The following is a 57,671-nucleotide window of genomic DNA, read 5'->3' as shown; positions in this document are numbered from 1 at the left end:
CAGTGCTCAATGATTTCGGCCTCGGTCGCCGCCTTGCCCGGCTTCAACTCGACATAGGCGACCGGCACCTCGCCCCATTTGTCGTCGGATCGGGCGACAACGCCGCAAGAAGCGACGGCAGGATGCTTGTAGAGTGCCTCCTCGACCTCGATCGAGGAGATGTTTTCGCCGCCGGAGATGATGATGTCCTTGGAACGGTCCTTGAGCTGGACGTAGCCATCCGGGTGCATGACGCCGAGGTCGCCCGAATGGAACCAGCCGCCGGCAAAGGCCTCATCGCTCGCCTTGCGGTTCCTGAGATAGCCCTTCATGACGATATTGCCGCGGAACATCACCTCGCCGATCGTCTCGCCGTCGGCCGGCGTCTCTTGCATCGTCTGCGGGTCCATCACCGTCAGGCCTTCGAGCGCGGCATAGCGTACGCCTTGCCTGGCCTTCTTTGCCACCCTCGCCCCTTTCTCCAGCCGGTCCCAATCGCCATGCCATTCGTTGACGACGGCCGGGCCATAGGTTTCGGTCAGGCCGTAGAGATGGGTGACGGCAAAGCCCGCATCGGCCATGCCCGACAGCACCGCCTCGGGCGGCGGCGCCGCGGCGGTGTTGAAGGTGACGGTCTGCGGGAACTGCCGCTTGTCCTCGTCCCTGGCGTTGATCAGCACCGACATGACTATGGGTGCACCGCAGAGATGGGTGACGCCGTGATCAGCGATGGCGTCGTAGATCGGCTTCGGCCGCACCCAGCGCAGGCAGACATGGGTGCCAGCCTGCACGGCAAGCGTCCAGGGAAAGCACCAGCCGTTGCAGTGGAACATCGGCAACGTCCAGAGGTAGACCGGGTGCTTGCCCATGCCGGCATGGATGGTGTTGGCATAGGCCATCAGTGCCGCGCCGCGGTGGTGGCAGACGACGCCCTTCGGATTGCCTGTCGTGCCGGAGGTGTAGTTGAGCGATATGGCGTCCCATTCGTCGTCCGGCATCGACCAGGCGAAATCCTCGTCGCCGCCGGCGACAAACGCCTCGTAGTCGAGCGTGCCGATCCGCAGGCCCTTGGCATAGGGCGCGTCGGCGGCGTAATCGGGATCGTCGTAGTCGATCACCAGCGGCTTGACCTTGGCCAGCGTCAGCGCTTGTCGAACCACGCCGGCGAATTCGCGGTCGACGATCAGCACCTTGGTTTCGGCATGCTCGAGCTGGAAGGCAATGACCGCGGCGTCGAGGCGGGTGTTGAGCGAATGCAGCACCGCCTTGGTCATCGGCACGCCGAAATGCGCTTCCAGCATCGGCGGCGTGTTGGACAGCATGACGGTAACGGTGTCGCCCCTGCCGATGCCGCGCTTCGCCAGCGCCGAGGCAAGCCTCAGCGAGCGCTTCCAGAAATCGCGATAGGTCGTGCGCTGGCGGCCATGGATGATGGCGGTCTGGTCGGGAAAGGTTTTTGCCGCCCGTTCAAAATAGGTCAGCGGCGTCAGCGGCTGGTGGTTGGCCGGGTTCCGGTCGAGGTCCTGTTCATAGGGATTGCCCATCCCGTCCTCCGCAATGTGTTCGTCGAGAACTTTAGCTACCGGCTTCCGGCCCGTCACCACCAACGATGCCATCATAGACCGCGCTTGGCACAAGAATGGTCTAGATTCGGCGAGCGCAAGGGCATCTATGCCTTCCTCCCAATTTGACTTTTGTCGAGAGCCGTGACTAATGTCAGCGAGGAGATGGTATGGCGATCCGACCGGCAGAACAGCTTATCCACAAGGCCGCCTGGCTTTACTATGCACACGGCCTGCGCCAGGACCAGGTGGCCAGCCAACTCAAGATTTCCCGTGCCTCGGTGGCCATGTATCTGCGCAAGGCGCGCGAGACCGGCATCGTCAACATCTCCACCTCGACCCAGCTTTTCACCGACGACGTGCTGGCACGCAAGCTGGAAGACGCGCTTAAGCTCGACGCGGTCTGGATCGCGCCGGAAAACGGCTATGTCGCCGATCCGTCGACCGACATCGCGGTGCTGGCGGCAAGCGTCTTTCTTGAGTTGGTCAGGAAGGGCGACCGTATCGGCGTCGCCTGGGGGCGGACCATCTACACGATCGCCGACATCATGTCCTATGCCGACCTGCAGGACGTGACGGTGGTGCAGCTCTGCGGCAATCTGGGAGCACCCTATTCGTACCGGCCGGACCAATGCACCATGGAAATCGCGCGCCGGCTCAATGCCAAGGGGCTGAATTTTTACGCGCCGCTGGTGCTGACGACGGAAGAACTGGCACGCGGCCTGCGCGCCGAACCGGTGATCCGCGAGCAGTTGTCGGGTATCGGTGACTGCGACCTGGCGCTATACTCGGTTGGCTCGGTGGATACCGACAGCCATCTGGTCAAATGCGGCGCGCTGACGCCAAGCGAAATGGCTGCATTGCGCAAGGCGGGTGCAGCCGGCGTCATTGCCGGGCAGATCATCGATACCGAAGGCCAGGCGCTCGACTGCAGCTACAACCGCCGGCTGATTTCGGCAGAGCTGTCATCGCTGCGCCAGATCGAAAAGCGCCTTGTGGTGGTGCAGGAAGAGAGCAAGTTCGAACCGCTCGTCGCGGCGATCGCCGGCGGGCTCTGCACCCATCTCGTCGTCGGCGCGCGCATGGCGCGACGGCTGCTCGACCATGCCGGAGCAGTAGCAGAAAAGGTCGCCTGATACCTAGTTTCAGTCGCCGACGCATTGTCATCAGGGCGTCGCGGCATTCCTGTTCACAACAAAAGAGAAATCGGACGAAGCTGACATGAAGAACCTGTGGAATGACGGCGACGCGGAGAAGCTGGTCGCCGACTATGCAAAGAAGGGTGTGGCCCGCGACCTGGCGCTGCGCGTCTATACGACCAGGCTGCTGGGCGGCGAGCCGCGGCTCGTCCTGCATGGCGGCGGCAACACCTCGTGCAAGACCAAGGCCACCGATCTTGTCGGCGACGAATGGGACGTGCTCTGCGTCAAGGGCAGCGGCTGGGACATGGGCGTCATCGAGCCGCAGGGCCTGCCGGCGGTCAAGCTCGGCGCGCTGTTGAAGGCGCGGTCGCTCAAGAAGCTCTCCGACGAGGACATGGTCGCGCTGCAGCGGGCGAACCTGATCGATCCGTCCTCGCCCAACCCTTCGGTCGAGACGCTGCTGCACGCCTTCCTGCCGCACAAATTCGTTGACCACACGCATTCGACCGCAATCCTGGCCATCGTCGACCAGGAGGACAGCGAGGCGCTGAGCAGAAAAGTGTTCGGCGAGAAAATGGGGTTCGTGCCTTACATCATGCCGGGCTTCGATCTGGCGAAGGCTGCCGCCGATGTTTTCGACGCCGACCCGACGGTCGAAGGCCTGATCCTCGACAAGCACGGCATTTTCACCTTCGGCGACGATGCCAGGCAGGCCTATGACCGGATGATCCATTATGTGAACGTCGCCGAGGATTTCATCGCCAGCCACGGCAAGCCGCGCACCGAAAAAGCGGCCTTGCCGGCCAGATTGGCCAAGCCCGCGGACATTGCGCCGATGCTGCGCGGCGCGGTGGCGGTGGCACGCGGCGAAGGCCGCTTCGACCGCATGGTCAGCGATTTCCGCACCTCGGATGCGATCGTCGATTTCATCAATTCGGCTAGAATTGCCGACTATGCCGGACGCGGCGTGTCGACGCCCGACCTGTCGATCCGCATCAAGACCGGACCGATGGCACTGCCGGCGCCCGACGCGGACAATGTCGGCGACTACAAATCCGTCATCCGCCAGCATGTCGAAAAATTCGCCAAGGACTATCGCGCCTATTTCGAAACCAACGATGCGCTCGACGACGTGAAGCGCACCATGCTCGACACGATGCCACGGCTGACGCTGGTGCCCGGCCTCGGCATGTTCGGCCACGGCCGCACGCTCAAGGACGCGAAGATCGCCTCCGACGTCGGCGAAATGTGGATCGAGGCGGTACGCGGCGCCGAAGCCGTCGGCGATTTCCGCCCGCTCTCCAAAGCCGATCTGTTCCCGCTCGAATACTGGTCGCTGGAACAGGCCAAACTCGCCGCCAACAAGCCGAAGCCGCTGACCGGCCAGGTGGTACTGGTCACCGGCGGCGCCGGCGCGATCGGTGCTGCCACGGCAAAGCTATTCGCCGACAACGGTGCCCATGCGGTGGTCGTCGATGTCGACGGGTCAAGAGCTGCCGAGGCCGCCAAAAAAGCCGGTAACGGTTCGATCGGCATTGGCGCCGACATCACCGATCCGGAGCAGATGCGCGCTGCGTTCGACAAAGCCGTCGCCGTCTTCGGCGGCCTCGACATTCTCGTCTCCAATGCGGGCGCAGCCTGGGAGGGCCGGATCGGCGAGCTCGACGACGCCACTTTGCGCAAAAGTTTCGAACTCAATTTCTTCGCCCACCAGTCGGCGGCGCAGAATGCCGTGCGCATCATGCTCGAACAGGGCACCGGCGGCGTGCTGTTGTTCAATACCTCCAAGCAGGCGATCAATCCGGGACCGAAGTTCGGCGCTTACGGCATCCCGAAGGCGGCAACGCTGTTCATGTCCAGGCAATATGCGCTCGACTACGGCGCGCAAGGCATCCGCTCCAATGCCGTCAACGCCGACCGCATCCGTTCGGGGCTGTTGACCGACGCCATGATCGCCAGCCGCTCGGGCGCGCGCGGCGTATCGGAGAAGGAGTACATGTCCGGCAACCTGCTCGGGCAGGAAGTGACGGCCGAAGACGTCGCCCAGGCCTTTCTGCATCAAGCGCTGGCCGATCGGACCACAGCCGATGTGACGACGGTCGACGGCGGCAACATCGCGGCGGCGCTGCGGTAGGCGGAACCGGCCGAGACAGGCACGCAACTCGGAATTTTGCGACACGGCCATGGAAGGCATTCTCGAACTGCTACTACAGCAGGCCTCGGATGCCTTCCCAAGCCTTTCTGCCCAGCTTTGAATCGGCCTCGTCATTGCCTCCATGTGCGTGCAATGTCGAGCGTGGTGTGCTCTCGCCTGGCAACAGAATGCGGTGTCCCGCATCCGGCGACGAAATGAGATGAGTGACCTTACCTGCTTCGCCGCGCCGCCTAATAATATCTCGGGCGAACGATAGGGAAGGCCACAGCGCATCGTTGCCACCGGCGACAAGCAGAAGCTCGGCCGATATGGTCTCAACGGGGATGGTCGCCGCATTCGCTTCGCTCTTGAAGGTTTTCAAACAGCATTCGAAAAGCCCCCTGTAAGATACCAGGCCATCCACATACTCTCGTGTCCAATCTGGATCTGCCGGCACAAACGGCAGCGCGATACCGTTGAGCGACCATGAGGATCGTTCAGGCCAACTGGCACCATCCCGGCCCGCACCGATATTCCCCCAAACTACCGATGACGGGCTGATCGCGACCACCGCGTTGATTCGCTGGTCATGGACCGCGGCAAGCAATGAGGCCTCGGCACCTTTGGATGTGCCGACATAAACGATGCGACGGCACCCTGTTTCAATGAGATAGTCTGTTGCTGCAAAGAACGTTTCCAGGGGAATTTCACATATTCCCGGAATCTGGCCCTCGCCGCCAAACCACTGCAACGCCAAGGCCGACGTACCGGCATCTGTAAAAAGCCGCGCGCGCCCGACATCAACACGACCACTCGATCCACCCAACACCACAACGCCCGTGGTGGCCTGCGAGCGTCGAAAAAATGTTCCAGCGACGGCGCCGGCAAGACTTTCCTCTACTACCGCCCGCACCTCCATGTACCCGCTGAATCCTGATTTCAATCGGCATGCAAAACCGGAGACTGCGACAATTGAAATTCGGCAGCCCGGCGCCAGACATCTTCGACAAAAAAGCCACCTGCAGCAAGCTGCTGCAGGCGGCTATTGTTTTGCTCGTGTCGAAAGTTACTTCGCGTTCGGGTTCGGCATCCAGGCCGGCATGGCGACATCGGCATGGGCGAATTGCGGCAGCTTGGCCGAGAGGTCCTCCATGTTCTTGATCTCCTTGTCGAGCAGGTCCTTCTGGGTGATCAGCGTCGGTGGCACAATGACGTTATGGCCGGGGTCTTCGCCGGCCAAGAGCTGCGCCAGCGCACGCACGGAGACCTGACCGACGACGGCCGGGTTGGTGGCGGCGGTTGCCGCCCAGGCGCTGTCGGGCTCGCGCATCGCGGCGATGTCGGAGGTCGATATGTCGGCCGAATAGATCTTGATATCCTTGTTCAGCCCGGCCTCGTCGACGGCGATCTTTACACCCTTGGCGAATTCGTCATAGGGCGCGAACATCACCTTGATGTCGGGATGAGCCGACAACACCGAGCGAGCCTGGTTGGCAACCGAATTGGCGATCGGATTGTCGAGCGTGCCGAACATGGCGGCTTCGTTGATGCCCGAATATTTCTTCTTGAATTCGACCCAGGTCTCGTTGCGGCGATCGAGCGGGGCGATGCCGGCGACATAGACATAGCCGGCCTTCCAGCTCTCGCCATTGTCTTTGACCGCCTGTTCGAGCGCCAGGCGCGCGAGGTCGCGGTCGGACTGTTCGATCTGCGGGATCTTGGGGTTTTCGACATTGACGTCGAAGGCGACGACCTTGATGCCGGCATCGACGGCACGCTGGGCGGCGTCCTTCATCGATTCCGTCAATCCGTGCTGGATGATGATGCCCTGGACGCCGAGCGCGATGGCCTGGTCGACCATGTCCGCCTGAAGCGCCGCGTCCTGACGGCTGTCGAGCACGCGCAGGTCGACGCCGAGCGCCTTGGCCTGCGCCTCAACGCCGGAGAGATAGGCCTGGAAGAAGTCGCCGGTCGAGAGATAGCGGACCAGCGCGATCTTGACGGCACCCGGCTTGTCGAACGGCGCCGGCCTGTCCTGCGCAATTGCCGGCAACTGCATCAGCAATGTTGCGCCGGCAAGCCCGAGCGCTGCTTTCCCCAAAAGTCTTCTTGTGATGTTCACGTCGTTTCCTCCACTTGTTGAACCCAAAATGTGACCCGGTCGAACCCTATCTCCTGCCCCTGCCGGACAGGGCGAAGGTGAAGACAAGGGCGACCACGAGAACCACGCCCTTGACGAAATCCTGCGTGTAGTAAGGCGCGTTCATCATCGTCAGGCCCTGCAGCAGCACGCCGACAAACACCGCGCCGACGGCCGTGCCGAAGGCGTTCGGTTTGGCGGCGCCGAGAACCGCGTAACCGATGAGTGCCGCAGCCACCGCGTCGAGCAACAGATTATTACCCGAGGCGATGTCGCCGCGTCCAAGCCGGGCGGCAAGCAAAATGCCGCCGATCGAGGCAAAAACCCCAGAAATAACGTAGGCCCAGATTTTGTATGCCTTGACAGGCGCGCCGGCGAGTTCGGCAGCGCGCTCGTTGCTGCCGACGGCGTACATCATGCGGCCGAAACGGGTGTATTCGAGAAAGAACCAGATCAGCACCGCCAGCACGAGCAGGACGACGACCGACACCGGAATGAGGTTCGGGATGAAGAAATCGAAGCGATGGCGGCCAAGCGCCAGGAACGCGGCGCCGAAGCTGCCGTTGGCGACCGAGCCGTCGGGCATGGTCATGCCGGTGGCGATCGAACGGCCCTCGGTAGGGATGCGCTGCAGGCCGACGAGCAGGAACATCATGCCGAGCGTCGCCAAAAGGTCCGGCACCCGCATATAGACGATCAGCCAGCCATTGATGAGGCCGACAACGGCGCCGATCACAAGACAGGCGACGACCGCCACGACGGCATTCTGCTCCAGCACCACCATGACGTAGGCAGCCGCCATCATGGCGCTGGTGGCGACCGAGCCGATCGACAAGTCGAAGCCGCCGACGACCAGCGTGGCGGTGACGCCGAGCGCCAGAACCCCGGTGATGGCGACCGACTGGAAGATGAAGACGGCGCTTTGCGGCGACACGAAGCCATCGGCGGCAATGGCGAAATAGGCGATCAGACCGAACAACAGGACGATGAAGCCATACCGGATGGCACGGTCGCGCAGGATCATTCAGCGCTCCCGCACGCTGGCACTGTCTTTACCCAACCTGAACTCATGCCCTCTCCATTCCAATTCTCATCGTCTTCCTGCCGTCAGGCTGCGCTGTGCAACGGCCCGCCCGCCACTTCGGCCAGCAGCCGCTCGAGATCGACATCGGTGTTGCGGTGCTCGCCGACGATCGTCTGCTCCGACATCACCAGAATGCGATCGGCCGTCTCCAGGGCTTCGTCGAGTTCGGTGACGAACAGCAGCGTCGCGCGGCCGCTGGCGCTGGCCCGCAGCTTGGCGGCGATATCGCGCCTGGCCGAAATGTCGACGCCCTGAAATGGCTCGTCGAGGATGAAAAGCCTTGCGGTCTGCGATATCCAGCGGGCGACCATCACCTTCTGCTGATTGCCGCCGGAAAGCGACGACATCTCGTCCTTCTCCGAGCGGCAGACGATGCCCAACTCCTGGATCTGCTGGCGGGCAATGGCGCGTTCGATGCGGCGCTTGAGGACGCCGAGACGCGACATTCGCCTGTGGAACGGCAGGCTGATATTTTCCTGGATGTTGAAGTCGCCGACGATGCCGTTTTCGCCCCGGTCCTTGGCGACGAGAAACACGCCGGCGGCAATCGCTTCGCCCGTCGACGCCGGAGCATAGGGTTTCCCGTTCAGCACCATGGTCCCGGACAGCGGCTGGCGCAAGCCGAACAGCGTCTCGGCGAGCGCGGTCTTGCCGACGCCGACGAGGCCGGTGATGGCGACGACCTCGCCGTCGCCGAGCGTCAGCGAAATCGGCCTGGCGCCTTCGGCAATCCGCAAGCCGTCGGCAATAAAAATTGATTTGGCCGAATTCCTGGCGACGATCCGCTCGAGTTGGATCTTGCGGCCGAGCATGGCGTTGACCGCACCTTCATAGTCCAGCGGCTTCCTGTCGAAGATACCTGAGATGACCCCGTCGCGCATCGAAATGATGCGGTCGGCAAGCCGTCTGATGTCAGACATACGGTGCGAAATATAGAGAATGGCCACGCCTTGCTGGCGAAGCCGGTCGAGCAATGCGAACAGCCGGTCGGCTTCGGCACTGGACAGCGAGGAGGTCGGCTCGTCGAGGATCAGCACTTTCGGCCGGTGCGCCATGGCGCGGGCGATCGCCACCATCTGACGATCGGCCAGCGAGAGCTCACTGATGCGGGCCTTGAGGTCGATGGCCAGCCCCATGCGGTCGGCAACCGCCTTGGCCTCACGGCGCACCCGGCCTGGATTGAACAGCGTCGGCACGCCGCTGCCGCTCAGCCTGTCGAGCGTGAGGTTGGTTGCGACGTCGAGGTCGGCGACGACGCCGTCATTGATGTTCTGGTGGACGGTGACGACGCCGGCGCAGATCGCCTCGGCCGGCGTTTTCGGCGCAAAGTCCTGACCGACAAGCGACATCGAGCCGCCGCCATGGTCGTAGACGCCGCTGATGATCTTGACGAGGGTGGATTTGCCGGCGCCGTTGGCACCCATCAGCACGGTGACTTCGCCGGCATGCAATTCGAGCGAGACGCCGCCAAGCACCTCGATATGGCCAAAGGATTTCCTCAGGCCGTCGACGCGGAACACGGCATCATTGCCCATTCGTTCCTCCCTGACCGTGACGCTATGGGCTATATCGGCAATTGTCAACACGATTGACAATTGCTAGCGGGCTTCCTAGCTTGGCCCGACCGCCATGGCTCCGCTATCATCGGAGCACATAAGCGGGAGGTGAGGATGACTGGGAAATCGCCGTTCGAAGCACTGTCGGTCGAGACACTGGCGGGCCGTCTCCGTGCCAACGGGGCTCTGTGTTCGCAGATCGGCAAGGATACGAGCCGCTGGAAGGTCCGTGAAGTCGGCGACGGCAATCTGAACCTGGTGTTCATTGTCGAGGGTGCTGAGGGTGCGGCCGTGGTCAAGCAGGCCCTGCCCTACGTCCGGCTGGTCGGCGACAGCTGGCCACTGCCGTTGAAGCGCTCCTTCTTCGAATATCATGCGCTGACGCGGCAACAGGCGCGGGCGCCGGATTCCGTGCCTGATATCTATTACTTCGACGAAGGCCAGGCGCTGATCATCATGGAATATCTGTCGCCGCACATTATCCTGCGGCGGGCGCTGATCGAGGGCCGGCAACTGCCTAACATCGCGAAAGACATCGGCCTGTTCATGGCCCGCACGCTGTTTCGCGGCTCCGACCTCAGCATGGCGACCAAGGACCGCAAGGCCGATCTGGCGCTGTTCGCCGACAATGTCGAACTCTGTGACATCACCGAGAACCTGGTTTTCTCGGACCCGTATTTCGATGCTAAGATGAACCGGCACACCAGCCCGCAGCTCGATGGCATTGTCGCCGAACTGCGCGCCGACCGCGACCTCAAGGTCGAGGCGCAGCGGATGAAGCACCTCTTCGCCGCCAATGCCGAGACGCTGCTGCATGGCGACCTGCATTCCGGCTCGATCATGGTCACCGACACCGAAACACGGATGATCGACCCCGAATTCGCCTTCTACGGCCCGATCGCCTTCGATGTTGGCATGCTGCTCGCCAATTTCTGGATGGCGTTCTTCTCGCAGCGCGGCCATGAGCAGAATGGCAAGCGCGACGCCATGCGCGCCTATCTGCTCGACGTCACGGTCGATACATGGTCGGCATTCCGCGCCGAGTTCTCGCATCTGTGGCGAACCGAGCGTGACGGCATGCTCTACCAGAAGAGCCTGTTCGAGGATCAGGGCGACAGGCTTGGCGCCGAGCAGGCGCTCGACCACATGCTGCATTCGATCTGGACCGATCTGCTCGGCTTTGCCGGCGTCGAGGTTCACCGGCGAATTCTCGGACTTGCCCACAATGCCGATTTCGAGACCATTGCCGATCAGGATCTGCGCGCCAGATGTGAGGCAAAGGCGCTGAAATTCGGCCGTCACCTCGCCGTCAACCGGCGCCAGATCCACAGCATCGACGAGGTCAACCAATTGGCCGCGCTGATCGAACGGGAGAGCAGGATTTGAACGTCGGTGACCGCCACTACCGCACGATCTGGCCGAGTGACGACGGGCGTTCGGTGGAGATCATTGACCAGCGCTGGCTGCCGCATGATTTCCGCATCGAAAAGATCGATACCGTCGCCGGCATCGCCACGGCAATCCGCGACATGTGGGTGCGCGGGGCGCCGCTGATCGGCGTCACTGCCGCCTATGGCGTCGCCATACAGATGGCCGACGATCCGTCGGATGCGGCGCTCGACGCCGTCTGGGCAACCCTGCACGAAACGCGCCCGACGGCGATCAATTTGCGGTGGGCGCTGAATGAAATGCAGCGCTTCCTGCTGGCGCTTCCCCTGGCAGAACGTGCCGCAGCCGCCTATCGGCGTGCCGGCGAGATCGCCGACGAGGATGTCGGCCTCAACCGCGCCATCGGCGCCCATGGGCTCGAAATCATCAAGACGATCGCGGCGCGCAAGCAGCCGGGCGAACCGGTCAATATCCTGACCCACTGCAACGCCGGCTGGCTGGCCACCGTCGACTACGGCACCGCCACCGCGCCGATCTATCTGGCGACGGAAGCCGGCATTCCAGTCCACGTCTATGTCGACGAAACGCGACCGCGCAACCAGGGCGCCCAATTGACCGCCTGGGAGATGGCCGGCCACGGCGTGCCGCACACGCTGATCGTCGACAATGCCGGCGGCCATCTGATGCAGCGCGGCCAGGTCGACATGGTCGTCGTCGGCACCGACAGGACCACCGCCGACGGCGATGTCTGCAACAAGATCGGTACCTATCTCAAGGCACTGGCCGCCGCGGACAACGACGTGCCGTTCTATGTCGCGCTGCCGTCGCCGACGATCGACTGGACGGTGGGGGACGGGTTGGCCGAAATCCCGATCGAGCAGCGTTCGCCCGACGAGGTCTCGCTGGTCTGGGGCAAGACCGCTTCCGGCGAGATTGCCCAGGTCCGCGTGTCGCCGGAAGCCACGCCGGCGGCCAACCCTGCCTTCGACGTGACGCCGGCGCGGCTGGTCACCGGCTTGATCACCGAACGCGGCGTCGCCACGGCCTCGCGCGAAGGCCTGAAGGCGATGTTTCCCGAGCGCGGATGATCCGCTTTGGAGTGCCAGGAGGAGCCCTGGATTTTGCCTGATCTCACGATTTCTTGAACACGGCGCGGTTAAAAACGTCCGTTGCCTGTCCCAGATGGACGGTCGTATGCGTAGCGGCGGGGCGGCGCAACGCTCAAGCCGGGGCTGACCACGGCTCGGCGAGTGAACCAGCGGGATGCCGCGATGTCATTCAGACCGCTGCTTGGTGACGGACGGGTTCGGAGCCAGGAGGAAAAGTCGGAGCCCCTGCAAACCGCGTCATGGGTCAGCTCCTCGATCGTTTTCGACAACCGGCGGTGGGCGTGCCGGGAGGCGGAGCTCCGCTGGACAGCCCCTCATCATCTGATCGTGCTGACCGAAGAAGGCGGCACGTCCCATACGTCTATCCGGCACGAGGCAAGATCCCTCTACGACGGAATGGATCGTCCCGGAGCCCTCACCTTCGTCCCGGCAGGCGCGGAGCGACAGGGCTTCTATCGCGATGTAAACCTCTCCTATTCAGCCCTGTGGATCGATCCCGATATCGGGCTTCCCGGATGCGAACGCCTGAGGAACCTGCCGATACTGGTAAACAAGAAGGACGCGGTCGTCGCCACGCTGCTGAGTTCGCTTCGCGACGAGATGGCCCTCGGTCACAAGCCGGACACTGCCTATGTCGAGCATCTGGTGGCCCTCGTCAGCCTCCGCGTGGCCAACCTGAGCCGCGAGCAACAGCCGCTCGTACGTCACGGCTGTCTCAGCCGCCGAGCACTTGGTCGAGTTCGGGATTATATCGATGCACGTATGAATTCCGACATTTCGCTAAGCGAGCTTGCAGCTGTCGCCGACTTGGCCGTCGACAGTTTTGCGCGGCGCTTCAAGGCGACGACCGGTCTTGCCCCCTATGCCTATGTAATCGAGGAACGGGTGCGGCGAGCGGAGGCACTGTTGCGCGAAACGGGTTTGTCGATCAGTACCATTGCCTTTCGGCTCGGCTTTTCAAGCCAGAGCCACTTCACCACGACGTTCCGGCGTCTCAGGGGCATGACGCCTCGTGCCTATCGGGTGAATTCTTCTCCAGAATCCTGATAGTGCCGCCGGTTTCTTGAAAGAAAGCCGCTGCGTGCGCCCCCACCTCCAGTGTCGATGACCGAACCCGAGGGTCCGCTGTCGGGTCAAATTGCCGTCTGCGTCCTTCATTGCGACTGGGAGATCTTGCATGGCCAAAACAGACAACAGGAGGGGGCCAACGCGTCGAACCGTGTTGGAGGGCGGGGTGGCGACCGGGGTGCTCCTGGCTACCGGGATACCGGTCGGCGCCGAGCCGGCCGACACCGTCACGGCGACGGCATCTGGCACGCCGGTACCGACGATGCCGATATCGTTGCGGATCAACGCGAAGGACCTTGCCGTCGAACTCGACCCGCGGACGACGCTGCTCGATGCCCTGCGCAACCATCTCGGCCTCACCGGCTCGAAGAAGGGCTGCGATCACGGCCAGTGTGGCGCATGCACGGTGCTTGTCGATGGACGCCGGATCAATTCCTGCCTGACGCTTGCCGCAATGCATGATGGCGACGAGATCACCACGGTCGAGGGCCTTGCCGAGGGTGACCGGCTGCATCCGGTGCAGGCCGCCTTCGTCGCCCGCGACGGTTTCCAGTGCGGCTACTGTACGCCAGGCCAGATCTGCTCGGCGGTCGGTATGCTGGGCGAAGCCAAGGCCGGCTGGCCGAGCCATGCGAGCGCCGACGTGGCAGCGGCTTCCGTCGCTCTCAGCGATGCCGAGATCCGCGAGCGGATGAGCGGCAACATCTGCCGTTGTGCCGCTTATCCGAACATCGTCGCTGCAATCCGCGACGCGGCAGAGGAGGCATGAGCAATGCAGTCCTTCACTTATGAACGTGCAACGAGTGCCCAGCAGGCGGCCGCCGCGGTCGCGGCCCGGCCGGACGCCAAGTTCATCAGCGGCGGCACCAACCTGCTCGACCTGATGAAGCTCGATATCGAGCGCCCAGCGCATCTCGTCGACATCAGCCGGCTGCCGCTTGATCGGATCGAGGAGACGGCAGAAGGCGGGCTTCGGGTCGGCGCCCAGGTCCGCAACAGCGATCTTGCCGCCGACCCGCGGGTGAGGTCCCGCTATCCGATGCTCACACAAGCGCTGCTGGCGGGAGCGTCCGGCCAGATACGCAACAAGGCCTCGACCAGCGGCAATCTCCTGCAACGCACGCGCTGCCCCTACTTCTACGACCGCAACATGCCCTGCGACAAGCGCCAGCCGGGTTCGGGCTGCGCGGCGCTTCAAGGCTTCAACCGCATGCACGCTGTACTGGGCGCGAGCGAAGCCTGCATCGCGGTCCATCCTTCGGACATGGCGGTCGCCATGTCCGGGCTCGACGCCAGGATCGAGACCGTTTCGCCCGGCGGCGAGACCCGCACGATCCCGATCGGCAATTTCCATCGATTGCCCGAGACGATGCCCCATGTGGAGACCGTGCTCGGCCACGGCGAAATGGTCGTCGCGGTTACCCTGCCGCCGCCACCACCCGGCCGGCAGCTTTACCGCAAAGTGCGCGACCGAGCTTCCTACGCCTTCGCGCTGGTGTCGGTGGCAGCAATCGTCGAAAAAAGCGGCGATCGTATCCGAAGCGCTCGGATCGCCATGGGCGGCGTGGCAGCGAAACCCTGGCGCGCGACGGAGGCGGAGCGCGGGCTGGCAGGCGCAGCGGCGTCCGACGATACCTTTACCGACGCTGCCGAAGCCGCGCTCGCCGGAGCCGTTGGGCATGGCGCCAATGACTTCAAGATCCCGCTGGCGAAACGAACGGTGCGGCACACACTCGCTGCTGCCGTCGAGAGTGCGTGAGGCGACACGATGACAGAGACGACGACCCCGAACAGCGGTTCCCAGATGCAGGCGACGAGCAGGAGATCGATATGAAACTCACGCGACGCGCCGTTACCGCCGCGGGTGGCGGCCTTTTTGTTTCTGCCGCCGCAGCTTGGGGCGCCACATCCGACCCGGGAGCTCGTCACGTGCTCGAGGCCGCCGTCGACGCCTTCTTTGCCGGCTGGGCCTCCGGCGACTGGACGGCATTCCTTGATTGTTGCGATGAGACGATGACCTTCCAATTCCCTGTCGGCGAGCAACGAGGCCGACACGGACCGCCAGACGGCAAGCCGGCACTCGCAGCCTGGACCGCCGCGCATCAAGCGCAAGGAAACAGGATCACGAAATCGACCGTCGATCTCAAGCTCTTCGCCGCCGACTGGGTCATCGTCTGCGATCGCGGGAGCGGGACAATCAGCGGCGCGCCCTACACTGGCCTGCATGCGATCTTCATGCGCGCCGGCCCGACAGGGAAGCTGGTCGAGTTTCGCGAGTATTTCGGCGAGATCGCCGCGTGAGCTCCGGCCGCTGCGCGACGAACATGAAGGTGCGAGGAAAGAGGCGTCGTCGCGGCCTCGATGCTTCCGAACTCCAAATGAAAATCTTTAGGTGACTTATGAACGAGACCATACCCGGACTGCCCGGCTCCGCCACCCATTCAAGAGTGAAACCGCGTCCCGGTGCTGGCATCATCGGGAGGCCGATCGACCGCATCGACGGTCCGCTCAAAGTGACGGGCGGCGCCACATACGCTTACGAGAATGAGCTGGATGGTACAGCCTATGGCTACATTCTCGGCGCCGCCGTCGCCAAGGGCCGCATCGCCGAGATCGACACGACCGAAGCCGAACGGGCGCCGGCAGTGCTGCTCGTCATGACGCACCGCAATGCGCCGGCCCAGCCGGATTTCGGCCCGGCGGTCACGCCGACGGTGCCGGAGGTCTTCACCCGCGCCCGGCCCGCGCTCAACAGCGATCGGGTGCGGTATTGCGACGAGCCGGTCGCGCTGGTCGTTGCGGAGACATTCGAGGCGGCACGCGCTGCTGCGGGCCTCATCAGAGTGCGCTACGACGAGGAGCCGGGCCTCTACGATCTACCGGGACATATCGCCGACTCCTACGCGCCAAAGCGGACCAATGCCGGCTTCGAGACCGACAGCGTGGTCGGCGACTTCGAGCGCGCCTTTGCGACGGCGCCGATCAAGATCGATGCCACTTACCGGACCCCCTTCGAACATCACAATCCGATGGAGCCGCATGCGACGCTCGCCGCCTGGTCAGGCAACGAGCTGACGATCCGTACATCGGCGCAGACCCTCGCGAACTTCCGGGCCGGCGTCGCCAGCACGCTTCGCATCCCGCTCGAGCGGGTGCGCATCGTGAGCCCTTTCACCGGCGGGGGCTTCGGCTCCAAGCTGATTGCCCATGCCGATACGATCCTGGCCGCACTTGCAGCGCAGGTCCTGCAGCGCCCCGTGAAGATCGCGCTGACGCGGCAACAGATGTTCGCCAATGCCGGTCACCGTGCAGAGATGATCCAACAGGTACGTCTCGGCGCGGATACCGATGGGCGGCTCACCGGGATCGCGCACGATGTCTGGTCCGCGACGTCCAGCTTCGAGGAGTACTGCGAACAAACGGCAGTTTTTGCGCGCTCGCTCTATGCGGCGCCGAACCGTCTCACCCGCCATCGCCTGGTTCCGCTGGACATCAACCGCGGCGAATGGATGCGCTCGCCCGGCGAAGCGCCCGGCATGCTGGCTTTCGAATGCGCCATGGATGAACTCGCCGAGCAGGTCGGCCTGGACCCGATCGAACTCAGGATCCGCAACGAACCGGCTCAGGATCCCGAGCGCGGAGTGCCGTTCTCCACCCGCAATCTCGTCGCCTGCATGGAGGAAGGCGCCCGCCGTTTCGGTTGGAAGCGGAGAAACCCGACACCGGGCCGAACCCGGGAGGGCCGGAAGCTCATCGGCTACGGCATGGCGGCGGCGATCCGTCCGAACTACATCGGCGCGGCGACGGCGCGAGTTGCGATCGACCGGGACGGTCGGGTGACGGCGCGGCTCGACATGACCGATATTGGGACCGGCACCTATACGATCCTGACCCAGATTGCCGCCGAGAGCCTCGGCGTGCCGATCTCGTCTGTCAAGGTGGAGCTCGGCGACAGCCGTTTCCCGCGTACCGCCGGCTCCGGCGGGTCCTGGGGCGCAGCAAGCGCGGGTTCGGCCCTGTATAATGCGTGCAACGCCCTCAAGGAACGGATCCTGGACGCGGCGCAGTCGAGCGAGGCCTCGCCGTTGCGCGGCGCGAACACCACCGAGGCAAGATTTGCCGACAGCGAAGTCAGGATCGGCCAGCGGTCGGCGAGCCTGGCCGATCTCATCCGAGGGATCGCTCCCGACGGGTTCGAGGCCGAAGGCTCCGTAGCCGCAGGCGCCACCACCCAGTCATACAAGACTTATTCGCAGCATTCGTACGGAGCGCATTTCGCCGAGGTCGCTGTCGATTGCGATACCGGTGAAATCCGCATGCGCCGGATGCTGGCAGTGATCGGCGCGGGCCGTATCCTCAACGCCAAGACCGCGCGTTCGCAAATCATCGGCGGCATGACCTGGGGGATCGGTGCGGCGCTGATGGAGCAGACGGTGCTCGACCCGCGCTACGGCCACTTCGTCAATCACGATCTTGCCGAGTATCATGTGCCGGTCAATGGCGACGTCCCCGAGATGGAAGTCGTCTTCCTCGAGGAAGACGACGACAAGGCCAATCCGCTTGGCGCGAAGGGCCTCGGCGAGCTCGGCGTCTGCGGTGCGGGGGCTGCTGTCGCCAACGCCGTCTACAACGCGACCGGAGTGCGTGTGCGTGAATTTCCCATCACCTTGGACAAGGTGCTGCCTGCCTTGCCCGTGATCGCCATTTGATGCTGCAACTTATCAGCGCCTCCCTCGCCCTCAAGGGTGACCAAGTCGGACCGGATGGCCATTTCTGCGCCATCGGCGACGACGTTGGTGGTTGACAGCGCTATCCGGTCCTTCCATACAAACGCCGTCAATGTTCTCAGGGCGGGGTGAAAGTCCCCACCGGCGGTAAGGGTCTCGGCCCAAGCCCGCGAGCGCTTTCCGGTTAGCCGGAGGGGTCAGCAGATCCGGTGAGATTCCGGAGCCGACGGTCACAGTCCGGATGGAAGAGAACGAATGGAAGACGGTCCGCTTTCGCGGTTCGGACTCCGTATCGTGCGTCCTGATTCTGGTTGGAAACGGAAGGATGGACCCATGAATCAGCATTCCCAGAACGACTATGAAACGATCCGCGTTGCCGTCATTCGGGCGCGCTGGCACGCCGATATCGTCGACCAATGCGTTGAAGCATTCGAGGCGGAACTGGCGGTTGTCGGGGAGAAACGCTTTGCCGTCGATGTCTTCGATGTGCCGGGCGCCTTTGAGATTCCCCTGCATGCAAAGATGCTTGCCGAGACCGGCCGCTATGCCGCTATCCTCGGCGCCGCGTTCGTCGTCAATGGCGGCATCTACCGGCATGAGTTCGTGGCGAGTGCGGTCATCGACGGCATGATGAACGTGCAATTGTCGACTGGCGTGCCGGTGCTTTCGGCGGTGCTGACGCCGCACAACTACCATGACAGCGCTGACCATCACCGCTTCTTCTTCGAGCATTTCAGGGTCAAGGGCAAAGAGGCGGCCGGTGCCTGCGTGCAACTGCTGGCGACACGCGAACGCATCGCGGCGTGAAATCTCCGTCGCCGGGTGGAAATCCCGGTAAGGCGCTGTAGTATCTCACGAAAACTAGGGAGGATGCCGGTGCAGACCAAGAAGATCATCAATGACGGCAACCGCTCCGTCGACGAGATGCTGGAGGGCATTCTGGCCGCGCATCCGCGCCATCTCCGAAGTGCGGACGGCAGCCCCCGCTCCATCATCGCCCGCGACGGGCCGCGCCCAGGCAAGGTCGGCCTTGTCATCGGCGGCGGCTCGGGCCACGAGCCGACCTTCCTTGGCTTCGTCGGCAAGGGGCTTGCCGACGCGGCCGCGATCGGCAACGTTTTTGCCTCGCCGCCGCCGGACCCGATCCTCGAATGCGCCAAAGCGGCCAGCGGCGGTGCCGGTGTGCTGTTCATGTACGGCAACTATGCCGGCGACGTGATGAATTTCGACATGGCCGCCGAAATGGCGGCGATGGACGATATCGAGGTGCGCACCGTGCTGACCACCGACGATGTCGCCTCGGCGCCACGCGACCAGAGGCAGAAGCGGCGCGGCGTCGCCGGCAATTTCTTCATCTTCAAGGCTGTCGGTGCCGCATGCGACCGGATGCTGACATTCGATGAATGCGAGCGTATCGCCAGGAAGGCCAACGATCAGACCTTCACTATGGGCGTGGCGCTTTCGCCCTGTTCGCTGCCGCAGACCCGCCGGCCGAATTTCGAAATCGGACCGGACGAGATGGAGATCGGCATGGGCATCCATGGCGAGCCGGGCATCGCACGCGGAAAACTAAAGACGGCCGACGAGATCACCGACGAGATGCTGGACAAGATCCTCGACGAAATGGCGCCGACGCGCAGCGACAAGGTCGCCGTGCTGGTCAATTCGCTCGGTTCGACGCCGCTGATGGAGCTCTACATCATGAACCGGCGGGTCAAGCAGAGGCTCGACGACATCGGCGTTTCCGTCCACGCGACCTGGGTCGGCAATTATTGCACCTCGCTCGAAATGGCCGGCGCCTCAGTGACGCTGATGCATCTCGACGGCGAATTGCAGGAGATGCTCGACCATCCCTGCGACTGCGCCATGTTCCGCGCCGGCTGAGAAAGCATCATGACCTCGATCGACTCAGCCGGCTTGAAAAGAATGTTCGATGAGATCGCGGCGGCGATCGACGCCGACAAGGACAGGCTCTGCCAACTCGACGGCGTCATCGGCGACGCCGACCACGGCATCGCCATGGCGCTTGGCTTCGGCGCGGTACGCGAGGCGCTGGCGCAACTCGACCTCGCGGCGACCGGACCGACGGCGCTGCTCAATACCGCGGCAAAGTCGTTCCTCAACGCCGTCGGCGCGTCGTCAGGCCCACTCTATGCGACCGCCTTCATGCGCGCTGCCGCCGCCGTCAAAGGCAAGGCAATTCTGGAGGATGCTGACATCATCGCCATGCTCCGGGCGATGGCGCAAGGCATCCAGGATCGCGGCAAGGCCGAGCTCGGCGAAAAGACCATGGTCGACGCCTGGCTGCCGGCAGCACAGGCAGCGGGCGCCGCGCAGGAAGCCGGCAAGACCCTGTTGGAGAGCTTGGAAACTGCACTCGCCGCAGCCGAACGGGGCGCCGAGGCAACCAAGGATATGATCGCCGCGAAGGGCCGCTCCTCGCGGCTCGGCGAACGATCGCTCGGGCATATGGATCCCGGCGCTGCCTCGGCCGTCACGATCATCAAAGCGATACGGTACAGTCTGGCTTAACGGACCTTCGCTGCATCGAGCCTGTCGATCGCCTGGACATTGCCGGCCGACGGTCCCATCTCATCGAATTCCGAGGCAAGCCATGCATCGACGATCGACTTGGCCAATTCCGGGCCGATGACGCGCGCGCCCATGGTGATGATCTGGGCGTTGTTGGATTTTGCAGCGCGCTCGGCCGAATAGGTGTCGTGGGTGAGTGCGGCGCGAATGCCGGGAACCTTGTTGGCGGAAATGGATACGCCGATGCCGGTGCCGCAAAACAGGATGCCGCGATCGTTCTCGCCGTCCAGGATGGTCTGGGCGAGCTTCTGTGACAGGTCGGCGTAGAAGCCCGTCTGGCTGAGATCGCTGACCGTGAGGCCGGGCTTGGTGGCGAGGTGAGCGGCGATGACATCGAGCAGCGGTTTGCCGGCGCTGTCGGCTCCAATGGCTATTTTCATGTTCGGTTTCCTTCCTGTTCGATGGTTCAGATCGCCGCTGAGGCGCGTTTGAGGATGTCTATATAGCCGTCCGCCTGCCAGGCGGAACGGCCGATGAACAAGCCGTCTATATGAGACTGTCCGATCAGTTCGGCGGCATTTTGCGGATTGACGCTGCCGCCATAAAGCACCGGCGGCACGGCCGGCAGCAGGTCGCGCGCGATTTTCTTGATCAGCGCCTGCTGTCTGCCGGCATAGTCCGAGCTTGCCGGCACGCCCTTGTCGCCGATCGCCCAGACCGGCTCATAGGCAAACAGGATCGTCGCCGCCCTGGCCGCGCCTTCGAGAAACTGCAGCGCGCCGTGCACCTGCAAGGCCAGCACCGTATCCGCCTGCCCGCTGTCGCGTTGAGCCAAAGTCTCGCCGACGCAGATCAGTGGCACGAGACCGTGCTTCACCGCCGCTGCGGTCTTCAGCCCGACAGCCTTGTCGGTCTCGCCGAAATACTCGCGCCGTTCGCTGTGGCCCAACTCTACCATATCAAGTTCGCAGTCTTTCAGCATTACCGGCGAGATCTCGCCGGTCCAGGCGCCGGCGTCAGCCCAATGCATGTTCTGCGCGCCGACCTTGATGCGCGTCGGCGACAGCGCTTTCTTGACCTCGCGGACCGCCGTGAAGGGTGGGATGACGAAGGGCTGGATGCGCTCGTCGAAACCGGGGACGAACTCGGCCAATGCCCTCGTGAAAGCCATCGCCTCGGCGAGCGTCTTGTTCATTTTCCAGCTGGTGCCGACCCAGTAAACCATGCGTGCTCCTCCTACTCTGCGACCACTGTCAGCGACACGCCGTCACCATCCAGCGCCGCACGCATCTGCGGCTGCGGCTCGCGGCCGGTGAAGACGGTATCGAAAGCCTTGAGATCGGTCAGGAAATGCAAGGCTGTGCGGCCGAACTTGCCGTGATCGACCAGCAGATATTTGCGCGCCGCAGCGGCCATCATCAGCCGTTTGGTCTGGACCACTTCCTGATCCTGGTGAAAGGCGGAAGCGCCGTGGATAGCCGATGACGACAGGAAGGCGACATCGGCGCGCAATGATTTCAGTGTATCTTCGGCGAGCAGGCCGAAGAAGCCGTGAAACTTCTTGCTGTACTGGCCGCCGAGCGCAATCAGGTTGATGCCGGCAACGCCCGCCAAATCCTGGATGACAGCCAGATTGTTCGAGATCACCGTCAGCGGACGCAGATCGACGAGATGCCGAGCAACGCCGCCCGCGGTCGAGCCGTCGTCGATGATCACCGTCTGACCCGGTTCGATCATCGTCACGGCAGCGGCGGCGATGCGCTTTTTCTCGTCGCCGGCCAGTCTCTGGCGGTAGCGGAAATCGCTCTCGAAAAGGCTGCTCGGCTGAATCGAGGCGCCGCCGCGTACCTTGCGCAGGAAGCCGCCCTCCTCGAGCTCGTCGAGGTCGCGGTGGACGGTCATCTTGGAGACGCCGAAGCGCGAGGCAAGATCGTCGACACTGGCGGTGCCGGTGTCCATCAGAAAATCCATGATGCCTTGCCGACGGCCGTCGCTCTTCATTTCCGCGGCTTCCTCGTGCAATCCGAACCACGTTCCGAGATATAACAGGAAACGTCGCATAGCCACCAGTATTTTTGTGATAATGTTATATCTGCCTGGGATATCATGACGCTTCTGACGGCGTGCCGTAACAAGAATTGCTGTCGGCCGGGCGTCCAGCGGTTGCGGTGCAGCGGAAATCCGGCCAGAAGCTTTAGCGGGCTCGACAATAGCCGAACAGCCCGCAAACACTGGCTCGAAACCGGATACGGGAGACTACTGAGTGGCTCGCATCACACTGAGACAATTGCTCGATCATGCCGCCGAATACGGTTATGGCGTGCCTGCCTTCAACATGAACAATATGGAACAGGGCCTCGCCATCATGGAGGCAGCCGAGGAGACCAAATCGCCGGTCATCCTGCAGGCGAGCCGCGGCGCGCGGGCCTACGCCAACGATGTCGTGCTGGCCAAGCTGATCGACGCGCTGGTCGAAATCCATCCTGATATCCCGGTCTGCATGCATCTCGACCATGGCAACAACGAAGCGACCTGCGTTACCGCAATCCAGTACGGCTTCACCTCGGTGATGATGGACGGATCGCTGAAGGAAGACGGCAAGACGCCGGCCGACTACGGCTATAATTCCGATATCACCCGCCGCGTCGTCGATATGGCGCATTGGGGCGGCGTGTCGGTGGAGGGCGAGATCGGCGTTCTCGGATCGCTGGAGATGGGCGGCGGCGAACAGGAGGACGGCCATGGCGTCGAGGGCGTCATCAGCCACGATCAGCTGCTGACCGACCCGGTTCAGGCCGAACAGTTCGTGCGCGACACCCGTGTCGATGCGCTGGCCGTCGCCATGGGCACCAGCCACGGCGCCTACAAGTTCAGCCGCAAGCCGGACGGCGCGGTGCTTGCCATGAACGTCATCGAGGAAATCCACCGCCGCTTGCCGAACATGCACCTCGTCATGCACGGCTCGTCCTCGGTGCCGGAGGAGCTGCAGGAGATCATCAACAAATATGGCGGCCAGATGAAGCCGACATGGGGGGTGCCGGTCGAGGAAATCCAGCGCGGCATCAAGCATGGCGTGCGCAAGATCAATATCGATACCGACAACCGCATGGCGCTGACCGGCGCGATCCGCAAGGTGCTGACCGAGAACCCGAGCGAATTCGATCCGCGCAAATATCTGACGCCGGCGATGGCCGCCATGCGGAAGCTGTGCAAGGAGCGTTTCGAGCAGTTCGGCACTGCCGGCAACGCACCGAGGATCAAGCCGCTGCCGGTCTCGGAAATGGCCAAGCGCTACAAGTCGGGCAGTCTCGATCCGAAATTCGGCTGACATATTCCGGTTCTGAGCAGGAGCCGCGTCGGCACCTGCTCATCCATCATGCTTTCGGCAAAAGACCGGCCCTGCCGGCCTCGATGAAGGGCGCCCAATAGTCGACCGATTCGCGGATCATGGCGACGACCTGGTGGTCGACGGGCTCGCGTTCGCGGAACGACAATTCGAGGCAGATCTCATTGTCGACGCCGCCGCCACGGCGAACAGTGTCCAGCAGCTTTTCCGGCGTGATGCGGCCGTCCTTGTTGTAGGCGGCAATGAACGGCCAATGGCCACCCTTGTTCATTGAGGATTGCTTGACGTGGATGATCGGCGATTCCTTTGGAAAGGCTTCGGCCCAGGCATAGGGGTCGATGTCGTCCGGATTGCTCGACGTCACGTCGCCATGGTCGATATCGACCATCATCTTGAGCGGGATCGCCATGCCGGCCGCATCGATCTCGCTCTGCAGCGTCCGGCAGCTTTCGATCGTATGGCCGAACTCGCGGCCGACCGACATCGGCTCCCAGAACAGGTAGGTCAAGCCGGCCGCTTTGGCGTGCTCGGCGACCGCGCGCCAGCATTCCAGCGCGATCTCGAAAAGCCGCGCGCGACGCTCGGGATCGTCATAGTCACGATGAGTGAAGATCGCGAATTGCGTGCCCATGCCGCGGGCGCCGAGCTCGGCCGAAATTTCGGCAAAGGTCTTGAACCAGTCGACATAATAGCGCCGCACGTCGGCATCGGGATGGCCGAAATGATTGAGCCGGCCGTAGGGGCCGGTCATCGCGGAGGTCACACGCACGCCGGTGCGGTTGAGAGCGGAGCGGAACAGGCGGATGAATTTGGCGATCGTCGCCGCCGGCCAACCGGGATTGACGAATTCATGCGTGAGCTGCACGTCGCGGATGCCGATGTCGTAGGCGATCGCATCGATCAGATCGTCCGGTTCGGCGAAACGATTGACCAGCGGGTTGGTGTTGAGGGACAGCGTAAAGGCCATCAGCCTGCCTTCGCCAGCCGGCTCGAGCACCAGTCTTCGAAGGCGGTTCTTTCTGCGGCGGACAGATGCAGTCCGTGTTTGGTGCGCCGTTCGAGAATATCGGCGGCCGTCTCGGCCCATTCATGCTCGAACAGGTAATTGGCTTCGCGCTCGAACAAATCCTTGCCGAAGCGCCGCCCCAGTTCAGCGAGCGAACCGGCCGCGCCGACCAGATCACGCGTCCTTGTGCCGTAGAGCCGGCCATAATGCTTGACCAGCGAGGCCGGCATCCAGGGATATTCGTGGCCGAGGTCACCGAGGAACTGCTCGAAATCGGCATTGGCGATATCGCCGCCTGGCAGATGTCCTTTCGAGGTCCACGGCTTGCCCATCTTCGGGAAGAACGGGGCGATGCGGTCGAGCGCGTGCTCGGCCAGCTTGCGGAAGGTGGTGATCTTGCCACCGAAGACGGAAAGCAGCGGCGCCTGTCCCGCCGCCACGTCGAGCTCGAAAATATAGTCGCGGGTGACCGCGCTCGGATTGTCGGCATTGTCGTCATAAAGCGGCCTGACGCCGGAAAACGAGTAGACGACGTCGCTGCGCGCAAGCTGGCGCTTGAAGTAGCGGTTGACCACCTTAATCAGGTAGTCGACCTCGCTGGCGTCGGCGGTCACGTCTTCCGGCCGCCCGTCATAAGGAATGTCGGTGGTGCCGATCAGCGCCAGATCGTTCTGGTAGGGATTGATGAAGATCACGCGCTTGTCGCTGTTCTGGACGAGATAGGCTTGCCGGCCTTCCCAGAATTTCGGCACGACGATGTGGCTGCCCTTGACCAGGCGCACGTTGCGCCTGGAATTCTGGCCAGCGACGCGATTGATGATGTCATTGACCCAGGGGCCGGCGCCGTTGACCAGCGCCCGTGCCCGAACCGTGGTCCTGACGCCGGTTCGACCGTCGCGCATCTCCACCGACCACAGGCCGTTTTCGCGGCGGGCGGCGGTGCAGGCAGTGCGGGTGAATATCCTGGTCCCACGCTCCGCGGCGTCGAGCGCGTTGATGACGACCAGGCGGGCGTCGTCGACCCAGCAGTCGGAATATTCGAAGCCGCGTTTGAAGCTGTCCTTGATCGGCGCGCCCTCGGGTGCGGTGCGCAGGTCAAGCGTGCGAGTGGCCGGCAGCCGCTTGCGGCCGCCAAGATGGTCGTAGAGGAACAGGCCGAGCCGGACCAGCCAGGCCGGCCGATCATCCGGGCTGTGCGGCAGCACGAAGCGCATCGGCCAGATGATGTGCGGTGCGGATTCCAGCAGTACCTCGCGCTCGATCAGCGCCTCGCGCACCAGGCGGAACTCGTAATATTCGAGATAGCGCAAACCGCCATGGACGAGCTTTCCTGATCTAGAACTGGTGCCTTCGGCGAGATCGTCTTTTTCGCAAAGAATGACCGACAGCCCCCGGCCTGCCGCATCGCGCGCGATGCCGGCGCCATTGACGCCGCCGCCGATGACGAAGAGGTCGACGATTTCGCTGTCACCGCTCATCTCGCTCTATGCCCTGTCGTCAGCATGGATTGGCCGGCGGCAGACCGGCGATGAAGCGGCGCACTTCCTCGGCCGCCTGCTCGGCTGCGTAGGTCACGGTGCGTACCGACGCGCCGGCGATATGCGGCGTCAGCGTCACATTCGGGAGCTGCAGCAGCGGCCAGTCGACGGGCACCGGCTCGACGGCGAACGTCTCCAGCATGGCACTGCCGATCTGCCCCGAGACGAGCGCCTCGTAGAGCGCATCGTAGTCGACCAGCGGTCCGCGCGCGGTATTGACGAAGATCACGCCGGGCTTCATCCGGGCGATGGCGTCCTTGCCGATCAGGCCGCGCGTCTCCTCGGTGACCCGGGAATGCAGCGTGACCACGTCGGAGCGCGACAGGAGATCGTCCAGCGCAACCAGCTCGACGCCGGCATTGCGGTCCTCGACGCTCAATTGCACATAGGGATCGGAGACCAGGATGCGGCAGCCGAATGCGCGCAGCAGCCGAACCAGCCTGGTGCCGATATTGCCATAGCCGATGACGCCAACGGTCATTTCGTTGAGCTCGCGGCCGGTGCGGTCGGCGCGGTAGAGATCGCCGCGCCACTCGCCCTTGCGCAAGGCTTCGTGGCCGACGCGGATCAGCCGCGTCTCGGCGAGAATGGCGCCGATGGTGAACTCGGCCACCGCGCTGGCGTTGCGGCCGGGCACATTGACCACGGTGATGCCATGGGCGTTGGCGGCAGCCATGTCGATGTTGATCGGCCCGCCGCGCGACACCGCAACCAGCCTGAGCGCCGGCAAGCGCTGCATCATGGTTTCGGAAAGCGGCGCAAGCTGGGTGACGAAGATTTCGGCATCGCCGATAAAATCGACCACCTCGTCCGGATCACCGAAATATTCCTTGACCTTGTCGAGGCCGAGCGCCGCATTGCCGAATTCCATCGGCTCGTCGGGCCATGCGGTCTCAATGGTGCGGATGTCGAGATTATCGCCGCAGGCCGCTTCGATTTTCTCGCGAAACACTTCCGGAAGCATGAAGCGGTCGCCGATGATCGCAATTTTGTTGGGCATGCTCTTCTCAATTCACGTCAGTTTGTCTGGATGCGGCCAGCGAACGCCAGACCGGCCGCAGCGCCTCATGCGCCAATGTGTAGGACGGAACAATCGCCTCGTAGGCAGCGGCAAGTTTTCGGTCGCTAGGTTCGGCCGCACGGAGCAAAGGCGTGACCCATTCACTGACGCAATCGTCCATTGATGCGTACTGGCCGACGCAGACCGCAGCAATCATCGCAGCGCCCGCAGCACCGGCCTCCTCGCGCTCGCTGGTGCGAATGTCGGCGCCGACCGCAGCACCCAGGATCTTGCGCAGAGCCGGGCTCCTGGCCGCTCCACCAGTCAGGCGGATTTCCTCGGGCAGCGGCCCCATGGCGGCGTAGCAATCGCGTGCCGCGAAAGCCAGCCCTTCGAACACCGCACGAACCATGTCGGCATAGCCGTGCCTGGACGAAATGCCGACGAAACCGGCCCTGGCATTGGCATCGACGAACGGGCCGCGCTCGCCCGCCTCGGAGACATAGGGCTGGTAGAGCAGCGAGCCTGGCTCGGACGACGATATCCACTGGTCGACCAGCGCGATCATCTCGCCATTGGTCCGCGTGATACCTTGCGAGGCGAGAATGCCGGAGGCGAGGCCGAGGACCCAGTCGATGTTGAGCGTTGCCGCCATGTTCGACTGCATCTGCGCAAAGACGCCCGGTGCCGGCATGGTCATCGTGTAGCCGGTTGCAGCTTCGTTGAGCAGAACCTCGTCCGGCGTCTCGGCAAGCCGCATATGCATTCCGGTGGAGCCGATTATCGAGCATCCCGGCTTGCGCTCGCGATCGAACAGGCCGGCGCCGAGCGCCGTGCAGGCGACATCGACATAGGCCAGAACGACCGGCGTGCCGGCAAGCAGGCCGGTCGCATCGGCTGCTGTCGCCGACAGTGCGGTGCTTTGCCTGGTGCCATCGACGATGGGCGGCAGCAGATGCCTGAGATCGGTGACGCCGAGCACCTCAAGAACATCGTCGCAATAGCTGCGCGTGCGGAAGTCGCCGAAGGTGAAGGTGCCTTCGGACGGGTCGGTGGCGCGTTGGCCGGTCAACTTGAAATAAAGCCAGTCCTTGCAGTGGAACGCCGTCGCTGCATTGGCAAGCATCGCGGGCATGTGGCGCTTCATGAAGACGAATTGCGACCCCTGCTGGCAGGCAGCGAGCCCGCTGCCGGTCTTTTCGAAGCGCAGCCGGTCTTCGGGCCGCGCGCGGATCTCCTCGACGACGGCGGCAGCGCGCGCGTCGAGCCACAGCCAGCCCTTGGCCACCGGCTCGCCATCCTTGTCGATCAGCCAGGTGCCGTCGCCCTGCCCGGTCACGGCGATGGCAATGGTCCGGCTGGCGAGATCCGGCACCTTGTCGGCCAGTTGGCGCAAGGTCGTCGCGGTATCGGCCCAGGTGCGGACTAGGTCCTGCTCGGCGCCGCCACCCGGCAGTGTCTCGTATCTGTTCGGCAGCGCGGCTGCCGCGATCTGCCTGCCCGCCGTGTCGAAGGCGACGGATTTGATAACAGACGTGCCGGCGTCCATGCCGATCAGCACATCCCGCATCAGGCAAGCTCCGTGCCGTGCGAAATGGCGTCGCCGCTCGCCTGATCGAAGACGTGCAGGTTTTTTGGATCGATGCTGACCTTGATAGGCGCCCCGAGTTCCAGGCGAGTCCGGTCATGTTCGACCAGAACCAGCGAGCCGCCGGCGAAGTCGGCGGCGATATGGGTCTGGTCGCCGAGCCATTGATTGGCCGAAACCGTGGCCGGCACACCGTCCTTGGAGCGGCGGACGGCATAGGGCCTGACACCGATGACGACGCGTTGCCGGTTGAGCAATTCATCGCGAACTGGGCCGCTGAACGCGTCCTTGTCGTAGTCGAGCGAAAGCCCGTCGGGCAGCTTGAGACTGATCTTGTCGGCAGCCGTGCCGACATAGGCCTCGAAGACATTCATCGGCGGCTCGCCGACGAAGGTGCCGGTGAACAGGTTTGCCGGCCGTTCCTTGAGCCTGTCAGGCGTATCGAACTGCTGCAGCACGCCGCCCTCCATGACGGCGATGCGATCGGCCAGCGCATTGGCCTCGGTCTGGTCGTGCGTGACCAGGATCGCGGTCAGGCCACGCTCCTTGATGAAATGCTTGATGCGGCCGCGCAGCACGGCGCGAAGCTGCGGCTCGAGCTGGCCCATCGGCTCGTCCAGCAGATGCAGGTCGGCCTCGCGGATCAGCGCCCGGCCGAGGCTGGCGCGCTGCTGCTGGCCACCGGAGATCGAGCTCGGATAGCGCTCGAGAATGTCCTCGATCTCGAGCAGCTTGGCGATGTTGGCAACCTTTGCATCGACCGCACTCTTCGCCAGCCTGGCCGCCTTGAGGGCGAAGGCCATGTTCTCGCGCACGGTCAGGGGCGGATAGAGCGAATAGCCCTCGAAGGCCATTGCGACGTTGCGCCTGACCGGCGGCAACGTGTGCACCTTGCGGCCGGCAACCGCGATGGTGCCACGCGAGACCTCTTCGAAGCCTGCGATCATACGCAATGTCGAGGTCTTGCCGCAACCGGACGAGCCGAGCAGCGCCACGATCTCGCCCTTGGCGATTTCCATCGTCAGGTTCTTGACCGCATGCACACCGCGGTCGATCGGACCGTAGAACTTGTCGACGCCTGAGAGGGTGATTGCGCTTGGGCTCATGCCGCTTCTCCACTGCGCAAATTGACGACGTTTTTCGAGCCAATGCGCTCGCCGCTCGCGCGATCGAACAGCAGGGCGCTTTTGCTGTCGACGGCTATATGCGCCCTGCCCTCGGATTGGCCAGGTGTCCCGGACGGACGCGAGACCAAGATTTCACGGCCGCGCACGGTTCGCGCCAGGGTGACGATCTTCTCGTTGAGCGGCGTCTCAGCCTCGACCGTCACCGGGATGGCGCCGGGCGTGCCTTCATCAACAAACGCCAGAGCCTCCGGCCGCAGGCCGATCACGCAATCACGGCCGACCGCCGCCTCATGCGCGCCGGCAAGATGGACCTGGACGTTGGACAGGCCGACATAGATGCCCTTGGCGTCCCGCGACGGCTTGACGTCCAGAAGGTTGATGGTCGGGTCGCCGAACAGCCGGGCAATCTCGACATTGGCCGGCTCGCGATAGATCTGCTCGGGCGTGCCGAGCTGTTTGACGACGCCTTGCGACATCACCGCGATGCGGTCGCCGAGCGCCATCGCTTCCTTGTAGTCTTGGGTGACGTAGATGACGGTCGCGCCACGATCGGCGAGCAGCCTTGGCAGCTCGAGGCGCATTTCGAAGCGCAATTTGGCATCGACGTTGCGCAAGGGATCATCGAGCAGCAGCAGCGGCGGCGAGCCGACCAACGCGCGGGCAAGCGCGGTGCGTTGCTTCTGGCCGTTGGACAGCGCCCGCGGCTTGTGGCTGAGCACATGGCCGATTTTCAACAGCTTAGCGACGCTCTCGACGCCGGTCTTTATCGTGCCCTGCGATGAGTGCTTCGCCTGCAGAGGCGTGGCTATGTTGTCGAACGCCGTCATATGCGGGAACAGCGCGAAGTTCTGGAATGCCATGCCGACGCCGCGGAACTCGGCGTCGAGATCGGTCATGTCCTCGCCGCCGATGAGGATCTTTCCCTCGTCGGGGTCGATGACCCCGGCCACCAGCCGCAACAGCACCGTCTTGCCGGCGCCGGACGGTCCGAACAGGACCAGCGTTTCGCCGTCGGCGACGGTCAGCGACAGATTGTCGAGAACGGTCTGGCTTTTATAGCGCTTGACGATGTTTCGCAGTTCGAGGCTTGCCATCGGACTATCCTTTCACCGCGCCAAGCGACAGGCCTTCGACCAGATAGCGTTGCGCATAGAGAGCGAGCGCCAGGGTCGGCGTGATCGACAGCACGATCGCCGCCGAAATCTGGCCATACTGGATGCCGGAGGACGTGATGAAGGCGAGCGCGCCGACCGTCACCGGCTGCTTGTCGGCCGAGGCGAGCACCAGCGCAAAAACGAAATTGTTCCAGGCAAAGATAAAGGCGAGCAGGCCGGCAGCGGCAATGCCTGGGCCGGCGAGCGGCAGCGCGATCTTGCGGAAGGTAGCAAACCAGGAATGTCCGGCAATGCGGTAGGCGTATTCGATGTCGGCCGGTATATCCTCGAAATAGCCGCGCACGATCCACAGGATCAGCGGCAGGCAGATCAGCTGGTAGACCCAGATCAGCCCGATATAGGTATTGGCCAGCCCGAGCTTCTGGAAATAGAGGGTGAGCGGCAAAAGCACCAGCAGCGCCGGCGCGAAACGGAACGACAGCAGCGTGAAGGCAATGTCCTCCGAGCCGCGAAACTTATGCCGCGCAAACGCATAGGCGGCCGGCACGCCGAGCAGCAACGCGACGGCAACCGAGGTGACCGACAGGAAGACGGAATTCCAGAGATTGCGCATGAAGGCGATGTCGAGCGTGCCGGCCGCCGTCATCAGCTTGCCGGTGATCAAGGCGGTGTAGTTGGCGAGCGTCGGCTCGAAGACAAGCTGTGGCGGAATCCGCAGGATTGTCTCGTTGGTCTGGAATGACATCATCAGGATCCAGACGATCGGGAACATGAAGAAGATCACGACCAGCGCCAGGGCTATGCCGCGCAGGATGCGTTCGAGAAGGGAGGTATGTTCCATGCCAGCCTCCTATGCCTGGCCGCGGGCGCGTTCGCGCAGCCGCAGCCAGTTCTTGATGAAGATGTTCGAGAGGAAATAGGTGATCGCCCACAGGATGATCATCAGCGCCGCCGAGCGGCCGACATTGGTCGACTGGAAGAAGTTGAGATAGGCCTCGACCTGGAACACGGTCAGCGTGTCGCCCGGACCACCCTGGGTCATGGCGTAGATGATGTCGAACTGCTGGATGGAATCGAGCAGGCGGAACAATGTCGCCGTCAGGATATAGGGGGTTAGCATCGGCAGGGTGATGCGGAAGAACACGAAGCTGCGCGGCACGCCGTCGAGTGCTGCCGCCTCGAAGGGCTGCGTCGGCAGGCTGCGCAGACCGGCAAGCAGCAGGATCATGATGAAGGGCGTGTAGACCCAGATGTCGACAAGCACGACGGTGAGCAGTGCCGTCGAGGGCGACGAGGCCCAGCGGAAATCCTGCAGCCCGATCAGGCTGGCGAGATAGCTGAGCACGCCAAAGCCGGGATTGGTCATCAGCTTCCACATCAGCGCGGCGAGCGCTGGCGCCGTCATCAGCGGCATCAACAGCATGATCGAGATGAAGTTGTTCAGCGTCGAGCGCTTTTGCAGCAGCATGGCGATGCCGAGACCGAGAAGCAACTCGAGCACGACGGTGATGCCGGCGTAGAGCAGCGACACCTGCAGCGTGTTCCAGAACTTCGGGTCGGTGAAGAACGAGATATAGTTGTCGCCCCAGTTGAATTGCCGCGCCCAAGGCTGGCTCAATCGGTAGCGCTGGAAAGAATAGACCACCGATGTGAAGAACGGGATCAGGATGCCGATGCAGACCAGCAAGGCCGGCAAGCTAAGGAGATAGGGCAGCACCCGCTTGCTGATCCTGAAGCCCGACGGCCTGTTTCTTTGTATTGTCGCCGCAGTCATCTGCTGCTCCGTCATTCTGTTGCTTCGCCGTCCCGGCCGCCCAAGGGAGCAAGGCGGCCGGTCGGGCGAGCAGGCGGTACCGCTCGGCACCGCGTCGCAAACGTATCACATCTCAAAGGCTGACCCGCGGACGGGCCAGCCTTGGCCGCGGCTTTAGCCGAGCCCGGCTTCCTTGAGCTGGCTGTTGATGCTCTCGGCCAACTTGTCGAGGCCTTCGTCGACCGGCACTTCCTTGGCCACCATCTTCTGCAGCGTCGCCGCCCATTCGGTGGTGAGATCGAAGAACAGCGGCTGCGGTGTGAACTTGATGCTGGCGCCCGGCGCCGAGACGTCGAACATCTCGACGTAGCCCGGATAGCTCTTGTTCAGCTTCTCGCGGAACATCTCGTCGTTCCAGACCGACTGACGAACCGGATTGACGAAGTCCATCTTGGTCGCACCGAACAATGCATGCTCGGGTCCGGATGCCCATTGCATGAAGTACCAGGTGGCGTCCTTGTCCTTCGAGAAGTTGGACATCGACAGCGACCAGATCCAGATATTGGGCGTCGGCGCCTTGGCGGCCGGGTTGGCCTTGAACGCCGAAAAGGCGAGCTTGCCGGCCATCTTGTTGTCGCCGCCATTCATGAAATAGCCGAGGATATCGGCGTCGAAAATCATCGCCGACGCACCTGCACCGAGATCGGTGCCGACCTGATACCAGGTGTAGGTCGACCAGTCCTTGGGGCCGCTCTCCTGGATCATCTGCACCCACTGCTTGTGGAAAGCCTTGGATTCGGCGGTGCTCATCGCGGCCGACAGCTTGCCGTCAGCCGAGACGTTCAGGTCCTTCTGGTCGAAATTAGCGTAAGCCGACAGGAAGCCCGGGTGGATCGTTGCCCAGGAGCGCGAGCCGCGCACGCCGATGCCGTAGACGCCGCCACCAACATCCTTGGTAAGCTTCGCCGCCGTAGCGACCATTTCATCCATATTGCCGGGAACGCTGACGCCGACCTTGTCGAACATGCCCTTGTTGTAGGTGATGTTGTTCTGCTCGAAGCCCCACGGAATGCACCATTGCTTGGCGTCTTCCGAACCGAGCGCGCCGCCCGGCTGGCCGTTCCAGGCGCAAGAATTCTTGACGCCGGGCAGGAAGTCGTCCCAGGCATATTTCGGGTTGGTCTTGGCCGGATCCTTGATCCATTCGTTGAGATCGGTGATCCAGCCGGCCGGGCCGTAGGTCCAAGTCATGTAGGCGCCGGTCATGAAGGCATCGTATTCGGGCGAGCTGGCCGACAGCGCGGCGGTAACCTTGTCGAAATAGACGTCTTCGGGGAACACGTCATAGACGACTTCCATGCCGGTCAGCTTCTTGAAATTGTCGAGGTTGGCAATCATCGCATCGGCGTAAGGATGCTTGTTGAGCAACAGCTTGATGGTCTTGCCCTTATGCGCCTGCCAGTCGAAATCAGCTGCGAGGGCACGGGTCTGCCCGAAATTGAGCAGTGTACCGGCGGTGCTGGCGGCAAGGCCCATTGCACCGAGGCCCTTGATCAGCCCACGGCGGTCGACTTGTCCACGCAGGAATGCGTCGATGAGGTCTTTCTCTTTCTCATGCATTTCTCTTCTCCTCCACAGGGTAGTTTCAACGAAATGGTTGCCGGCTACCCGACCGGCGTCTGTTCCACGAGCGATCGCGCCGTCCGCTCGTCGGTTATCAAGCCTTTGAGATAGCGGCCCTCCAGCACTGACTTGATGGCGCGAACCTTCACCTTGCCGCCGGCGACGGCGACAATCCTGCGGTTGCTGATGTCTTCGCGCGCCAGTGCCAGCGCCCGGTCGGAAAGCGTCGTCGCAACGGCCTTTCCGGCATCGTCGAAGAAATGGCCGAGCAGTTCGCCGACGCCGCCATTGCGGCGGATCTCCTCCATCTCGCCCTTCTCGATCATACCGGTAGCGACAAGCGAGGCCTCACGTTCGGCGGTGCCGATGCCGGCGATGAGCAAGTCGGCGGACTTGGCGAGGTCGAAGACATCGCTGACGCCCTTCTGCCCGAGCAACACGGTTCGATCCTCGACCGTGTTGGCGAACATCGGTACGGGCATCACATAGGCTTCCGCACCAGTCCGCTCGGCGACGCGGTGGATGACGTCATGCGGATTGGCCGAGAACTTGCGCGTCAGGCCGCCAAGCAGCGAGACGAAACGGATCCTGCCGGCCGATATGCGCGGCAGATATTCCACGCAGGCGGCAAGCGTGCGGCCGTGGCCGACGCCGATCAGCGCCTCTTCGCCGCGTTCGATCTCGCGCTTGAGAAACTGCGCGCCGGCAATGCCGAGCGCCTTGAGCGGCAGGTCCTCGGCATCGAAGTCCGGGACCACCTCGCAATAGTCGAGGCCGTAACGGCCGGACAACTCGTCCTCGAGCTCCACGCATTCTGAGACTTCGCCGTCGATATAGACTTTGACCAGGCCTTCCTGATTGGCCTTGGTGATGAGGCGATGCGCCTTGAGGCTGGTCAGGCCGAGCCGCTTGGCGACTTCCGACTGGGTCAGGCCGCCGGCATAGTGAAGCCAGGCAGCGCGGGCTGCCATCCCGGTCTCGTCGTCGCGCAGCAGGCCGTTGCCAAAACCAACCATTTCCGCCCTTGATATTTTTATCAGTTGCTGCAAAATTTTTCACAAGGCGTCGCCCGAGTCAAGCAACCGCTGCGTTTAAATCTCCGTCCGGGAGCTTGCCGGCCCGGGGCCGAACAGGGCCGCGCGAACCAACGGGCAAGAAGCAACACCGATCGCGCGCATTTAAAACGTTTGCAATTTCGCTTGGACTGATTACAAACGTTTCAAACTTCGTTCGGGAGGAACGATGCCGGGCCGCGTTACCACCCTCAAGGAACTAGCCGCACAGCTCGGCCTGTCGATCACCACCGTTTCGCGCGCCCTTGCCGGCCACGAGCAGATCGCATTGAAAACGCGCCAACGTGTCACCGAGGCCGCGCGCCGGGCCGGCTATGTGCCGAACACGGCAGCCCGCACGCTAGTCTCCGGCCGCAGCGGTTTTGTCGGCATGGTGCTGCCGATCCGCGGCCCCAATCTGGTCGATTCCTTCCTCGGCGAATTCGTCACCGGGCTCGGCGAAGGGTTGGTTTCGCACGGTTCCGACCTGATCCTGGCCGCAGCGGCGCAGGGCCAGTCGGAACTTTCCGTGCTTCGCCATGTTGTCGAATCCGGACGCGCCGATGGGGTCGTCGTCACCCGCATCGCCGAGGTCGACGAGCGGCTTACCTATCTGCGTCAACGCAATTTTCCGTTCGTCGCGCATGGCCGGCTGCTCGACGGTGACTTTGCCTATCATTGGCTCGATACCGATGGCGCGCACGCATTCGGCGAGGCCTTCGACATGCTCTACGATCTCGGACACCGCCATTTCGGCCTGGTGACGATTTCCGAGCCGATGACGTTTCGCCATCTCAGGCAGGATGGGCTCGCTGCCGCGATCGCCCGCCGAGGCGATCCGACGGTCAGGCTCGATGTGGCGACGGCACCTCGGTTCGATCGCGGTGCCCGCATCCATGCAATCAACCGGCTACTGCACGCCACCGAGCGGCCGACGGCCATTGTCGCGCTGTTCGACGAGCTGGCGCTGACGGTGATGGAAGAGGCTGCCCGAGCCGGCCTTGCCATTCCTCGCGACCTTTCGGTGATCGGCTTCGACAACATAGCCGCCTCAGCCTATGCGCCGCCGGGGCTAACCACTTTCGACGCCTCGATCCGCCAGTGCGCGCGCGAGATCGGCGAGATGCTGCTGACCGTCATCGGCAACAGGCCGGACGCGCCACTGACGCGGCTGGTCCGGCCGACACTTGTCTCGCGGGCAAGCCATGGCCCGGCACCCACAAGACAGAACTGACGCCCGCTTCGCGGCGCAACCCAGGGAGGAAGATGACGATGAATGCTTTGCGGATATTGGCCGGCGCCGTGCTGGCGCTGTCGCTCGCTGCCGGCGCAGCGCAAGCCCAGCAGGTGTTGTTCTGGTCGACACAGGCGCGACCAGTGGAAGAGACACAGAAGATGCGCAGCGAAGTGCTGAAGGGGTTTGACGGCCAGGTCGACTATCAGGTCGCCGAGGACGGGCCCTGGCTCACCCGCCTTCAGGCCGAACTGCAGGCCGGCTCCGGCACCATAGGCGTGCTCGGCGGCCTGCACGGAGACTTCTCCACCGTCGGCGCGGACCTTGTCGATCTCTCTGGCGTCGATCTCGGTGGCGTCAAGGTCAACGAGACCTACAAGAAGCTCGGCATGCTCGGCACCGGCGAGCAGAAGTACCTGCCATGGATGCAGGCCACCTTTCTGATGGCGGCCAGCAAGCAGGCGCTGCAATATCTGCCGGCCGGCACCGATCTCAACACCATCACTTATGACCAACTGATCGAGTGGGCGAAAAACATCGCTGAAAAGACCGGTTCGCCCAAATTCGGTTTTCCGGCCGGCCCGAAAGGGCTGAAGCACCGTTTCTTCGAGGGTTTTCTCCTTCCATCGTATACCGGCTCGATGGTGACCAAGTTCCGCTCGGCGGAGGCCGAGACGGCGTGGAACAAGTTCAAGGAATTGTGGCAATACACCAACCCGAATTCGACCAACTATGCCTTCATGCAGGAGCCGCTGTTGACCGGCGAAGTCTGGGTGGCATTCGATCACGTGGCGCGCCTCGCCGACGCCTTCAACCAGAAACCCGATGACTTCGTCGCCTTCCCGGCGCCGGCCGGCCCGGCAGGCCGCGGCTACATGCCGGTGGTCGCCGGCGTCGCTATCCCGAAGACCTCGCCCGACATGGACAAGGCCAAGGCACTGGTCGCCTATATGCTGAAACCGGAAACCCAGATCGCGACGCTCAAGGCGACAAACTTCTTCCCCATCGTCGACGTCAAGCTGCCCGACGACATGCCGGCCTCGGTGAAGGCCTTCAGCCCAGTGATCGCCACCATGACCGGAGCCCCGGATGCGCTGCCGGCGCTGCTGCCGATGGGACTTGGCGGCCTCGGCGGCAAGTTCAATCAGATCTACACCGACAGCTTCGAGCGCATCGTGCTCGGCGGCGAGGATGTGCACGGCGTGCTCGACGAACAGGCGACGGCGCTGAAGGCGATCATCGACCAGGCGAAAGCGCCGTGCTGGGCGCCCGACAAACCATCGCAAGGCGCCTGTCCCGTCGATTAAGAATCCTCCCCGGGCGTCCGGATTTCCAGCGCGCCGGGCGCCCACCCCTTTTGAAGCTTCGAATAGAGAGAGCTCCATGCACGGCAAGGCCCTGCCCTATCTGCTGCTGACGCCGGCGACGCTGTTCCTTTGCGTCTTCTTCCTCTATCCGTTTGCGCTGGTCGCCTTCGAGGCGTTCACCCGCGACGGCGGCTTTACGCTCGACAATTTCCGCACCATGACCAGCAGCTGGAAATTTCCGGTCACGGTTCGCAACACGCTGCTTCTCAGCGCCGTCGTCGTGCCCATCCAGCTGGTCATGGCGCTGCTGATGGCAACGATGGTGTCGCGACTTGCGGCCGGGCGCAGCGCCGCGCTTTATATCTTCGCTATTCCGCTCGGCATCTCCGATCTCGCCGCTGGGCTGATCTGGCTCGCCATCTTCGACCAGTCCGGCTTCCTCAACACCTTGCTCTCCAATCTCGGCGTCATCGACAGGCCGGTCATGTTCCTCGGCTACCAGAGCAAGCTGACGATCTTCATCGCCGTGGCGCTGGCCGAGATCTGGCGTGCGACCGCCATCATGATGGTCATTCTGGTCGCCGGCATGGGGCTCATCCCCCGGGAATATTACGAGGCGGCGGAGGTTTTTGGCGCTAGTCCGTGGAAGCGCTTCATCAAGATCACGCTGCCTCTGCTGCGCCCCAGCCTGCAGACGGCGATCATCCTGCGCGTCATCCTTGCCTTTGAGGTCTTTGCGGTGGTTGCAGCACTCGGCGGCACCAATCTGCCGGTGCTGATGGGCGAGACCTACAATTGGCAGTTCACGCTGCAGGACCGCAATGTCGCCGCCGCCATGGCGCTGTTCATCCTCGCCATATCGATCGGTTTCACGCTGTTCTTCCTGCGGGTGCTGCGTGTGCCGAAGGAGGCGCGGATATGAGCACGGTGGAGCTGTCGATCGCCGCGCCTGAGGCCCGCAAAGCCGGCAACTGGTTGCTGGTCGCCACCGTCATCCTGCTTTGCATCTGGGTGCTGCTGCCGATCTATCTGTTGATCGTCAACGCGCTGTCGTCGCCGGAAGAGGTGACCGCCTTTCCCAAGCGCTTCTTCCCGTCATTCGATTTCGGCAGCCTTTCTTTCTTCATCAATTTCGCCGGCGTCGCCAGGGCGCTGTGGAACTCCGTTCTCGTCGCCACGCTGACGATGCTCCTCTCGATCGGCTTCGGCGCACCCGCGGGCTACGCGCTGTCGCGCTTCGAATTCCCGGGCAAGGAAACGTTCCGTTTCCTCGTGCTGATGACCCGCGCCTTCCCACTGCCGCTGCTGGCGCTACCGCTGGCGGTGATGTTCATCCGCACCGGCCTCGACGACACCGCGATCGGGCTGGCGCTGGTCCACACCACGCTGGCGCTGCCATTCGCGGTGCTGATCACGTTCTCGCTCTTCTCCGGCATTCCAGTCGAGCTGGAGGAAGCGGCCTGGACGCTCGGCTGCACGAGATTGCAGGCATTCCGAAAAATCATTCTACCGCTGGCGCTGCCGGGCATCGCGGCGTCGGCGGTATTTGCCTTCACCATCTCCTGGAACGAAGTGTTTGCCGCCGCCGTGCTCACCATCGAGAACCGGACGCTGACCGCCTTCCTGCTGCAGAGCCTCGGCGAATCGCCGCTCTACCTCAAATTCGCCGGTGGCGCGGCACTGGTCATCCCGGCGCTGATCTTCATCTTCGCCGTTCGCAAATATCTGTTCGCCATGTGGGGGATCGCCAACCGATGACGCGCACAAAAGAGAACGCCGATGGCTGAGATCGCCATCAAGCAGGTCGCAAAACGTTTCGGTGGCTTCACCGCGCTGCATTCGATCGACCTGACCATCGCCGACCAGGAATTCATGGTGCTGCTTGGCGCCTCGGGTTGCGGCAAGACCACGCTGCTGAGGATGGTCGCCGGGCTGGAAACGCCAAGCCAGGGCGAGGTCTGGATCGGCGGCCGTCGCGTCGACCATCTGCCGCCGCGCGAACGCGGCATCGCCATGGTGTTCCAGAATTACGCCGTGTTTCCGCACCTGACCGTGTTCGAGAACATCGCCTTCGGCCTGCGCATGAAGAAGCTGCCGCAGCAGGAGGTCGAGGGGCGCGTCAACCGCACCGCGGAGCTCATGCACATCGAGCAGCTTTTGAAGCGCTATTCGGGCCAGCTTTCCGGCGGCCAGCGCCAGCGCGTGGCAGTCGCTCGGGCACTTGCGATGGAGCCGGACGTGATCCTGATGGACGAGCCGCTGTCGAACCTCGATGCGCTGCTGCGGCTCGAAATGCGCGCCGAGCTCAAGGGCGTGCTCGCCGCGTCCAAGACCACCACCATCTATGTCACTCACGATCAGGTCGAGGCGATGAGCCTCGCCGACCGCATCGCCGTCATGCATCAGGGCCATATCGTCCAGGCCGCCTCGCCGGTAGAGGTCTATCGCAATCCGGCCGCACGCTTCGTCGGCTCCTTCATCGGCAACCCGCCGATGAATTTCATCCTGGCGACGAAGGCGGCAGACGGCAGCTGGACCGTCGCCGGGCTGACGCTGCCCGGCCCCAAATCGGACAAGCAGACGATAGAATTCGCCATTCGCCCCGAGGATGTCGACACCGGCACCGAAGGGCTGCACGCCACCGTGCGCGTTGTCGAGCCGCTCGGACCGCACACGCTGGTCACCTGCGATGTCGAGGGCGGCCTGTTCCGCGCCATCCTCGAATCGAATGCCACGGTCGCCGTCGGCGATCACCTGCGGCTCTTGCCCAAACCCGACCGCATCCGCTGGTTCGACCCCGAAACCACCAACGCGCTTTGATCCAAACGCCCTTCGATCCTGAAAGTACGACCGCCCCCATGATATCTCTTGCTGTCGACGAAACCATCGCCCGCGCCGTAGAGGTGCTCAGGGAAAACGACCAAGGCACCTACACCATACCGACCAAGGGCCTCTACCCGTTCCAGTGGAACTGGGATTCCTGCCTGACCGCGCTCGGTCTTGCCCACTACGATGAGGCTCGAGCCTGGACCGAGATCGACACGCTGTTCGCCCACCAGTGGCCGGACGGCATGGTACCGCACATCGTCTTCCATGTCTGGAGCGACGGCTATTTCCCGGGACCGGAGGTCTGGCGGACGGACCGCCCGACCGCCACCTCGGGCATCACCCAGCCGGCGGTCGCCGGCTTTGCCGTGCGCCGCTTGTTTGACCAGGCCAAGGACAAGACGCTGGCGGCCGAGCGTGCCCGGGTGTTGCTGCCGAAAATCGATGCCTGGCACCGCTGGTTCTACGAAAACCGCGACCCGAACGGCGAAGGGCTGGTCGCCATAATCCACCCATGGGAGTCCGGTCGCGACAACTCGATCGACTGGGACGAGGCGTTTGAGCACGTGCCGACCGAAGGCGTCGAGCCCTACACCCGCCGCGACATCCTGCACGCCGATCCGGCGCATCGTCCAACCAAGGCACAGTATGACCGCTATATCTGGCTGCTGCAGCATTTCCGCGGGCTTGGCTGGGATAATGCCAGGCTGCACGATGCCTCGCCGTTCCAGGTCGTCGATCCCGGCTTCAATGCCATTCTGATCCGTTCCGCCGCCGATCTTGCCGATCTCGCCGAGGCACTTGGCGAAACCGAAATCGCAAAAGCCAACCGCGCCCGTGCCGAAAACGGGCTTTCGACGATGGAACGGCTGTGGAGCGACACACATAGCCAGTACATTTGTTTCGACCGAGTGGCCGGAAAGCACGTTGACAGCGCGTCGGTCGGCGGCATTCTGCCGGTGTTTTCGGCTATTCCGGAAAGCCGGGCAGCGGCCATCGCCGCAACGATCGAGCGCATCGCCGGCAAAGCGCGTTACATCGTCCCCTCGCACGATCCTGGCGATGCGCGCTTCGACGCCAAGCGCTACTGGCGCGGCCCGGTCTGGCTGGTGGTCAACTACATGATCGCTAATGGCCTTGCCGCCGCCGGCCACAGCCAAATCGCACAACGGATCACCCAGTCCAGTCTCGACCTGATCGCCGAGAGCGGCTTTGCCGAATATTACGATCCCCTCAGCGGCGAGCCGCTCGGCGGTAACCGTTTCACCTGGACCGCGGCAATGGTGATCGAGTTTTTGAAGGGTCGAGGCTGAAGGCCGGCCACGACTGGCAGTCCCGCGTGGGTTTGACAAACAGCAGTCCGTGTCTATCGTCTGCCTGTTACAGGAGCGGCGCATGACGACACCATCCGTGAGCGCTCTGTCCCCACTGACCGGCGAACTCCTGTCGCGGCTGGAGAAGCGGCTGGACCGGTCGGCGATCGTTTCGGCCGATGAGGCCGGGCCGCGTTACAGGGAAGACCCCGACGGCAAAGCCGGCGTATCGCCGGAGTTCGTGCTGCGTCCACGTACGGCCGGCGAGGTGTCGGACATACTTCGCCTGTGCAACGAGGCCGGACAGAGGCTTGTCATCCAGGGTGGCCGGACCGGGCTCGCCGGCGGCGCTCGCGTCCAACCCGGCGAAGCGGTGCTGTCGCTGGAGTGTATGACTTCCGTTGAAGCCCTCGACCGTGAAGCGGCGACCATCATCGCCGAGGCCGGCGCGCCGCTGCAAACGGTGCAGGAAGCCGCCGATGCGGCCGGCTTGCTGTTCGGCGTCGACATCGGAGCGCGCGGCGCGGCGACCGTCGGCGGTAATGTCGCCACCAATGCCGGCGGCATCCGCGTGCTGCGCTACGGCATGTACCGGGCGCAGGTGCTTGGCCTGGAAGCGGTGCTTGCCGACGGCGGCATCCTGACCTCGCTCAAGGGTTTGGCGAAGGACAATTCCGGCTATGACCTCAGCCAATTGTTCATCGGCAGTGAGGGCACGCTCGGCGTGGTCACCCGCGCATGCCTGCGGCTGCACCCGAAGCCGGCCACCGAGATCAACGCCTTCTGCGCGCTTGCTTCGCTCGACGCTGCAATCGCGCTGCTGGCGCTGCTCAGGCAGAAACTCGGGCCCTCGCTCTCGGCCTATGAGGTGAATTTCGCCCCGCTCTATGGCGCCATGATCGCCGGCATGGACGCGCCGGCGCCGCTGCCCGCGGGCTCGCCCGTCTATGTGCTTGCCGAGATACAGGGCAGCGAGCCCGACCGCGACGGCGAACGCTTTGCCGCGACGCTGATGCAGGCGGTCGAGGAGGGCGTGATCGACGACGTGGTCGTCTCGCAATCGCCGCGCGAATTCCGGGCGCTCTGGGCGGTGCGGGAGGAGGCCAACCGTTTCCTGTTTTCGATGGCAGGCCTGATTGGCGTCGATATCAGCATCCCACTGGCGAGAATGGCGACTTTCCTGGACGAAACAGAAGCAGCCATCAAGGCCGTCGACCCCGGCGCCGACATCTACGTCTTCGGCCATCTCGGCGATGGCAATCTGCATTACCAGATCCGCACGGTGGATCCGGCAGCCGCATACGGCACCGTCTACCGCGGTGTGGCCGCCGCCGGCGGCGGCGTTTCGGCCGAACATGGCATTGGCCTTGACAAGAAGGAGTGGCTGCATCTGGTGCGCAGCGATGCAGAGATTGCGGCCATGCGGCGCCTGAAAGCAGCCTTCGACCCGAACAACATCCTCAATGCCGGGCGCATCTTCGACCTTGCGACGGGCTGAAATCGAAGGCCGGTAGCGCTGGCCGGGTGCTGCCTCTATCTGGTCACGCCCTTCAATTTCGCATGCACCACCGCGATGCGGGCGGCGAGCGCGGCGTTGTTGCGGACCAGCGCGATGTTGGCCTTCAGGCTGCGGCCTTGCGAAAGCTCGTTGATGCGGGCGAGCAGAAACGGCGTCAGTTCCTTGCGCCCGATGCCGCGCTGCTCCGCTTCGGCTACCGCCGCTGCGATCGTGCCGTCGATGAATGCCGGATCGAGCGCGTCCGCTTCGGGGATAGGGTTGGCGACGAGAATGCCGGTGCCGGATTCCATCTCGTCATGCAGCAGCATGGCTCGCGCGATCTCGTCGGGGGTATCGAGGCGATGATCGGCCTTGAGCCCGCTGGAGCGGGTGTAGAAAGCCGGAAAATCATCACTCCCATAGGCGATCACCGGCACACGCTGGGTTTCCAGATATTCCAGCGTCTTCGCAATATCGAGGATCGACTTGACTCCGGCGCAGACGACAGTCGTGCCGGTTTGGCCGAGTTCGGTCAGGTCGGCCGAGATGTCGAAAGTCGCTTCGGCGCCGCGATGCACGCCGCCGACGCCGCCGGTCGCAAAAATGCCGATGCCGGCGAGTGCCGCGATCCGCATCGTCGCCGAGACGGTGGTTCCGGCCGAGCCGCCGTGCACCATGATGGCGGCGAGATCGCGCCCGGAAGCCTTGACCACGCCCTTTGCCGCTGCCAACTCTTCCAGTTCACGGTCGTCGAGGCCAACCTTGATCTTGCCGGCGACCACTGCGATCGTGGCGGGCACGGCGCCGTTCTCGCGTACCACGGTTTCGACGTCGCGGGCCGTCTCCAGATTGGCCGGATAGGGCATGCCGTGGGTGATGATCGTCGATTCCAGTGCCACCACCGCGCGGCCTTCATCAAGCGCGGTAGCGACTTCATCGTTCAGGTGGACAAGGGAAGGTTTCATCATCTCGCTTTCAGGCAGGAATGCGGTACATGCCGGCGGCAAGGAAGCGCGGCGATAGATCGGGGTGGACGCTGGATTCGGTCTCCGTGGTCAGCGTGGCGAGCAGTGCGCCGGTGCGGACGGCATGAGCTACCGGATCATCCGAAAGCACCTTGTACAAAGTGCCAGCGATCATCGCGTCACCGGCGCCGGTGATGTCGACGGCCTGCGCCGGGACGGAGCGCATCGTCGTAACACCGCTCTCGGTCGCAACGGCAAATCCATGCGCGCCTGCGGTTACGATCACCGTGCTGGCGCCGGCCGCGCGCAGCGCTGCTGCTGCTTCCTTCGGCGTTAGCCGCTTGTCGGCATCCGTCATGCCGAGCATCGTATTGGCCTCGTCATGGTTGGTGAACAGAAGGTCGATGCCGGTCAGATCCTTAGGCAGGCGCGCTGATTTCGGCGACGAGACTGTGTCGACGGCGAGCTTGAAGCGCGCGCCCTGCTTGCGCGAGATCAGTGCTGCGATGGTCGAAGCCGGCAGATTGCAGTCGATGAACACCCATGTCGCCGAAGCCAGATGCGGCCAGAAGCGGTCGAGATAGGACGACGAAAACAGATCGAAGATCTCCATGTCGGCAATGCCGAGCACCAGATCATTGTTGCGGTCGAGGATGGCGGCATATTCCGCCGTCGGCCGTTCCGTGGTGGTGATGACCTGGCTGACATCGGCGCCAAGATCGCGCAGGTGCCGCACCAGCGAGCGGCCGGTTTCATCGTCGCCGACGATCGAGACGAAGCTTATGTCGACGCCGAGGCGGGCAAGGTTTTCGGCGACGTTGCGGGCGACCCCGCCGAAGCTGCGATAGCCGTCGACCGGGTTCGACGTCTCGAAAATCAGATCCTTCTTGGCGTGGTATTTGCGGTCGAGCACCGCGCCGCCGACGCAGACCATGCGCTTGGACGTCGGCAAGACGTAACCACGGCCGAGAATGTAGCCCTTGTTGACGAGTTGCACGATGTGGGCCGCGACCGTCGAGCGGGCGATGCCGAGCGCCGTTGCTATGTCCTGCTGGCCGGCGAACGGGTTCGCCGCAATGAGGTCGAGAACCGCTTGTTCCTGTGCTCCAAGGTCGTCCATTGTCCCGCCCGGCCGTCAAATTCGAGGCTGAACGCCTTCGCAACAACAGATGACATTGTCAACATCTGTTTTCGACCGAGTGTCGGCTACGGCACCAGCACCAATGCGCCTGTTGTCCGCCTGGCCTCAAGGTCGCGGTGAGCCTCGCCGGCGTCGGATAGGTTATAGCGCTTGGGCGCTTCGATCCTGACGACGCCCTGTCGCAGCGCGGCAAAGAAACGCTCGACGTGCGGGGCTAGTTTTTCCGGCGTGTCGGTGTAATGCGCATAGTTGGGACGCGATACGGTGATCGACTTTGATGCAAAGCGGCCGATGTCCCAATTGCCGATCGGCCCTGACGCCTGACCGAAACTGACGAGGTGACCGCGAATGCGGAGCGCCGCCAGCGAGCCGCCGAACGTATCCTGGCCGACCGCATCGTAGACCACATCGGCGCCGACGCCTCCCGTCAGCCGCATGACGGCCTCAGTGAAATTCTCACGCGAGTAGACGATGACATGATGGGCACCGAGGCGTTCGACGATGCGCGCCTTGTCGTCGCTCGACACCGTTGCAATGACCGTTGCGCCGAGATGGCGTGCCCATTGCACCAGAAGCTGGCCGATGCCGCCGGCGCCGGCATGGACGAGAACGACGGAGCCCGGCTGCACCGCATGGATATCATGCAGCAAAAAACTCGCACTGATGCCCTTGAGCAGCCCCGCGGCCGCAATCTCGTCGGGAATATCGTCGGACAGGCGAACCAGCAGATCGGGCACCATGTTGCGCCGCTCGGTATAAGCGCCGACCGGCGGGCAGGCATAGGCGATGCGGTCGCCGACCGAGAAACCGGCAATCTCCGAACCGACCGCTTCGACGACGCCGGCCGCCTCCATGCCAGGCACGCCCGGTGGTTGCAAAAGGTCGAAATAGCCGGTGCGGCAATAGACGTCGATGAAGTTGACGCCGATCACAGTATGGCGGATCCGCACCTCGTTCGGCGCCGGCGGCGGCAAGCCGATCTCCTTGAGTTGCAGCACCTCCGGACCGCCATAGCGCTCGACCACAATAGCCCTGGTTGTTGCTGACTGGCCGAACGATGTTGTTGCGGAAGAGACCGGCGAAGGGATCAGCGGCGGGGCTGACGGAGGTGCCGGCGTCGGCGCTCTTGCCTTGGCAGTCAGAACCCTTCCTCGCAAAAGGCTACGGATCGCCGCGAAGCCGGCCTGATAAATGCCTTCGGAGACGAGCTTGACCAGTTCGTCGCGGCGGTGCGTAGGTGGATGGAATTCGGAACGCCATTCCCAGAAGGTCGCGTTGCCGTCGGTCACCGGCTTCAGCTGGATCGATGCGACATAACCCATCAGCGGCAGCGGCGCTTCGAGCAGGCAATAGGCGAGCCGAAAGTCCTTGTCGGACAGCGCCAGCAGCTGTTCGCGCAACTCGCCGCCATCGGCCAGGCGGAAACGACGAACCGAACCGACCGCGTCGACCGGGTCGCCACCTTCGATTTCGCTGAACGAGATCGCCGGGTGCCAGCGTTCATGGCCGTTGAAATCGCGCAGAATCGACCAGACATCATCGATCGGCGCATCGATGATGGTGCTCTGGCGGACTTGAACCATCGCGGGAATGTCAGCGCCCGAAGCGCTGCTTGAGTGCGCTCAACGCCGCCTGGAAGACGCCGGTGCCGATCTGATGCATAAGTGCTGCTTCGCGCTCAGGCGCACAGTCGAACTCCGCCTCCCATTCGGCCAGAGTGAGATTGCCGTCGGTGATCGGCGTCAGCGACAGCGTGGCGATATAATTCTCCACCGCCATCGGGCTTTCCAGGATAGCGTAACTGCACGACAGATCGTAGTCGGACAGTGCCAGCAATTTTTCGCGAATCCGCCCGCCATCCCTGAGCACAAAGTTGCGGATGCAGCCGATCTGGTCGGCCGGTGCGTTCTGTTCGACGCGGCTCTCCGCAACGAATGGCGCCCAGGCGGGAAGGCCGTTGAAGTTGCGCACGAGCTTCCAGACTTCCGCAGCCGGCGCAGGGATGACCGAGGACACATAGACCTTGGTCATGCCCCACCGCCCGCATCGAACGAGCGGCCGGTGCCGAGGCATCGCCACTCATTCGCACAGCACACCGCCCACCGGACCTGGTCAGCGGTCGCGGTCGTCATCGTCGTCCTTGCTGACCTTGCCTTTGCCTTTCTCGTCGCGGGTCAGGCTCGATATGTCCTTGGCATCGCGCAGCACGTCGGTCATGCGGCCGAGCGAGCCGCCCTCGATGCCGATCTCCTTCATCAGATTATCGATCATCGGCGCCTGGACCCGGTAGCGCAGCGCCGAATCGATCACCTCGTCGGTGACGTTGCGGTTGCCGCCCTGCCCGCCATTGATGCCGTCGACGTGCAGGATCTTGATGCCGTCGATTTTCTCCATCGGCTTGACGCTTTCGCGGATGATGCCTTCCATGTGGTCGAGCAACTTGCCGCGCAGGCGACCGGCACGAGCCTCGTTGGAGAGCAGATTGTCGGCCTCGTTGAGCTGACGATGGCCGGCGGCATCAACCTCGTAGCGCTGGGCCGCCGCAAGGGCGTGGATCTTCTCCGCCTCGGCCGCGGCAACAGCGGCGATCTTCTGCGCTTCGGCCAGGCTCTTGGCCGCCTTCATCTCGGCATCTGCGGCCGCGGTTATGCGCAAGGCCTCGCGCTCGGCCTCGCGAGCCGCACCGATCAAGTCGGTCAGCTTGCGGCGCTCGGCGATCTCGCGCTCGCGCGCCGTGAAGGCCTGCTCCTCAGCCTGGATGGCCTTGGCGCGCACCGCCTCGGATGCCGCGATAGCGGAGGAACGCTCCTGCGTCTTTTTGGCGATGTCGATGGCCTTCTGGATTTCGGCTATCTCGATCTTCTGGTCGCGCTCGACGCCGAGCTGGCGGATGTCGCGGTCCTTGATCAGCCGCGCCTCCTCGATGCCGCGCTCGGTGGTGATGCGAGCGCGCTCGACCTCTTCGCCGGCCGATATTTCGGCTTCCTCGAAAGCCTGGCGCTTGGCGATCTGCAGCGCCTCGAGGTGACGCTCGCGTGCAATCCTGACCTCGTCGATGGCACGCTCCTGCCCGATCCGCGCTGTTTCGGTCGCCTGGTTCTCGACAATTTCGGCGCGGCGCTTTTCCGCCTCGGCCCTGGTAACCTCCAATGCCTTTTCCGCCAGCGCGATCTGGCGTTCGAGCTCGGCGATTTCGAGGGCTTTCCTGCGCTCGATCTCGAGCTCGCTCTGCGTGCCTTCGCGTTCGATCCTGGCCTTTTCCAGGGCGAGCTCTAGCGCGATCTGCTCGCGCTCGGTCAGTTCGCGCATTTTCATTTCCGTCTCATCGAGGGCGCGGCGGCGCGCAATCTCGCGGCGCTGCGTGTCTTCCTCGCTCTTGATGCGCTCCTCGGTAATGTTGCGCTCCTGGTTGAGGCGCGATTTCTCGACGGCCTCGCGCGCCGACAGTTGCGCCTGCTCGGCCTCCTGGTCGCGGATCGCCCGCTCCCTGGCGAGTTCGGAGCGCTGCGAGGCGCGACGTATCTCGACCTCGCGCTCCTGCTCGAGGCGGGCGTATTCGGTGTCGCGGTCGATCTCCAGCACCTTGCGCTGGGTGTCGAGGTTCTGGTTGCGGATGTCGACCAGCGTGCGCTGCTCGATCTCGTTGCGCATCCTGCGGCGCGTCTCGATCGATTCCGTCAGTTGGGTGAGGCCTTCGGCGTCGAAGGCATTGGACGGATCGAAATATTCGAGGCTGGTCTGGTCGAGGTCGACGATGGCGACGCTTTCCAACTCCAGCCCGTTGGCGGCGAGCGATTCCGAGGCAAGCTGCCGGACCCTGGCCGCATAGTCGCCGCGCAGCTCGTGCATCTCTTCCAGCGTCATCTGGGCGGCAACGGTGCGCATGGCACCGGCGAACTTGCCCTCCAGCAATTCGCGCAGGCTGTCGGGCTGCAGCGTGCGGCGCCCGAGCGTCTGGGCTGCGGCGGCGACCAGATCGCGGCCGGCGCCGACACGGACGAAGAACTCTGCGATCAGATCAACGCGCATGCGGTTCTTGGTGATCAGCGCAAAGGCATCCTCGCGGCGCACTTCGATGCGCAGGACGTTCATGTTGACCGGCGTGATCTCGTGCAGCACCGGAATGACGAAAGCGCCGCCGTTCACCACCACCTTCTCGCCCATGAAGCCGGTGCGCACGAATGCCGTCTCCTTGGTCGACCGGCGATAAAGCCATCGCAGTATGTAGACGGCGATCACCACGACGATCGCGGCAATGATTAGCCACAAAAGGAAAGCGCCCAAGGTCTGCGCGGCCATCTTTTCTACCCTCCCAAATAGAATGCGGTCAGCCACAGGCTACCGGCACCGATTTTACGATTGCGCGTGCTCGAAGCCATTATGCTCGCCTCTGCAGTTTCGGCGTGATCGCGCGGAACGCATTGACCGCCGCATCGACGAAGAGCGCGTCATTGATGTTCGCACCCACACGCTCGAGATGGCGCTGCGGCGTCTGGCGAACGGTCTTCTCGATCGCCTCGAACAGGGCGTGGTCGGCCTCCGGATCGTGAAACGGCTGGCCTGGTGCATCGAGCGTCGAGACACCGCCCTCCGGCAACAGGAACCGCACCGGGCCATTCATGGCATTGAGCCGCGCACCGATCCATTCGCCAAAGGCGCGGTTCTCGTCGCGGGTTGTCCGCATCAGCGTGACGTTCGGATTATGGATGACGAATTTGCGGCTTCGAAATTTCTCCGGCACGCTGTCGCGCGGGCCGAAATTGACCATGTCAAGCGCGCCGGTCGAGCCGACATAGGGCAAGCCGGTGCGGATTGCGGCGCCAAAGCGGTCTTCAGTCGCCGGAAAAACACCGCCGACGATCATGTCGGCCACTTCCGTCGTGGTCAGGTCGAGGAAGGCCGAGAGCAGCCGCGAATCGCCGAGCTTCTCCATTGCCCGCCCGCCGATGCCGGTGGCGTGGAAAACGAGACAGTCGTAGTCGGCCTCGAGCAGTCTGGTCACCGCCTGCACTGCTGGCGTTGTTACGCCGAACATGGTGATGCCGACTGCGGGGCGCGCCAGCTTGCGCCTGGCCTCCCAGGCTTCGGCATTGGGCAGCTGCGCGACCATGCCCGCCATCGCATGCGCGGCGTTTGACAGCACCTGTTCGGTGATCGAATTCAACCCCTGAACGTCGGCGACCGAATGGAACATCATGATATCGGCACCGCCGACATATTTGGCGACGTCGCCGGCTGCCACGGTCGACACCATCAGTTTAGGGATGCCGACGGGCAGCACGCGCATGCCTGCTGTTGCCAGCGTGGTGCCGCCGGAGCCGCCGGCCGAGATGACGCCGCCAATGCGCGGCTCGCGCTCGATCCAGCGCGCGAAGGCTTCCGCCATAGCGCTCACCGAGCCGCCGCGATCATTGGTGAAAACGGCCGCCGATCCCCGCATATGCATTCCGGCTACCTGCATGGCAGGAACGTCGGCGCTCGACGGTTTTCCGGAGGTGGAGAGGTCGACGGTGCGAACCGGAATGCCGAGGGACTTCAGCCGGTCGGCGACGAACCGCAATTCCTTGCCCTTGGTATCGAAAGTGCCGGCGACGAGCACTGTTCTTCCAATGCGTTCGGCGAAAGGAATTGCAAAGACCTTCTTCAAATCGTCCTGTGGCGCGGCCCTCTCGATAGCCGCTTGCCGCATGGCCGTGACCGGCACGTTCCAGCGGTTGGGCAGTTCGGTGACCGGAAGGTAGGTTCCATTCTGGGTCATCGGTTCGGAACCGGTAGCCGTCCGGTCGATGCGGTAGACTTCAGCCAACTGGTCCTTCGCCTGTGCCGCGGCTGCCGGCGTGACGGACGTCTCGTCGGCATGGCGTCCGACACCAAGCAGCCGTTGCTGCAATTCCCGGTCTGCCGCGAGCGCTGCCGCGTCCATCAGCCGATTGATGCGGCCGTTGACCATGATGGCGACCTGGTTGGAAACCGCGGTCGCCACGCCGATATTCTGCTCGATGACGAGGATCGCCATCTCACCTTCCTCGGCCAAGGTGACCAGCATCCGCTCAACCTGGTCGACAATGATCGGCGCAAGGCCTTCGGTCGGCTCGTCCATGACCAGCAGCTTCGGGTCGCTGAGCAGGGCACGCGAGATCGCCAGCATCTGCTGTTCGCCGCCGGAGAGCTGCGAGCCGCCATTGGTGCGGCGCTCGGCGAGGCGCGGAAATGTCTGGTAGATGCGTTCGACGGTCCAACTCGCATCGCGCCGATTGCCGGCAGCGAGACGGAGATGCTCATCAACGCTCAGGCTTGGCCAGACGCGCCGCCCTTGCGGCACATAACCGACGCCGAGGCGATGGATCTCGTGCGGTTCGAGCGCAGTGATCTCGCGGCCGTCGACGCGGATCGAGCCGGAGCGCGCGCGCTTCAGGCCGACGATGGTGTTGCAGAGCGTCGACTTGCCCATGCCGTTGCGGCCGACCACCGACAGCACGCCGCTTTCCAGCGCCAGCGAGACGCCCTGAAGGGCATGGCTTTCGCCGTAATAGACCTGCAGATCCTCTATTTTGAGGATCGCCTTGCCTATTTTGCCGGAAGAGGCTGGGCCAGAAGGGAGCGTTCGGCCGAGGGGAACGGGGCGCTCAGCCATGCTTGCCCCCGAGATAGATCTCCTGGACCTCCGGGTCGGCCTCGATCTCTTGCGGCGTGCCTTCCTTGAACAGACGGCCGTTGTGCATCATCGACACATATTCCGAAACGCGCAGCGCGACATCCAGATCGTGCTCGATGATAATATAGCCGATATGCTTGGGCAGCGCATTGAGGATCGCCACCAAGTCGCGGCGCTCGGTCGGCGACAGGCCGGCCGCCGGCTCGTCGAACAGGATGAAGCGTGGCGCGCCGGCCAGCGCCAGCGCGATCTCCAACTGCCGCTGCTGGCCATGGCTGAGTGTCGCCACCAGCAGGTCGCGATAGGCCTCGAGATGCACGGCATTGAGGATCGATTCCGCCTGCACCATGTTGACGTCGGTGGCCTTTGGGCGGAGCAGCGAGAACCGTCGGCGTGAGACGCCGCGGCAAGCGAGAAAGATCGAGTCGAGAACCGACAAGCCTTTGAACAGCTGCGAGATCTGGTAGGTCCGCCGCAAGCCCCGCCGGATGCGTTCATGCGGCGGCAAGTCGGTGATGTCCTCGCCGAAGAAGCGGATGCGGCCAGCCGTCGGCAGGAAATCGCCGGTCACTGCATTGAACAGCGTGGTCTTGCCGGCGCCGTTAGAGCCGAGAACCGCGCGCCGCTCGCCAGCCGCGATCCTCATATCAATGCCGGAGAGCGCCACCAAAGCGCCGAAATGCCGCGCAACGCCATCGAGTTCCAGCGCAAAGGCGCCGGAGCTTTGGAGACGGTTCGCGGCAAGAGTTTCGGTCACGGGCGGATATACTCGCAAGCCACGCGGTTACGGGCAGCTCGGATTGTCGCGGCTGACAGCCCCAAGCTTGGTGAACTCGTCTTCGGGAATGCCCAGCGTCTGGTTGACCTGCGACACGACTTTGACGAGCTTGTTCAAAAGATTGCCGTCCGGCCCCTCGGTCACCTCGGTCAGGTAGATGTCGGCAATCGCGTTGCGGTTCTTGTCCAGTGACACCTTGCCGGTCGGCGTGTCGAAAGACAGTTTCGAGAGTGCGTCACGCAGTTTGGCGCCGCGATCGGAGACATCGCCGCCGACCTGTTCGAGACCGAGCAATGTCGCCTTCATGTTGACGTAATAGCCGTGGGCGAAGAGCGACGGCGAGGGAAAGGCACCTGGCTGCTTCTTGTAGGCTTCGACGAAAGTTTTCCAACTAGGCGCGTCGTTGGTGTCGGCGGTTGGTCCGGCGGAAGGCGTGCCGACCAGCACGTCGCGCAGCTTGCCCTTCGAGGTCAGCACCGTCTGGTCGACGGTGATCGAGCCACCAATCAAGGGGGCCGCGCCGCCGCCCTGCTGATACTGGGTCAGGAAGTTCACGGCGTCGGCGCCGCCAAGCGCGACGTAGATTGCATCGACGTCATCGGGAATGGCCGCGATAACCGACGAAAAATCCTTGTTGCCGATCGGCACCCAGGATTTGGACGGCACCTTGCCGCCTGCCTTGCAGAACTCGGCCATGAAGCCGAAGACCTGCGTATACGGGAAAGAATAGTCCTCGGCGACCGTAGCGACCCGCTTGTAGCCTTTGTCGTTGAAGGCATAGGTGCCGAGACCCGCCATCCACTGCGCGCCGTCGGTCGAGAAGCGGAAGAAGTTTTCCGCCGGATTGCGCAGCGTCGTGTCCTGCGCCGCCGAGGTGCCATTGATGAAGGTCACGGTCGGCTGGGTCTTGGCATAGTCCTTGACGGCGAGGCCCTCATCGCCCGAAAGCGGGCCGACCAAAACCTTGACACCATCCTGCTCGACCAGCTTGCGCGCAGCGCGCACGGCGCTATCAGGTGAAGCGTCGGACGAGCCTTTGACGATTTCGATCTTCTTGCCGGCAACCATGCCGCTGACCTCGTCGAGCGCCGTCTTCGCGCCGCGCTCGCCGTCTTCGCCGAGCACCGTGAACGGTCCCTCGAAAGTGGCGAGCAGGCCGATCTTGATCGTGTCGTCGGCGGCTAGCGCCAGAGACGGAGCTGTCAGCCCGGTGGCAAGCGCCAGCGCAAGCAGTGTGCGTCGATGTATTCTCATTTTTTCCTCCCTTTGATTGATTGATGCAGTTCATTCCGCTCCGGCGTCACGGACCGGAACGCAAGGACTCCTGAGCTAGCTGCGGTCTGATCCTCCCCCACAACCCAAGAATTCCATCCGGCGAGATGAAGACGATCACCAGGAACATCAGCCCGATCAGCGTGTTGAAACGCTCGGCTCCGACAAGGTCGATGGCAAAGGTCTGCATCAGGACAACGACGAGCGCGCCGAGAAAAGGCCCGATCGGGTGGCGCAAACCGCCGATGACGGCGATGATCAGCACGTCGATGGCTGCATCGACGCCGATCGTGCCGGGTGAAACGCGCCCATTGAACCAGACCAAAAGCACGCCTGCGACACCGGCAATGATTCCAGCCAGGAACCATGCGAAGACCTTGTGTGCGGTGACGTGATAGCCGAGCGCGCGCATGCGACGCGGATTGTCGCGGATTGCCTGCACGGTCATGCCGAAGGTCGAGCGGGCGCCGTAGAGTATCCCCGCGTAGGACAGCACCGCCGAACCCAGGCAGAGATAATAGAAGGCCTTCGGGTCGCGCCAGTTGACGCCCCAGAACACCGGCGCGCGAATGCCGGCATAGCCGGAATGGCCGTTGAAGATCGCGTAGTTTTGCTGGGCGAAATAGAAGGTCGCGGTGGCGATCGCCAACGTGATCATGATGGTATAGATGCCTTCGGTGCGCACCGAGATCCAGCCGATCAGCGCCGATGCCACCGCAGCTGCCAGAATGGCGAAGGGTGCTGCGATCCACCACGGCCAGCCGAGGCCGAGCACGTTCGAATTGTTCTCGCCGAGGATGGCGATGGCATAGGCGGCGATGCCGGCGACAGTGATCTGGGCAAGGCTGACCATACCGCCATAGCCGGCCAGCATCATCAGCGACAGTGCGAGCATGCCGAAGATCAGCGAATAACCGCCGATCTGCGTCAGGAAGAAATCGGATGCCACCAGCGGGTAGAGAACCAATGCTACGGCAAGGATGATGTGACCGGCGCCGAGCTTCTCCAGCCAGTTCTGTCGAGGCGCGGCGCCTACGGCGACGGTCAGGCTCATCGCGCTTTCCCCATGATGCCTTGCGGCCGCACCGACAGCACTACCACCATGATGACGAAGGTGAGCACGATGCCGTAGGTCGGGAAATAGACGAGGCCGATCTGTTCGGCGAGGCCGATCAGCAGCGCGCCGATTGCAGCACCGGTAATCGAACCCATGCCGCCGACGATGACGACGACGAGCGAGGCCAGGAGATAGCGGACGTCCTCGCCGGGCGCAACCGACAATGCCGAGCCGCCGACGACGCCGGCAAAGCCGGCAAGCCCGGCGCCGACGGCAAAGACGATAGCAAAGACCGCGTGTACGTTGACGCCCGAGGCCGACAGCATGGCGCGGTCGTCGACGCCGGCGCGGACCATCATGCCGACGCGCGTCTTGTGCAGCATCAGCCAAAGGCCGATGCCGATAACGATCGCAGCCGCCAGCACGACGACGCGATAAAGCGGGTAGGTGAGAAACACCGAGACGCCGTTAGACCGCACGGCCGTGACCACCGGTAAGGTCAGTGCACCGTCGAGCCATTCCGGCACCGGGATCTGATAGGTGCCGCCGGCCCAGACCGCCAGCATCAGGTCGGCGGCGACGATCGAGATACCGATGCTGACCAGGGTCTGGCGAAGGTCGTCGCCTTCCAGTCGCCGGAAGACGAAGATCTGCATGACGACGCCGACAAGGGCCAGAACGATAAAGCCCGCGGCGACACCCAGCAGCCAGTAGCCGGTGCGGTTCGCCACCTCATAGCCGATATAGGCGCCAAGCAGATAGAGCGAGCCATGCGCCAGGTTGACGTTGCGCATCAGGCCGAAGATCAGGGTAAAGCCGCTGGCGACCAGGAAATAAAGGCCAGCCAGGGTGATGCCGTTGAGGATGGCGCTGACGAATGCCTTCTTGGAAATCAGGATGGCGTTCAGCCAGTCCGGCCAGACGGCAAAGACCAGCCATGCAATGACGGCAGCTGCGAGGAGCCAGAAAAGACCCCACGCCTGTCTGCGCGTCATGCCGCCGCCAGAAATCTCGAGCCCCGAAGTCTTAGGCCGCGAAATGTCGGGCGAAGATGGCCGGTCCAGAATGCTCATGCGGTCAGCCGGCGGCGCTGCTCATTCAAGCGCGGCGCCTTGTGGAACTTGCCGTCCTTCATGATGGCGAGGATGCGGTTCTTGTCCTGCAGGATGCGCACGTCCGATATCGGGTCGCCGTCGATCAACAGCAGATCGGCGAGATAACCTTCCTTGATCATGCCGAGCTCGTCGCCCATCCCCATGATCTGTCCGCCATATTTGGTCCCGGCCTGGATTGCCTCCATCGGCGAGAAGCCAAGCATCTCGACGAAGGTCTGGATGTCCTTGGCGTTGGTGCCTTGCGGCGTCCAGGCAAAACCGTAGTCGCCACCGATGCAGACGCGGATGCCGCGTCGATGCATCTTCTTCATCGTCTCGATGCACATTTCGAGCTCACGCTCATATTCGAGCGAAAGCGGCGAACCAGGCTTGATGCCCCATTGCTCGGCATGGCGCGCGGTGTTGATCAGCCAGGCGATGCCGGGGGCCACGAAATGCTTGTCCTTGGCCGCCTCGAGCATGTCCAGAGCTTCCTCGTCGGCAAACGAAGCGTGGTAGATGTTCTGGATGCCATGACGGACGCACTGCTTGACCGAGCCGGATGAGCGCGCATGTGCCGACAGCACCTTGTTGCGGCAGCGCGCCTCGGAGGCGGCCATGGCGACCTCTTCCTCCGACATTGGCGTTTCTTCGGCGCCCATGCCGGTGATGCTTTCGCCTGACAGATTGAGCTTGATGGAATCCACACCGTATTTGATCAACTGGCGCACCGTGCGGCGGATTTCCTCGGGACCTGAGACGACGATGCCGAGATTGAGGCCTTCATGCGGAATGTGCGAAGGCGCGGAATCGCCGAGGCCGCCGACCGTCGTGATCTCGGGACCGGCGGCGAGGTAACGCGGTCCGGGAAAACGCCCCTGATTGATGAATTTCTTGCACACCACGTCGAGCCGCGGCTTGGCGGCTGCGGCGCCGCGGCCGGCAGTGAAGCCGGCGTCGA

49 protein-coding genes and 1 riboswitch (2 of these 50 only partly in view) are annotated in these 57,671 nt (G+C 63.4%); of the genes, 20 read left to right on the top strand and 29 right to left on the bottom strand.

Annotation, left to right across the window (positions count from 1 at the left end; all coding sequences use genetic code 11):
* Positions 1-1,523 carry the 5' portion of an acyl-CoA synthetase gene (locus NKH37_RS17970; protein ID WP_352493974.1) on the bottom strand. It extends 118 nt beyond the left edge of the window, so 1,523 of the gene's 1,641 nt are visible here — the first part of the coding sequence; it begins with the start codon at positions 1,521-1,523; its stop codon lies off the left edge, out of view.
* Positions 1,524-1,711: 188 nt separating this feature from the next.
* On the opposite strand from NKH37_RS17970, the gene NKH37_RS17965 reads away from it, so the two are divergent.
* Both NKH37_RS17965 and NKH37_RS17960 read left to right on the top strand, forming a co-directional pair.
* Entirely contained in the window at positions 1,712-2,677 is a 966-nt protein-coding gene (locus NKH37_RS17965; protein WP_352482687.1) for a sugar-binding transcriptional regulator, read from the top strand.
* A gap of 85 nt (positions 2,678-2,762) precedes the next feature.
* Positions 2,763-4,817, top strand: a complete 2,055-nt coding sequence (locus NKH37_RS17960) for a bifunctional aldolase/short-chain dehydrogenase (protein WP_352482688.1) — start codon at positions 2,763-2,765, stop codon at positions 4,815-4,817.
* A gap of 73 nt (positions 4,818-4,890) precedes the next feature.
* Here NKH37_RS17960 and NKH37_RS17955 read toward each other — a convergent pair whose 3' ends face one another.
* From NKH37_RS17955 to NKH37_RS17940, 4 genes are all read right to left on the bottom strand, one after another.
* On the bottom strand, positions 4,891-5,736 hold the full coding sequence (locus NKH37_RS17955; RefSeq protein WP_352482690.1) for an acyl-CoA thioester hydrolase/BAAT C-terminal domain-containing protein: 846 nt from the start codon (positions 5,734-5,736) through the stop codon (positions 4,891-4,893).
* A gap of 147 nt (positions 5,737-5,883) precedes the next feature.
* A complete protein-coding gene (locus tag NKH37_RS17950) occupies positions 5,884-6,939 on the bottom strand; it encodes a substrate-binding domain-containing protein (protein WP_352482691.1) in 1,056 nt (351 codons plus the stop codon).
* A gap of 46 nt (positions 6,940-6,985) precedes the next feature.
* A complete protein-coding gene (locus NKH37_RS17945; RefSeq protein WP_023716746.1) occupies positions 6,986-7,981 on the bottom strand; it encodes an ABC transporter permease in 996 nt (331 codons plus the stop codon).
* 83 nt (positions 7,982-8,064) lie between these two features.
* The gene (locus tag NKH37_RS17940) at positions 8,065-9,576 is read right to left on the bottom strand and encodes a sugar ABC transporter ATP-binding protein (protein ID WP_352482693.1); all 1,512 of its coding nucleotides are present in this window, start codon (positions 9,574-9,576) and stop codon (positions 8,065-8,067) included.
* Positions 9,577-9,711: 135 nt separating this feature from the next.
* Between NKH37_RS17940 and mtnK the strand changes: the two genes are divergently transcribed.
* From mtnK to dhaL, 10 genes are all read left to right on the top strand, one after another.
* A complete protein-coding gene (gene mtnK, locus NKH37_RS17935; protein ID WP_352482694.1) occupies positions 9,712-10,983 on the top strand; it encodes an S-methyl-5-thioribose kinase in 1,272 nt (423 codons plus the stop codon).
* Positions 10,980-12,074: an S-methyl-5-thioribose-1-phosphate isomerase gene (gene mtnA, locus NKH37_RS17930; protein WP_352482696.1), complete on the top strand. Its 1,095-nt coding sequence runs from the start codon at positions 10,980-10,982 to the stop codon at positions 12,072-12,074. Before mtnK ends, mtnA begins: the two co-directional genes overlap by 4 nt.
* A 348-nt stretch (positions 12,075-12,422) precedes the next feature.
* On the top strand, positions 12,423-13,142 hold the full coding sequence (locus tag NKH37_RS17925; protein ID WP_502905993.1) for a helix-turn-helix domain-containing protein: 720 nt from the start codon (positions 12,423-12,425) through the stop codon (positions 13,140-13,142).
* 130 nt (positions 13,143-13,272) lie between these two features.
* Positions 13,273-13,932: a 2Fe-2S iron-sulfur cluster-binding protein gene (locus NKH37_RS17920; protein WP_023716741.1), complete on the top strand. Its 660-nt coding sequence runs from the start codon at positions 13,273-13,275 to the stop codon at positions 13,930-13,932.
* 3 nt (positions 13,933-13,935) lie between these two features.
* A complete protein-coding gene (locus NKH37_RS17915; RefSeq protein ID WP_023716740.1) occupies positions 13,936-14,922 on the top strand; it encodes an FAD binding domain-containing protein in 987 nt (328 codons plus the stop codon).
* Positions 14,923-14,993: 71 nt separating this feature from the next.
* Positions 14,994-15,464, top strand: a complete 471-nt coding sequence (locus NKH37_RS17910; RefSeq protein WP_352482698.1) for a nuclear transport factor 2 family protein — start codon at positions 14,994-14,996, stop codon at positions 15,462-15,464.
* 98 nt (positions 15,465-15,562) lie between these two features.
* On the top strand, positions 15,563-17,872 hold the full coding sequence (locus tag NKH37_RS17905) for a xanthine dehydrogenase family protein molybdopterin-binding subunit (RefSeq protein WP_352845862.1): 2,310 nt from the start codon (positions 15,563-15,565) through the stop codon (positions 17,870-17,872).
* A 128-nt stretch (positions 17,873-18,000) separates the two neighbouring features.
* Positions 18,001-18,147, top strand: a riboswitch (FMN riboswitch).
* Positions 18,148-18,223: 76 nt separating this feature from the next.
* Positions 18,224-18,697 carry a 6,7-dimethyl-8-ribityllumazine synthase gene (locus NKH37_RS17900; protein ID WP_352482699.1) on the top strand — a complete coding sequence of 158 codons (474 nt, stop codon included), beginning with the start codon at positions 18,224-18,226 and terminating at the stop codon, positions 18,695-18,697.
* Between the two features lie 63 nt (positions 18,698-18,760).
* A complete protein-coding gene (locus NKH37_RS17895) occupies positions 18,761-19,774 on the top strand; it encodes a dihydroxyacetone kinase subunit DhaK (RefSeq protein ID WP_352845860.1) in 1,014 nt (337 codons plus the stop codon).
* A 9-nt stretch (positions 19,775-19,783) separates the two neighbouring features.
* A complete protein-coding gene (dhaL, locus tag NKH37_RS17890) occupies positions 19,784-20,422 on the top strand; it encodes a dihydroxyacetone kinase subunit DhaL (RefSeq protein WP_352845859.1) in 639 nt (212 codons plus the stop codon).
* Here dhaL and derI read toward each other — a convergent pair.
* The 3 genes from derI to NKH37_RS17875 are packed head-to-tail and all read right to left on the bottom strand — an operon-like array spanning position 20,419 to position 22,423.
* A complete protein-coding gene (gene derI / locus NKH37_RS17885) occupies positions 20,419-20,862 on the bottom strand; it encodes a D-erythrulose-4-phosphate isomerase (protein WP_352482706.1) in 444 nt (147 codons plus the stop codon). The genes dhaL and derI overlap by 4 nt on opposite strands.
* Positions 20,863-20,888: 26 nt before the next feature.
* On the bottom strand, positions 20,889-21,647 hold the full coding sequence (locus NKH37_RS17880) for a triose-phosphate isomerase (RefSeq protein WP_352482707.1): 759 nt from the start codon (positions 21,645-21,647) through the stop codon (positions 20,889-20,891).
* Positions 21,648-21,658: 11 nt separating this feature from the next.
* A complete protein-coding gene (locus NKH37_RS17875; RefSeq protein WP_352482709.1) occupies positions 21,659-22,423 on the bottom strand; it encodes a DeoR/GlpR family DNA-binding transcription regulator in 765 nt (254 codons plus the stop codon).
* Positions 22,424-22,685: 262 nt separating this feature from the next.
* On the opposite strand from NKH37_RS17875, the gene fba reads away from it, so the two are divergent.
* Entirely contained in the window at positions 22,686-23,750 is a 1,065-nt protein-coding gene (gene fba, locus NKH37_RS17870) for a class II fructose-bisphosphate aldolase (RefSeq protein WP_352493967.1), read from the top strand.
* 46 nt (positions 23,751-23,796) lie between these two features.
* On the opposite strand, the gene NKH37_RS17865 is transcribed toward fba, so the two are convergent.
* From NKH37_RS17865 to NKH37_RS17820, 10 genes are all read right to left on the bottom strand, one after another.
* Positions 23,797-24,735, bottom strand: a complete 939-nt coding sequence (locus NKH37_RS17865) for a sugar phosphate isomerase/epimerase family protein (RefSeq protein ID WP_023716731.1) — start codon at positions 24,733-24,735, stop codon at positions 23,797-23,799.
* Positions 24,735-26,252, bottom strand: coding sequence for a glycerol-3-phosphate dehydrogenase (locus tag NKH37_RS17860; RefSeq protein WP_352493966.1), 1,518 nt, complete (start codon positions 26,250-26,252; stop codon positions 24,735-24,737). The genes NKH37_RS17865 and NKH37_RS17860 overlap by 1 nt, the downstream gene beginning before the upstream one ends.
* A gap of 19 nt (positions 26,253-26,271) precedes the next feature.
* Positions 26,272-27,312: a 2-hydroxyacid dehydrogenase gene (locus tag NKH37_RS17855; protein WP_352493965.1), complete on the bottom strand. Its 1,041-nt coding sequence runs from the start codon at positions 27,310-27,312 to the stop codon at positions 26,272-26,274.
* Between the two features lie 7 nt (positions 27,313-27,319).
* Positions 27,320-28,882, bottom strand: a complete 1,563-nt coding sequence (locus NKH37_RS17850) for an FGGY-family carbohydrate kinase (RefSeq protein WP_353004984.1) — start codon at positions 28,880-28,882, stop codon at positions 27,320-27,322.
* On the bottom strand, positions 28,882-30,006 hold the full coding sequence (locus tag NKH37_RS17845) for an ABC transporter ATP-binding protein (RefSeq protein ID WP_023716727.1): 1,125 nt from the start codon (positions 30,004-30,006) through the stop codon (positions 28,882-28,884). The genes NKH37_RS17850 and NKH37_RS17845 overlap by 1 nt, the downstream gene beginning before the upstream one ends.
* A complete protein-coding gene (locus NKH37_RS17840) occupies positions 30,003-31,121 on the bottom strand; it encodes an ABC transporter ATP-binding protein (RefSeq protein WP_023716726.1) in 1,119 nt (372 codons plus the stop codon). Before NKH37_RS17840 ends, NKH37_RS17845 begins: the two co-directional genes overlap by 4 nt.
* Before the next feature lie 4 nt (positions 31,122-31,125).
* Entirely contained in the window at positions 31,126-31,983 is an 858-nt protein-coding gene (locus NKH37_RS17835; protein WP_023676025.1) for a carbohydrate ABC transporter permease, read from the bottom strand.
* A gap of 9 nt (positions 31,984-31,992) precedes the next feature.
* On the bottom strand, positions 31,993-32,916 hold the full coding sequence (locus NKH37_RS17830; protein WP_023716724.1) for a carbohydrate ABC transporter permease: 924 nt from the start codon (positions 32,914-32,916) through the stop codon (positions 31,993-31,995).
* Positions 32,917-33,069: 153 nt separating this feature from the next.
* Entirely contained in the window at positions 33,070-34,515 is a 1,446-nt protein-coding gene (locus tag NKH37_RS17825) for an ABC transporter substrate-binding protein (protein WP_352493964.1), read from the bottom strand.
* A gap of 44 nt (positions 34,516-34,559) precedes the next feature.
* Entirely contained in the window at positions 34,560-35,534 is a 975-nt protein-coding gene (locus tag NKH37_RS17820) for a sugar-binding transcriptional regulator (RefSeq protein ID WP_023676028.1), read from the bottom strand.
* Between the two features lie 226 nt (positions 35,535-35,760).
* Here NKH37_RS17820 and NKH37_RS17815 point away from each other — a divergent pair, with 226 nt between their 5' ends.
* The 7 genes from NKH37_RS17815 (at position 35,761) to NKH37_RS17785 (ending at position 43,748) form a co-directional block, all read left to right on the top strand.
* Entirely contained in the window at positions 35,761-36,804 is a 1,044-nt protein-coding gene (locus NKH37_RS17815) for a LacI family DNA-binding transcriptional regulator (RefSeq protein WP_352493963.1), read from the top strand.
* Positions 36,805-36,842: 38 nt separating this feature from the next.
* Positions 36,843-38,111, top strand: a complete 1,269-nt coding sequence (locus NKH37_RS17810) for an ABC transporter substrate-binding protein (RefSeq protein WP_352845855.1) — start codon at positions 36,843-36,845, stop codon at positions 38,109-38,111.
* A gap of 76 nt (positions 38,112-38,187) precedes the next feature.
* Positions 38,188-39,033, top strand: coding sequence for a carbohydrate ABC transporter permease (locus NKH37_RS17805; RefSeq protein ID WP_023716719.1), 846 nt, complete (start codon positions 38,188-38,190; stop codon positions 39,031-39,033).
* A complete protein-coding gene (locus NKH37_RS17800) occupies positions 39,030-39,869 on the top strand; it encodes a carbohydrate ABC transporter permease (RefSeq protein WP_352493961.1) in 840 nt (279 codons plus the stop codon). Before NKH37_RS17805 ends, NKH37_RS17800 begins: the two co-directional genes overlap by 4 nt.
* A gap of 21 nt (positions 39,870-39,890) precedes the next feature.
* Complete coding sequence (locus tag NKH37_RS17795) at positions 39,891-40,931, top strand: ABC transporter ATP-binding protein (protein WP_352482714.1); 1,041 nt, start codon at positions 39,891-39,893, stop codon at positions 40,929-40,931.
* Positions 40,932-40,969: 38 nt separating this feature from the next.
* On the top strand, positions 40,970-42,250 hold the full coding sequence (locus NKH37_RS17790; protein ID WP_023716716.1) for an amylo-alpha-1,6-glucosidase: 1,281 nt from the start codon (positions 40,970-40,972) through the stop codon (positions 42,248-42,250).
* A gap of 82 nt (positions 42,251-42,332) precedes the next feature.
* Positions 42,333-43,748 carry an FAD-binding oxidoreductase gene (locus NKH37_RS17785; RefSeq protein ID WP_352493960.1) on the top strand — a complete coding sequence of 472 codons (1,416 nt, stop codon included), beginning with the start codon at positions 42,333-42,335 and terminating at the stop codon, positions 43,746-43,748.
* 35 nt (positions 43,749-43,783) lie between these two features.
* Here NKH37_RS17785 and NKH37_RS17780 read toward each other — a convergent pair whose 3' ends face one another.
* From NKH37_RS17780 to NKH37_RS17730, 11 genes are all read right to left on the bottom strand, one after another.
* Positions 43,784-44,713, bottom strand: a complete 930-nt coding sequence (locus NKH37_RS17780; protein WP_352547528.1) for a pseudouridine-5'-phosphate glycosidase — start codon at positions 44,711-44,713, stop codon at positions 43,784-43,786.
* A gap of 10 nt (positions 44,714-44,723) precedes the next feature.
* Positions 44,724-45,833: a carbohydrate kinase gene (locus tag NKH37_RS17775; RefSeq protein WP_352845852.1), complete on the bottom strand. Its 1,110-nt coding sequence runs from the start codon at positions 45,831-45,833 to the stop codon at positions 44,724-44,726.
* Positions 45,834-45,919: 86 nt separating this feature from the next.
* Entirely contained in the window at positions 45,920-47,437 is a 1,518-nt protein-coding gene (locus tag NKH37_RS17770) for a zinc-binding dehydrogenase (RefSeq protein WP_023716712.1), read from the bottom strand.
* Between the two features lie 10 nt (positions 47,438-47,447).
* Positions 47,448-47,885, bottom strand: a complete 438-nt coding sequence (locus NKH37_RS17765; protein ID WP_023716711.1) for an SRPBCC family protein — start codon at positions 47,883-47,885, stop codon at positions 47,448-47,450.
* A gap of 81 nt (positions 47,886-47,966) precedes the next feature.
* The gene (locus NKH37_RS17760) at positions 47,967-50,153 is read right to left on the bottom strand and encodes a flotillin family protein (protein WP_352845849.1); all 2,187 of its coding nucleotides are present in this window, start codon (positions 50,151-50,153) and stop codon (positions 47,967-47,969) included.
* Between the two features lie 79 nt (positions 50,154-50,232).
* Complete coding sequence (locus NKH37_RS17755) at positions 50,233-52,488, bottom strand: ABC transporter permease (protein WP_352493956.1); 2,256 nt, start codon at positions 52,486-52,488, stop codon at positions 50,233-50,235.
* Positions 52,481-53,266 carry an ABC transporter ATP-binding protein gene (locus NKH37_RS17750; RefSeq protein WP_352493955.1) on the bottom strand — a complete coding sequence of 262 codons (786 nt, stop codon included), beginning with the start codon at positions 53,264-53,266 and terminating at the stop codon, positions 52,481-52,483. Before NKH37_RS17750 ends, NKH37_RS17755 begins: the two co-directional genes overlap by 8 nt.
* Before the next feature lie 27 nt (positions 53,267-53,293).
* The gene (locus NKH37_RS17745) at positions 53,294-54,541 is read right to left on the bottom strand and encodes an ABC transporter substrate-binding protein (protein WP_352855261.1); all 1,248 of its coding nucleotides are present in this window, start codon (positions 54,539-54,541) and stop codon (positions 53,294-53,296) included.
* 46 nt (positions 54,542-54,587) lie between these two features.
* Entirely contained in the window at positions 54,588-55,613 is a 1,026-nt protein-coding gene (locus NKH37_RS17740) for a branched-chain amino acid ABC transporter permease (RefSeq protein WP_352493953.1), read from the bottom strand.
* The gene (locus NKH37_RS17735) at positions 55,610-56,611 is read right to left on the bottom strand and encodes a branched-chain amino acid ABC transporter permease (RefSeq protein ID WP_023716705.1); all 1,002 of its coding nucleotides are present in this window, start codon (positions 56,609-56,611) and stop codon (positions 55,610-55,612) included. The genes NKH37_RS17740 and NKH37_RS17735 overlap by 4 nt, the downstream gene beginning before the upstream one ends.
* A 74-nt stretch (positions 56,612-56,685) precedes the next feature.
* Positions 56,686-57,671 carry the 3' portion of a metal-dependent hydrolase family protein gene (locus NKH37_RS17730; protein ID WP_352493952.1) on the bottom strand. It continues 355 nt past the right edge of the window, so the window shows 986 of its 1,341 coding nt (coding positions 356-1,341); its start codon lies beyond the right edge, outside the window — the gene reads right to left on this strand; its stop codon occupies positions 56,686-56,688.

Source organism: Mesorhizobium sp. M1217 (genome assembly GCF_040318275.1).
Classification (GTDB): Bacteria; Pseudomonadota; Alphaproteobacteria; order Rhizobiales; family Rhizobiaceae; genus Mesorhizobium.
Note: the sequence above shows the minus strand (reverse complement) of the source record. Positions and strands in the feature narration are given on the sequence as shown.

Excerpts from the sequence above, each read along its gene's own strand:
- NKH37_RS17965 (WP_352482687.1), top strand. The coding sequence starts at position 1,712 with ATGGCGATCCGACCGGCAGAACAGCTTATCCACAAGGCCGCCTGGCTT.
- NKH37_RS17960 (WP_352482688.1), top strand. The coding sequence starts at position 2,763 with ATGAAGAACCTGTGGAATGACGGCGACGCGGAGAAGCTGGTCGCCGAC.
- NKH37_RS17955 (WP_352482690.1), bottom strand. The coding sequence starts at position 5,736 with ATGGAGGTGCGGGCGGTAGTAGAGGAAAGTCTTGCCGGCGCCGTCGCT.
- NKH37_RS17945 (WP_023716746.1), bottom strand. The coding sequence starts at position 7,981 with ATGATCCTGCGCGACCGTGCCATCCGGTATGGCTTCATCGTCCTGTTG.
- NKH37_RS17940 (WP_352482693.1), bottom strand. The coding sequence starts at position 9,576 with ATGGGCAATGATGCCGTGTTCCGCGTCGACGGCCTGAGGAAATCCTTT.
- mtnK (WP_352482694.1), top strand. The coding sequence starts at position 9,712 with ATGACTGGGAAATCGCCGTTCGAAGCACTGTCGGTCGAGACACTGGCG.
- NKH37_RS17920 (WP_023716741.1), top strand. The coding sequence starts at position 13,273 with ATGGCCAAAACAGACAACAGGAGGGGGCCAACGCGTCGAACCGTGTTG.
- NKH37_RS17915 (WP_023716740.1), top strand. The coding sequence starts at position 13,936 with ATGCAGTCCTTCACTTATGAACGTGCAACGAGTGCCCAGCAGGCGGCC.
- NKH37_RS17910 (WP_352482698.1), top strand. The coding sequence starts at position 14,994 with ATGAAACTCACGCGACGCGCCGTTACCGCCGCGGGTGGCGGCCTTTTT.
- NKH37_RS17905 (WP_352845862.1), top strand. The coding sequence starts at position 15,563 with ATGAACGAGACCATACCCGGACTGCCCGGCTCCGCCACCCATTCAAGA.
- NKH37_RS17900 (WP_352482699.1), top strand. The coding sequence starts at position 18,224 with ATGAATCAGCATTCCCAGAACGACTATGAAACGATCCGCGTTGCCGTC.
- NKH37_RS17895 (WP_352845860.1), top strand. The coding sequence starts at position 18,761 with ATGCCGGTGCAGACCAAGAAGATCATCAATGACGGCAACCGCTCCGTC.
- dhaL (WP_352845859.1), top strand. The coding sequence starts at position 19,784 with ATGACCTCGATCGACTCAGCCGGCTTGAAAAGAATGTTCGATGAGATC.
- derI (WP_352482706.1), bottom strand. The coding sequence starts at position 20,862 with ATGAAAATAGCCATTGGAGCCGACAGCGCCGGCAAACCGCTGCTCGAT.
- NKH37_RS17880 (WP_352482707.1), bottom strand. The coding sequence starts at position 21,647 with ATGGTTTACTGGGTCGGCACCAGCTGGAAAATGAACAAGACGCTCGCC.
- NKH37_RS17875 (WP_352482709.1), bottom strand. The coding sequence starts at position 22,423 with ATGAAGAGCGACGGCCGTCGGCAAGGCATCATGGATTTTCTGATGGAC.
- NKH37_RS17865 (WP_023716731.1), bottom strand. The coding sequence starts at position 24,735 with ATGGCCTTTACGCTGTCCCTCAACACCAACCCGCTGGTCAATCGTTTC.
- NKH37_RS17860 (WP_352493966.1), bottom strand. The coding sequence starts at position 26,252 with ATGAGCGGTGACAGCGAAATCGTCGACCTCTTCGTCATCGGCGGCGGC.
- NKH37_RS17855 (WP_352493965.1), bottom strand. The coding sequence starts at position 27,312 with ATGCCCAACAAAATTGCGATCATCGGCGACCGCTTCATGCTTCCGGAA.
- NKH37_RS17850 (WP_353004984.1), bottom strand. The coding sequence starts at position 28,882 with ATGCGGGATGTGCTGATCGGCATGGACGCCGGCACGTCTGTTATCAAA.
- NKH37_RS17845 (WP_023716727.1), bottom strand. The coding sequence starts at position 30,006 with ATGAGCCCAAGCGCAATCACCCTCTCAGGCGTCGACAAGTTCTACGGT.
- NKH37_RS17840 (WP_023716726.1), bottom strand. The coding sequence starts at position 31,121 with ATGGCAAGCCTCGAACTGCGAAACATCGTCAAGCGCTATAAAAGCCAG.
- NKH37_RS17835 (WP_023676025.1), bottom strand. The coding sequence starts at position 31,983 with ATGGAACATACCTCCCTTCTCGAACGCATCCTGCGCGGCATAGCCCTG.
- NKH37_RS17830 (WP_023716724.1), bottom strand. The coding sequence starts at position 32,916 with ATGACTGCGGCGACAATACAAAGAAACAGGCCGTCGGGCTTCAGGATC.
- NKH37_RS17825 (WP_352493964.1), bottom strand. The coding sequence starts at position 34,515 with ATGCATGAGAAAGAGAAAGACCTCATCGACGCATTCCTGCGTGGACAA.
- NKH37_RS17820 (WP_023676028.1), bottom strand. The coding sequence starts at position 35,534 with ATGGTTGGTTTTGGCAACGGCCTGCTGCGCGACGACGAGACCGGGATG.
- NKH37_RS17815 (WP_352493963.1), top strand. The coding sequence starts at position 35,761 with ATGCCGGGCCGCGTTACCACCCTCAAGGAACTAGCCGCACAGCTCGGC.
- NKH37_RS17810 (WP_352845855.1), top strand. The coding sequence starts at position 36,843 with ATGAATGCTTTGCGGATATTGGCCGGCGCCGTGCTGGCGCTGTCGCTC.
- NKH37_RS17805 (WP_023716719.1), top strand. The coding sequence starts at position 38,188 with ATGCACGGCAAGGCCCTGCCCTATCTGCTGCTGACGCCGGCGACGCTG.
- NKH37_RS17800 (WP_352493961.1), top strand. The coding sequence starts at position 39,030 with ATGAGCACGGTGGAGCTGTCGATCGCCGCGCCTGAGGCCCGCAAAGCC.
- NKH37_RS17795 (WP_352482714.1), top strand. The coding sequence starts at position 39,891 with ATGGCTGAGATCGCCATCAAGCAGGTCGCAAAACGTTTCGGTGGCTTC.
- NKH37_RS17790 (WP_023716716.1), top strand. The coding sequence starts at position 40,970 with ATGATATCTCTTGCTGTCGACGAAACCATCGCCCGCGCCGTAGAGGTG.
- NKH37_RS17785 (WP_352493960.1), top strand. The coding sequence starts at position 42,333 with ATGACGACACCATCCGTGAGCGCTCTGTCCCCACTGACCGGCGAACTC.
- NKH37_RS17780 (WP_352547528.1), bottom strand. The coding sequence starts at position 44,713 with ATGAAACCTTCCCTTGTCCACCTGAACGATGAAGTCGCTACCGCGCTT.
- NKH37_RS17775 (WP_352845852.1), bottom strand. The coding sequence starts at position 45,833 with ATGGACGACCTTGGAGCACAGGAACAAGCGGTTCTCGACCTCATTGCG.
- NKH37_RS17770 (WP_023716712.1), bottom strand. The coding sequence starts at position 47,437 with ATGGTTCAAGTCCGCCAGAGCACCATCATCGATGCGCCGATCGATGAT.
- NKH37_RS17765 (WP_023716711.1), bottom strand. The coding sequence starts at position 47,885 with ATGACCAAGGTCTATGTGTCCTCGGTCATCCCTGCGCCGGCTGCGGAA.
- NKH37_RS17760 (WP_352845849.1), bottom strand. The coding sequence starts at position 50,153 with ATGGCCGCGCAGACCTTGGGCGCTTTCCTTTTGTGGCTAATCATTGCC.
- NKH37_RS17755 (WP_352493956.1), bottom strand. The coding sequence starts at position 52,488 with ATGGCTGAGCGCCCCGTTCCCCTCGGCCGAACGCTCCCTTCTGGCCCA.
- NKH37_RS17745 (WP_352855261.1), bottom strand. The coding sequence starts at position 54,541 with ATGAGAATACATCGACGCACACTGCTTGCGCTGGCGCTTGCCACCGGG.
- NKH37_RS17740 (WP_352493953.1), bottom strand. The coding sequence starts at position 55,613 with ATGAGCCTGACCGTCGCCGTAGGCGCCGCGCCTCGACAGAACTGGCTG.
- NKH37_RS17735 (WP_023716705.1), bottom strand. The coding sequence starts at position 56,611 with ATGACGCGCAGACAGGCGTGGGGTCTTTTCTGGCTCCTCGCAGCTGCC.